The sequence below is a fragment of the Massilia suwonensis genome, from assembly GCF_042655665.1.
Taxonomy (GTDB): Bacteria; Pseudomonadota; Gammaproteobacteria; order Burkholderiales; family Burkholderiaceae_D; genus Telluria; species Telluria suwonensis.
Genome location: NZ_JBHSMR010000010.1, coordinates 1 through 57,671, shown reverse-complemented (window position 1 = coordinate 57,671; position 57,671 = coordinate 1). Strand labels below are relative to the sequence as shown.

Sequence of the window (57,671 nt, the reverse complement as noted above, 5' to 3'; positions counted from 1 at the left end):
CATAGCCGCGGATTTTCTCGGGCAGCCGCGCCAGCTCGAGAGCGGTATCCAGGCGTTCAGGGCTCAAGTTTGCGCAGAACATGTCGACGAGCGCGAAATATTCGTCGACCAACTGGCGCTCGCGGCGCCGCTCGGCGGTCTTGCCGAAGGGGTCGAGCAGGCTGCCGCGCAATCCCTTGAAACGCGCGAGCACCCTGAAGGCCTGCATCATCCACGGGCCGAAGCGCTGTTTGACCAGCTTGCCGCCGGCATCGCGCCGGGCCAGCAATGGTGGCGCGAGGTGGAAGTTCAGCGTGTAGTCCTTGCCCGGCTCGCCCTCGAACTGCTTGCGCAGTTCCTCGAGAAACTCGGGGGCGCCATGCAGCCGGGCGACCTCATATTCATCCTTGTAGGCCATCAGCTTGGCGAGATTGCGCGCGACCGCTTCGGTGAGGAGCAGCCGGCCGCCCGCGGCGATCCTGCTTTCCACCGCACGAAGACGTTCCACTGCGAGCCGGTAGCGCTCCGCATAGGCGGCGTTCTGGTAGGCGGTCAGCAAGTCGACGCGCTGCGTAACGAGCCGGTCGAGCGTGACCGGCATCGCCATCACGACGGCTTTCCCCGCGGGCCGGGCGGCATCCTTCGCCAGCATGGCCGGATCGTGCGCGGCCAGGCGGCCAGCCTCGAATGCCGCCTGGTTCTTTTCGACCGACACCGCATTCAATTCGATGGCGCGCAGCAGCGCTGCCCGACCCAGCGGAATCCAGCCCTTCTGCCACGCGTACCCCAGCAGCAGCGGGTTGGCGTAGATGCTGTCGCCGAACAGCCGCAGGGCAAGTGCGTTGGCGTCGATGAATTCGCAGCCCTCGCCGATGGCGGCGCGGACATCGCTTTCGGCGGCCGCACCGGGGAAGGTCCAGTCGGGGTTGGACAGGAAGGCGGCCGCCGGCACCGAGGCGCTGTTGACGACGGCACGGGTGCGGCCGTGGCGCACGCGCGACAGGGCGTCGCCAGATGCCGCCACCATTGCATCGCAGCCGATCAGCACCGCAGCCTCCCCCATGGGTACCCGCGTCGCGTGCAGCTGTTCCGGGTGCGCCGCGATCTGGACATGGCTGAGCACCGCCCCGCCCTTCTGCGCCAGCCCCGTGATGTCGAGCACCTTGACGCCCTTGTTCTCCAGGTGCGCGGCCATGCCCAGCAGCGCGCCGACGGTCACCACCCCGGTGCCGCCGACACCGGGCACCACGATGCCGCACACGCCGGTGAGGGGCGGCAGTACCGGCTCGGGGAGCGGCTGCTGCGGCACATCGACGGCGGTCGCCTTGGGCCGGCGCAGCTGCGCCCCTTCCGCGGTCACGAAGCTCGGGCAGAAACCGTTCACGCAGGAGAAATCCTTGTTGCACGAGCTCTGGTTGATCTTGCGCTTCGTTCCCAGCGGCGTCTCGAGCGGCTCGACCGACAGGCAGTTCGATTTGACCGAGCAGTCGCCGCAGCCTTCGCATACGGCCGGGTTGATGAAGGCGCGCCGGGCCGGATCCGGGTAGTCGCCGCGCTTGCGGCGGCGGCGCTTCTCGGTGGCGCAGGTCTGGTCGTAGATAAGGACCGACACGCCCTTCACTTCGCGCAACTCCAGCTGCAAGGCGTCGAACTGATCGCGGTGATGCACGGTCACGCTTGGCGGCAAGCCGGTCCGGTCTCCGTATTTTTCCGGCTCGTCGCTGACGACCAGGACCCTCACGGCGCCCTCGCCCACCACCTGCTGTGCGATTTGCGGCACCGTCAGCGTGCCGTCCACCGGCTGGCCGCCTGTCATCGCCACCGCATCGTTGTAGAGGATCTTGTAGGTCACCGTCGCCTTTGCCGCGATGGCAGCGCGGATGGCCAGCAGGCCCGAATGGAAATAGGTGCCGTCGCCGAGGTTGACGAAGACGTGCTTGTCGCGCGTGAAATGCATTTGACCGAGCCAGCTGACGCCCTCGCCGCCCATTTGGGTGACGGTCTCGGTGTTCCGGTCCATCCACAGCGCCATATAGTGGCAGCCGATGCCGGCCAGCGCGCGCGAGCCGTCCGGCACCCGGGTCGAGGTGTTGTGCGGACAGCCCGAGCAGAACCAGGGCTTGCGCTCGGCCGTCACCCGGGGACGCGCCGCTTCGCGCTCCTTGGCATCGATGACGGCGATGCGCGCCTCGATCGCCGTGCACAGGTCGTCCGGCAGCCCGGCCCGGCCGAGCCTGCGCGCGAGCGCGCGTGCAATCAGCGCGGGCGACAATTCGTAGCGCGCCGGAAGCAGCCATTGACCACGTGGTGCCGACCACTCGCCGCCCGCTCCGTCGCGCTCGTCGAACTTTCCATACACGCGAGGACGCTGCGCGTGCGGCCAATTGTAGAGCTGCTCCTTGATCGCGTATTCGAGAACTTGGCGCTTTTCCTCGACCACCAGGATCTCGTCCAGGCCGGCGGCGAACTCCTGCACATCCTCCGCATGCAGCGGCCAGACGCAGCCCACCTTCAGGATGCGGATGCCGATCCGGCGGCAGGCTTCGTCGTCGATACCCAGGTCGGCCAGCGCCTGGCGCAGGTCGAGGTAGGCCTTGCCGGCCGCCACGATGCCGAAGCGTGCTTCCGGGGCGTCCACCATGATTCTATTGAGCTTGTTGGCGCGGATGTAGTCGAGCGCTGCATACCACTTGTGGTCGACCAGCCGCGCTTCCTGGTCCAGGGGCGCGTCGGGCCAGCGAATCCCGAGTCCGCCTTCGAGCGGCGGCGGCTCGGGAATGACGATCTGCATGGCGCCCGTGTCGATCTCGATCGAGGCCGACGATTCGACCACGTCGGTGACGCATTTCATCGACACCCACAGCCCTGCATGGCGGCTCATCGCCCAGCCATGCAGGCCGTAGTCGTGGAATTCCTGCACACTCGACGGGTACAACACCGGTATGCCGCAGGCAATCAGCAGGTGCTCGGACTGGTGGGCGACGGTCGAGGACTTGGCGGCGTGGTCGTCGCCGACCAGCATCAGCACCCCGCCGTGTTTCGAGGTCCCGGCCGAATTGGCGTGTTTCAGGACGTCGGCCGACCGGTCGACACCCGGGCCTTTGCCGTACCACATGCCGAACACGCCGTCGCGGGTCGCGCTTTCGTACAGGTTCACCTGCTGCGTGCCCCACACGGCGGTGGCCGCCAGGTCTTCGTTCAGGCCGGGCTGGAACACGACGTCGTGACTGTCGAGATGCTTCTTCGCCTTCCACAAGGCCAGGTCCAGGCCGCCGAGCGGTGAGCCGCGGTAGCCGGACACATAGCCGCCCGTGTCCAGTCCTGCGCGCCGGTCGCGCGCCTTCTGCAGCATCGGCAGGCGCGCCAGCATCTGCACCCCGCTCAGGAAAATGCGGCCCTGGTCCACGGTGTATTTGTCGTCGAGGGCGACGGCGCGCAAGGCGGCGCCTGCTTCAGCGGTGAGCGGCGAATTCATGACGGGTTCCCTGATGGTTTATGAACGGTGCAGGCGAGCGGTCTCCCGTCCCGCTGCGGGACGTGGAGAAAGACCGGCCTGGAAACGTGGAAGCGGCCAAACTGGCTACAGCGAGCGGGCGATAATCTCTTTCATAATTTCAGAGGTGCCGCCATAGATGCGCGCCACCCGGGCGTCGACCCAGGCGCGGCTGATCTTGTATTCGCTCATGAAGCCATAGCCGCCGTGCAGCTGAAGCAGCTCGTCGAGGACCTTGCCCTGCATTTCGGACCCCAGCAGCTTGCACATGGCGCCCACTTCCGGCGACAGCTCGCCGCGCATGGCCTTGCCCAGGCAGTCATCGACGAAGACCCTGAGCATGGTCGCCTGCGCCTTGCACTCGGCCAGCTTGAACTTCGTGTTCTGGAAATCGAACACGGTCTTGCCGAAGACCTTGCGCTCGCGTACGTATTCCAGCGTGTCGTCCAGCAGCGCTTCGATGCAGGCGGCGGCGCGCAGGCCGATGATGGTGCGCTCCCAGGCCAGCTGGTGCGTCAGGTAGGAAAAGCCCTTGTTCTCTTCGCCGAGCCGGTTTTTGACGGGCACCCGCACCTCGTCGAAGAACAGCTCGGAGGTATCCTGGCCCTTCAGCCCGATTTTTTCCAGCAGCTTCCCTTTCGAAAAGCCCGGCCGCTCGGCCTCGACGCAGATCAGCGTGAGTTCCTTCGCGCCCGGATCGAGCTTGGTCGCCGTGACCATCAGGTCGGCATTGCCGCCGTTGGTGATGAAGGTCTTCTGGCCGTTGACCACGTAGTCGTCGCCCTCGCGCCGGGCGCTGGTGCGCATCGAGCGCAGGTCCGAACCGATGCCCGGCTCGCTCATCGCGATCACGCCGATCATCTCGCCGCTGACCATTTTAGGAAGCCACTTGCGCTTCTGTTCTTCGCTGCCGTAGGCCACGATATAGGGCGCGACGATTTCCGAATGCGTGGTGAAGCCGATGGCGGTAGCGTTCACCCGGGCCAGCTCCTCGATCATGACCGCCGAATGGCCGAAATCGCCGCCGGCGCCGCCGTACTCCTCGGGCACGGTCGAACACAACAGGCCGACTTCGCCAGCCTTTCGCCATACCGACTTCGGCACGATGCCGGCATGCTCCCACTCGGCCAGGTGCGGCACGATTTCATTCTCGATGAACCGTCGGGCCATCTCGCGGAACATGTGATGGTCGTCCCGGAATACGCTGCGCATGATTGTGTCTCCTGATGATTGCCGGGATCTAGCGTCCCTGATACTGCGGTTCGCGCTTGCCGAGGAAGGCGGACACCGCCTCGGCGTGGTCTTCGGTATGGTGTGCCAGCGCCTGGTAGGCGGCGGACATCTCGAGCAGCGAATCGAGCCGCATATGCTGGCCTTCGCGCAACAGGCGCTTGGTCAGGCGCAGCCCGTGCGACGGATTCGCCGCCATGCGCCGCGCGATTGCCAGCGCTGCCTCCATGACCTCGGCCGCCGGCACCACCTCGGTGACCAGGCCCCAGGCCAGCGCGGCCTGCGCATCGATCGTGTCGCCGGTCAGCGCCATCAGGCTGGCCTTCGGCATGCCGACGATGCGCGGCAGCAGCCAGGCGCCGCCGTCGCCAGGCACGATGCCCAGCTTGACGAAACTCTCGGCAAATTTGGCCGTGTCCGCGGACACCCGCACGTCGCACATGCAGGCGAGATCGAGTCCGGCGCCGATGGCCGGGCCATTGAGGGCCGCGATCACGGGCACTTCCAGGCTGTAGAGGCAAAGCGGAATGCGCTGGATGCCGTTGCGGTAGCTCTCGCTGACCTCGTAGGGCGAACCGGCGAAGATCCCGCCGCGCTCGGCCATGTCCTTGACGTTGCCGCCGGCGCAAAAGGCCGGCCCGTTCCCGGTCAGGACCACGACCTTGATGCCGCGGTCGGCGCGCACCATGGCGCACATGTCGACGAATTCCTGCATCTGCGACGGCAGGCTCAGGGCGTTGCGGGTTTCCGGGCTGTCCATCCGCACGGTGAGAATTGCGCCATCGCGCTCGATTGCCAGAAACGGTTTCATGCGCGAAGCTCCTGCAAAGTGTCGAAATGGCCGGCAGTCACGCCGGGCCAGAAGCCGTGCGGGCCGGCGGCGCACACGGCGCGGCCGAGGCGCTGCGACCAGGCCGTGGCCGAGCCGAACTCGCTGCGCCAGGACCACAGGCGGCGCGTCGCCAGGTGCAGCGCATGCTCGTGCGTGAATCCGATCGCGCCGTGTACCGCGTGGGCGACGCTGGCGCCGACGCCGGCGGCTTCTGAGGCGCAGATCTTGGCGGCGATGGCCTGCAGGCGCACGATGCGCGTCTCGGCGGCCGCGAACGCGGCTTCGGATGCCATGACAGCGGCGGCCGTCTGTTCGGCCAGGACCGCCACCTGGTGCTGGATGGCCTGGAAGCTGCCGATCGGCTTGCCGAACTGGACACGCTCGCCGGCATACTGCGTGGCCATCGCCAGCACCGCTTCCATGGCGCCCGCGATCTGCGCGGCGCGTACCATGGCCCCGCCAAGGAGCAGTACGTCGGTCGGCCAGCCCGCAGGCAGCGGCGCGTGCGCGACCGGCGCCACGTCCTGGAACAGCAAGGTCGCGCGCGGCTCGGCTGCGATGTTCGCGCTGTCCTGGCGGCGCGCCGCTTCAGTCGGCAACACCACCACCGTCGGTTCCGCTCCGCCAGTCACCGCGACCACGAAGGGCACGGCGCCGCCCCAGGGGATATCGATCGCCTCGCCGCTGGCCAGGCCGCCACGCAGGCGCAAGCTGCCGCAACCCGCGACGCTGACCGCCCCTGCGGCCGGCGCCAGGCCGGCCACGCCGAGCAACCAGTTGGCCAGCATCGCCTCCGGCAGCGGCAGCGGCAGGTTGAAGCGGCCGACAAGCCGGATCACGCCGCAGACGTCCGCCCACGAGGCACCCGCGCCACCCAGGGACTCGGACGCCAGCGCCAGCGGAAAGCCTGACTCCTCGACAGCGTCCCACATGGCCTGCGGCCAGGCGCCACCCTCGCACGCAAGCACCGCGGCGGGGCTGGCCAGGTCGGCGAACAGGCGCTCGACCGTTGAATCGAACATTTGTCTCATGATTAACGCATTCCCAAACCGCGCGCGATGATCCCGCGGAGTATCTCGCGCGTGCCACCGCGCAGTGAAAATGAAGGAGCCTCCTGGGTCAGGTAGGCAAGTACCCGCGCGTGCTCGCTGCCGCCGCGGGTGGTCGGCGATGCGTCCAGCAGCATCTGCGCCAGTTCCGGCAGTTCCTGCTCGAACGTGGTGCCCAGTTCCTTGACGACCGACGCCTCCCAGGCCGGGTTGCGCCCCGCCGCCAACTGGGCCGTGACGGCGAGCGACATCTGGCGCAGCGTGACCAGGCGTGCCGTCAGGCGTCCGAGCTCGCGTGCCTGGAAGGCGTCGGGCTCGGCGCCGACCGCCTCGATCAGCGTATGCATCAGGGCGATCGAGCTCAGGAAGCGCTCCGGCCCGCTGCGCTCGAAGGCCAGTTCGGCCGTGACCTGGGCCCAGCCCTGCCCCTCAAGCCCGATCAGGGCGTCTGCATCGAGCGTCAGGTTGTCGAAAAAGACTTCGTTGAAATGCGTCGCACCGGTCAGGTCCCTGATCGGGCGGATCGTAATGCCCGGCAGTGACAGGTCGATGATGAATTGGGACAGCCCTTCGTTGCGCTTGCTGTCGATGCCCGTGCGCACCAGCGCGATCATGTAGTGCGAGCGGTGCGCATTCGTCGTCCACACCTTCTGTCCATTGACCACCCATTTGTCGCCGACGCGGCGCGCACTGGTCTTGATGGAGGCGAGATCGGAGCCGGAATTGGGCTCGCTCATGCCGATGCAAAAGAATTGCTCGCCGCGGCAGATTGCGGGCAGGTGGAAGGCCTTCTGTGCGTCGGTGCCGTAATGCAGGATCTGCGGGCCGCTCTGGCGATCGGCGAACCAGTGCGCCGACACGGGAGCCCCCGCGGCGAGCAGCTCCTCGATCACCACATAGCGGGCAAACGGGCTGGCCTCGGCACCGCCATAGCGTTTCGGCAGCGCCATCCCGATCCAGCCGCGGGCGCCGAGGCGCTGGCTGAACTGCGCATCGAATCCCATCCAGGATTCGGCACGCCGGGTTGGCGGGTAATCTGCCAGCGCTTCGGCCAGGAAGACGCGCACTTCGGCACGGATGGCCTCGGCCTCAGGCGGGATGGGACTGAATGTGAACTGATCGATGGACATGTGCGGTCATGCGTTGGAGTCGGACTCCTGGCCGCTGTCGATGCGGCCAGGTCCCGGGAAGGTCGCCCTTCCCGTCAGCGGATGCTCAGAGCGCGGTCTGGGCGTCGGCGGCGGCAAACATCTTGTTGATGTCGCCGGAGGTGACCGGGCGGCTCGGGTCGCGCTCCGGTGCCGCGCCGCCCAGGCCCAGCGCCGGCTCGATGCTCACGTGCGTGGCCTGCGCCTTGAGCGCGCCGACGGTGCAGTTCTCGCGTCCCAGGACCGAGAACGGATCGTAGGAGAACTCGCGCATCGCATTCAGGTGCGTGATCTTGTTGATGACCTCGTCCGAGAGGTGCTGGGCCTGGCTCCAGAACACGTTTGCCGAATTCGGCCAGGTGCAGTCGGAGTGCGGATAGTCGCATTCCCAGGTGACCTTGTCGACATTGATCGAGTCGAGGTTCTTCAGGCCGAACGCGTCTTCAATGAAGCAGGTGATGATGTGTTCGTTGAAGATATCGCTCGGCTTCTTGTCGCCGAAGTTGGAATTGGTCCACTCGTGGTGGTGGCTGTGCGTGAAGTCGGCCCGCTCGAGCAGATAGGGAATCCAGCCGATGCCGCCTTCGGACAAGGCCATGCGCAGTTTCGGGAACTTCTTCCACATCGGCGCCCAGATCCAGTCCGCCGCCGAGTTGGAGATCGAAATCGGCATCGAGGTGATCCAGGCGTCGATCGGCGACTCGTCGGACGCGTGGGCCGCCTTGACGCCGGTGCCGATGTGGCAGCAGATCACGACGTCGTTATCGGCGCAGGCCTTCCACAGCGGGTCCCAGTGGGCATTATGGATCGACGGGTAGCCGTGCACGGTCGGATTGTCGGACAGGGTCAGCGCATGCACGCCCTGGTCGGCCAGGCGCTTGACTTCGGCGGCGGCGGCCTGCATGTCCCACCAGGGAACCATCATGAGCGGGATGAAGCGGCCCGGTGCCGCGTTGCACCAGTCGTGCAGGTGCCAGTCGTTGTAGGCCTGGATCGCGGCGAGGCTGACCTCGCGGTCGTTCATTACCTGGAAGCGCTGACCGGCGAAGCCCGGGAAAGTCGGGAAGCACAGCGAGCCGAGGACGCCGTTGGCGTTCATGTCGTCGACGCGTGCCTTGACCTCCCAGGTGCCGCGGCGCATCTGCTCGTAGGAGAGCGGCTCCATGCCGTATTCGTCCTTGGGACGGCCGACCACCGAATTGAGGCCCATGTAGCCGGTCGCGCGGTCTTCGAAGACCCAGACGTCGCGTCCCTTGATGGACTCGACCTTCGGCTGGCGGCCCTTGAATTTGGCGGGCATGTGGCGGTCGAATGCGCCGCGTGGCTCGATCACGTGGTCGTCCACGCTGACCAGGATCAGGTCTTCATATTTCATCGTTGTCTCCGAGAATGTGATTCGTACAAGCAGCGAATGGTTTTGTTCTGGCTTCAATTCTAGAACAGAAAACGGATTTATTAAACACTTTTTCGTTTTCTGTTCATAAAAATACCGAAGATTCAACCCCAGAGCACGTGTACGTGCTTCGGCCCGCGCAACTGGGCGCCCGTGATGATCGGCGCGGGCATGTCCGGATCGAGACGCAGGTTCGGCATCAGGTCGAGGATGGCGTTGACCGCCACCTGCAGTTCGGTCTTGGCGATGAACTGGCCGATGCACATGTGCGGGCCGAAACCGAAGCCGAACGAAGGCTTCGGCTTGCGGTCGATGTCGAACTCCTCGCTGTTCTCGAATGCTTCCTCGTCGCGGTTGGCCGAACTGACGATACACTGGACCATCGCCCCTTTTGGAATGGCCATGCCGGCCAGTTCCAGGTCCTGCGCGGCCTGGCGCACCTTGAAGGTGGCGACCGGTTCGAAGCGGATGGCCTCGTCGATCGCCTTCGGGATCAGGCTGCGGTCCTGGCGCACGCGCTCGAGCAGCGCCGGGCGCTCGAGGAGCAGCGTCATCAGGGTGCCGAAGGTACGCGTGGTGGTTTCGGCCGCCGCCGGCAGCAGTGAGCGCACGAAGGTGGTCACTTCGTGGTCGTCGAAGCTGCGGCCATCGCTCTCGGCGCGGATCAGGCGGCTGATCAGGTCATCGCTGTTGGCGCCGTTGCGGCGCACCTCGACCACCGCCTCGTGGGTCGCGTCATACAGCGACTTGGCCGCCTCCATGGCCGCCTTGCGGGCCAGCGCCGCCTTTTCCGCGTCCACCTGGGGACCGGCCAGGATCGCCAGCGCCCAGGCGGCGTACTGCTTGATCTTTTCCGGTTCGCTGCCGGGGAAGCCGATCAGCGCGTAAATCAGGCGGATCGGGAAGTACAGGCCGAATTCCATCAGGTCCGCCTTCTTCTTCGGCACCAGCTCGGCCAGGAATTCCTTGCGCAGGATCGGATCCATTTTCGAATCGCGCCAGCGGTTGACGACCTCCGGCATGAAGATCGGCTGCAGCAGCGCCCGCGCTTTCTTGTGGGCTTCGCCATCCATGCCCGTCAGGATCAGGCCGTCGAAGAAGGAACCCAGGCCTTCGGCGATGAAGCCGCTGGTGTAGTTGGCGGCGTCGCGCAGCACCGCCATGGTTTCCTTGTACTTGAACACGGTAAAGGTCGGCCGGTTCGCGTCGAGACCGGCAATATTCGGCACGCCGAGCTTGCCCATGAAGTTCTCGGCGATGATGGGCGAATTCCTGCGCATGTCGCGATAGATCGCGTGCAGGTCGACATCCCCACCGCGGTAGTTGTCGGCCACGCCCGAATAGGCGCTCTCGAGACTCACTTCTTTCACACTGCTCATGCTGTCATCCTCCGGTTGTTGGTCCTGGTGGTGCGCGGACCTTTAGTTGAACACTTTTGCAGATAGTGCTCTATTTCTGGAGGATTGCCAAGCAATTCGCGTTGGGCTGGCTGCGCTACGGGATCATCAGGCCGCCGTCCACGGCGAGGGTCTGGCCGGTGATGAAGCGGGCGCCGTCGCTCATCATGAAGACGACAAACGGCGTCATGTCGCGGTCCGGATCGCCCAGCCTGCCGCCGAGCGGGATCAGGCCGGCCATCATCGCGTCGTGCGCGGCCAGCGCCTGCGCATCCATGCGTGCGCGGTGCGCTTCGTACATCGGCGTCCACATCCCTGGCGCAGCGGCATTCACGCTGATGCCGTGGCGGCCCCACTCCTTGGCCACGGTCCGGGTCCAGCCCAGCACCGCCGCCTTGGCGGCGGAATAATGGGCGCAGCCGGGCAGTCCCATGACCCCTGCGGCCGAGCCGAAGTTCAGGATACGGCCACCGTGCTCGCGCAGGTGCGGGAACGCCGCCTGATTGGTATTCATGGTGCCGCGCGCATTAACGTCGAACATCAGGTCCCAGTCGGCGTCGAGGATGGACTCTGCCGGAGCCGCCCGTTCGATGCCGGCGATGTTCACCAGGCCGTCAAGGCCGCCCAGCCAGGCCGTGGCCGCGCCGAACGCGGCATCGACCTCGCCGCGCAGGCCCACGTCGCAGTGAAAATAGCTGGCGGCGCCCGGGCCGGCTGCGTCCGCACGGCCCGCCTCTTCCCTGCCCGCCGCGTCGTTGACGTCCATCGCAGCCACCTGCGCACCGGCCGCCACCAGGCCGCGCAAGACGCTCGCGCCGATGCCGCCGGCCGTGCCGGTAACGATCAGCCGTTTGCCGTTCAGTTCCATATCCCCTCCTTCAGTTGGTCGAATGCCCTGATCACGTGCGATGCGGGCCGATCCTGAGTGCCTGCACGCTGCCTGCGCCCAGCGCCGCGGACATCAGCCAGAACAGGACCGGCGCCCCCACCGCGGTCCCGAGCACGCCGAACAGCAAGGGCATGGCGGCCATGGAGACGTGGATTGCCATCGAACGCAGCGCCAGCGCTTCGCCGTGCCGCTCCGGCGGCGTGAGCTCGTGCAGCGTGGTCATGATCGCCGGCTGCACCATGCCCAGGGCGACCCCGAGGACGGCGGCGCAGGCCGCCATCGCCCACGCGCTGCGCAGCAGCGGATAGGTGGCGAATACCGCGCAAGTCAGCAGCAGCGCGGCCGCCAGCAGCGTGCCCCGGGAGAGACGCCCTGCCAGCAGCGGCATCAGCAGGCGCACCGACATCGACGCGACCGCATACGCGGCCAGGACGATGCCCAGCGCCGAGGCGCTCAGGCCGCGCTCGACGCCCAGCAGCGGCAGCGCGAAGCCATGGACGTCCCAGCTGAGCGACACCAGCCAGCTGACGAACAACAGACGGCGCAAGGGCGCCAGCCGCAACAGGTCGAATGCGGAGGCTTTCCGCGCCGCCTGCGCCGCGGCCGCACGCGGCGGCTCGACCGGCACCGCCTGGGCCGCCAGCAAGGTGGCCGCCGGCAGCAGTGCCAGAACGAGGAAGGCGGACGAAAAGCCGGCATGGTCGATCAGCAGCCCGGCCAGCATCGGGCCGAATAGGCCGGCAATGGCGGGCGCCAGCGCGATCCAGCTGAAGACGCGCAGGCGCTCGGTGTCGCCCGTGGCCAGGCGGCTGGCGCTGCGCTGGATCGCGATCATCCCGAAGCCCGAGCCGGCACCGCTGAGCGCAGCGGTCGCGCACAGCGTGAACAGGTTCTGGCTTGCCGCAGCCAGCAGCGTGCCGGCCAGCGCGCAGCCGGCGGCTATGCGCACCGGCAGGTGGTAGCCGCGCCGGTCTGCCAGGCGCCCCGCCGGCAGCGCCAGCAGCGCGGGAAACACGGCGAACATCGTCATGACCAGGCCCACCGACCAGGCCGAGCGGCCCAGGGCCAACACGTTCAGGGGCGCCGCCAGCCGCACGCCCTGGGCGCAGGCGTGCAGGCCGACCTGGCAGGCCAGCATGGCGGCCAGCGCCGCGTGCGGCTTGCGCAGGAGCGCTGCCGCGCTAGGCATGCGCGCTTTCGATGGCGGCCAGCGCCTGTTCGAACAGGCGCACGGCCGACGCATGGTGTACCGCGCCGGTGTCCGGGTCGCCCTGGCCGGCGCAGGAGCGCGCATAGCTTGCCTCGAGCATGATGCCGAGCTTGAAGCGTGCCAGCGCCACATACCAGCCGATCGCGGCGAGGTCGCGCCGGCTGCCCGCGCGGTAGCGCTCGACCAGTTCGCCGGTGGAGGCCAGGCCCTGCGCCGGCTCGATGCGGATCGTCCCGGCGCCGCGCCCGCCGGCATCGGGCCAGGTGGCCACCAGCCAGCCCAGATCGAGCACCGGGTCGCCGATCGTCGCCAGCTCCCAGTCGATGATCGCAGCGAGTTCGGGATGATCGCGGCGGAACATCACGTTGCCGAAATGGTAGTCGCCATGCAGGATCCCGGGCGTGAAGTCGGCCGGCATGTGCATGCCGAGCCAATCGGCGACGCGTCCAACGCCCGGCAGTGACTGCGGCCCCGGCCAGCCAGGGTGGCGGCCGCAGTCTTCGAGGTGGCGCAGCCAGCGCGGCACCTGGCGCGCAAGAAAGCCCTCGGGCTTGCCGAAGTCGGCCAGTCCGGCCTGGCACGGGTCGATCTCGCCGAGCCGCAGCAGGCCATCGACCATCGCATATCCCATCTCGCGGCGCCAGGCGGCATCGGTCGCATAGGGTGCGGGCAGCCGTTCCGGAGTCGCCGTAAAGCCGTCCACCGGCGCCATCAGGTAGAACGGCACGCCCAGCACGCCGGCGTCGTCGCAGGAAGCGGCCAGCGCCGCATGCGGCACGGTGCTGCCGGCCAGCGCCCGCAGCAGGCGCGCCTCGCGCAGGAAAGCCTTGCCGCCATCGGCCAGCGCGCCGGGGCGCGGACAGCGCAGCACCCAGGCCTCGCCGCCGTCGCGTTCGAAGCGCAGCAGCACGTTCTGCGTGCCGCCGGTGAGCGGCGTGGCGGCGCGCAGCGCTCCCTCGCCGATTCCCTGCGCATCCATCCATGTCCTCAGCGCCTCGAGGTCGAGGACGGTATCGGCGCCCGCCCCGCTCATACGAGCGCCGCGCGGAATTTTTCCGCTGCCGCCGCGGCGGCGGTCGGACGGTGGTAGGCCGGGAACAGGTCCGCGCAGGCTTCGTACTCGCGCAGCAGCTGGCGCGCCACGGTCACCTTGTGGACTTCGGTCGGCCCGTCCGCCAGGCCCATCTGATAGGCACGCACGATCAGCCCGACGAAAGGCATCTCGGTCGAAACACCGATCGAGCCATGCACCTGCAGCGCGCTCGATGCGATATCGTGCAGCACCTTCGGCATCGTCGCCTTCACCGCGGCGATGTCCTTGCGCACTTTCTGGTAATCGTGGTACTTGTCGATGCGCCAGGCGGTACGCATCACCAGCAGCCGGAACTGTTCGAGCTGGATCCAGGCATCCGCAATCTTCTCCTGCACCATCTGCTTGTCGGACAGCAGCGAACCCTGGGTGCTGCGCGAGAGCGCGCGCTCGCACAGGGCGTCGAGCGCCTTCTGCGCCTGTCCGATCACGCGCATCGCATGATGCACGCGCCCGCCCCCGAGGCGGACCTGGGCGATGGCGAAGGCTTCGCCGGGCGCACCGAGCATGTACTGGGCGCCGACGCGCACGCCATCGAACTCGAGGTAGGCGTGGGTGGCTTCCGGATCGTCCGCCACGCCGACATTACGGATGATGCGGATGCCGGGTGTATCGGCGGGAACGACGAACATGCTCATGCCGCGGTAGGTCGAGGCTTCGGGATCGGTGATTGCCATCACGATGAAGAAATCGGCATAGCGCGCGTTCGAGGCGAACCATTTCTGGCCGCTGATCACCCAGCCGTCGCCGTCGCGTACTGCCTGCGTGGTAAATACTTTCGGGTCGGCGCCGCCCTGCGGCTCGGTCATCGCAAAGCAGGAGACGACCTCGTTCGCCAGCAGCGGCGCGAGAAAGCGCTCCTTCTGGAAGGGCGTGCCGTAGGCCGCGAGGATCTCGCAGTTGCCCGAATCGGGCGCGTGGGCGCCGAAGACGATGGGCGCGAACAGCGCGCGGCCCAGGATCTCGTTCATCAGCCCGAGCTTGACCTGCCCGTAGCCGGCGCCGCCGAGTTCCGGACCCAGGTGGCAGGCCCACAGCCTGCGCTCCCTGACTTGCCGCTGCAGTGGACGCACTTGCGCCGCGAAGCGCGGATCGTGGATATTCCACGGACTGCCCAGCACGTGCTCGAGCGGTTCGACTTCCTCGCGCACGAATGCTGTCATCCAGTCGAGCTCCGCCTGGAATGCGGGTTCGGTTTCAAAATCCCATGCCATGTCAGTCTCCGGGTTACAGGTTCATGCGAGCAGCAGGCCGCCGTCGACGAGCAGCGTCTGGCCGAGTACGTAGGCGGCGAGCGGAGAAGCGAGGAACAGTGCGGCGCCCGCCATGTCGTCCGGCGTGCCGAGCCGGCCGAGCGGTATTTTTCTCAGCGAGGCGGCCAGCCGCTCGGGGTGGTCGGTGGTGACCCGGGTCAGCTTGGTGGCAACCAGGCCGGGCGCGATGCCGTTGACCCGGATGCCGTCGCCGGCCCAGGCTTCGCCGAGCGTGCGGGTCAGGCCGTAGGCGCCGGTCTTGGAGGCGTTGTAGGCCGGCGTGCCGACCGTCGAATGAAAGGCCGCCGCGGAACTGACGATGATCATCGATCCCCTGGCTTGCGCCAGCAGGTCGTGAAAGCGGTCGCCGCAGGCCATCAGGCTGACCAGGTTGACGTTGACGACCTCGCGAAAGGCCGGCACCTTGAATTCTTCTCTCCGGTAGCGCACGATGCCCTGGGCGCAGACCAGCACGTCGAGCCGTTCGAAGGGCACCTCCACCACGGCCACCGCCGCTGCGTCGCCGACATCGAGCCTGGCGTAATGCAGGCCCTCGAGATCCGAGTCCGGGGAATCGGCGTAATCGGCTGCCCGGGCCCGCGTGCCCCATACGTGCACCTGCGCGCCGCGCCGGCGAAAGGCCTGGGCGATGCCGTTGCCGATGCCGCTGGAACCGCCGACGACAAGTACCGTCTTGCCTGAAAAATCGAGTTCGTTCATACGCTAGCCCCGGATGCGTTCATAAAATGGTCAGTCCCTGCTTTTCCAGAGCGGCGATCCGCTCGGGGCCGAGCCCGAGCCGCTCCCAGACTTCGCGGCTGTGTTCACCCAGCGCCGGCGGCGGACGGTCCAGGCGCAAGGGCAGGTCGCCGAACTCCCAGTAGGCGCCGACCTGTTCGAGTTCTCCATACACGGCATGGCGGTAGCGAGCATGCAGCCCGGCCGCGGCGTGGTCCGGATCGTCGTGGAAGGCCTCGCCCTGCGCTTCCAGCACCGGTTCGGCCGGCACGCCGGCGCCGCGCAGGGCAGCCAGCGCGGATGCACGCGGCTGTCCGGCGAACCAGGCTTCGCACTGTTGCCGCGTGTCTCCCGCGAGGCCGGCGAAAGCGGCCTCCTCGCGTGCTCCCGCGGCGGCGACGGCGAGCCAGGCGTCGAGGCAGCGATAGATCCGATGGGCGGGCGAGAGCCCGGTCTGGGCCTGGTCGAGCTGCGCGACTGGCGTGGTGGAGCCGTCGGGCAGCATCACGCTTTCCGCCACGGTCAGCAAGGTGGCGCCGAGCAGCGAGGCGCAGACGGCCTGCCCTCCCCCGCTCTCCTGCCGGCGGTAGTGGGCGAGCAGCACGGCGAAGACCGAGGACAGGGCGGCCAGGTAGTCGCCCACGCCGAAGCGCAGCCACATCGGCGGATTGCCCTGCCCGCCGCATTCGGCTTCCCAGCCGCAGGCCGCCTGCATCAGCTGGTCGAAGCCCGGCCAGTCCTTCTGCTCGCCCTTCGGGCCATAGGAACTGATGTGGCAGTAGACCAGCGCCGGGTTTTGCGCCTTCAGAGTCGCGTAATCGATCCCGAGCTTGCGCGCGGCGGGCAGCCGTATATTGTGGTGGACCACGTCGGCCCAGCGCACCAGCGCGTCGAGGGCATCTCCCGCGCCGGCCTCGCCCAGCTTGAGCGCGACGCCCAGCTTGCCGCGCTGGGTGCCGGCGAAGATCCGTTCCAGCCTGCGCATGGCGTCGCCCGCCGGCGGCTCGACCTTGATCACCTCGGCCCCCAGGTCGGCGAGCAGCATCGTGGCGAAGGGACCCGCCAGGTAGGCGCCGAGATCGAGCACCTTCATGCCGACCAGCGGCGCGACCGGTGCGGGAGGGGCCACCGGCGCCGCCGCGGGCCGCGGGGGAACATGCAAGGGCCCGTGCTCCGGGTCGGCCAGCGCGCCGCGCACAACCGGCGGTGGTTCGGTCAGGTAGGCCGGGCCGGGCTGAAGCACCCTGCCCCGCGCCCTGTCGTCGACTTCGACCACATAGCCGTTCGCGCGCGCCTGCTCGCTGGCGTAGATGGCGCCGAAGGGCGCCGCCACCTGGGCCGCGACGTCATGCTGCCAGAAGTGCCCGACCCAGTCGCGTGCCTGACGGGTCGCCATGATGGCCTTGTTGGCGCCGAAGTTCGGGGCAACGTGGCTGGGCGGATATTTCGCATTTTCGACGGCAACCGCCTCCGGCCCCAGCGCGGCCAGCGCCTGCGCCATCCAGGGCGCCTTGCCCGGTGAATAGTGGACGTGCACCCATTCGCCGTCGGCGCAGCGGTGCAGCGGGATCGGCGTGCTCTTGGACAGCCCCTTCGCGAACACCGGCGTTGGCGTTTGCGCCCGCGACCAGTGCATGCTCATCGGTGCGAGTGCAGCCTGCGCGAGACTCGTGTGCGCGATGCCGCCGCGCCCGTCCCGGCGGCGCGCAATCAGGCGCGCCATCACGCCGATCGCGCAGAACCATGCGGCCAGCCAGGCGGCAAAGGGCATGCGCACGAACACGGGGCCGGGACGGTGGCCGGGCTGCTCGTCGAGCAGGCCGAGCCGCGCCAGCACCAGGGTCTCGCGTGCCGGCGCCTCGGCGAGACGATGCCTGCGCGGCCAGCCGCCGATCGCCGACACGACCAGGCCGGGATATGCCGCCGCGAGGCGCCCATCGTCGAGGCCGAGGTGAGAGGCACGCGCCGGCGTCAGGTCGTGCAGCAGCACGTCGGCGCCCGCGAGCAGCCCGGCCAGCGCCGCCCGGCCCTCCGGCGCGTTAGGATCGAGCGCCACCCGCCGCTTGCCGCGGTTGAGCACCGAGAACAGCACCGACCCGGCATCGTCGGCCATGTCCGGCGTCTCTATGCGGATGACTTCGGCCCCGGCCTCGGAGAGCTGCAGCCCCGCCGACGGCCCGGCGATCCCACTGGCAAACTCGATGACGCGGATGTTCCCGAGGATAGGCGTGTCCATCAGCGATCCCCTGCGTAGGCCTGCTGCACATAGGTCATGCGCCCGCCGGCCAGCATCAGGGCGCAGAACATGTTGAGCTCGACGATCTCGGCTGTGCTGAAATGAAGCTTGAGCGTATCGAACAAATCGTCGCCGATCGCCATGTAGTCGGCGGCGAACAGGGTGGCGTATTGGAGCGCCGCCTGCTCCGCCGGGCTGAAACGGGGATCGTCGTGCGCCAGGCAGGCGATGTCGTCCTCGCTGACCGAGTCGTCCTTGCGGGCGAGCTGGCACGCCTGGCAATTGGTGATGGAGGCGATCTTCAAGCGCACCAGTTCCCTGAGCCGCCCCGGCAGCACGCCGCGCAGGTGGATCGCTTCGAGCGCGCCGAGCCATGCTTCGGCCAGGTCCGGGCGGTGCGCCCAGACCTGGACCGGTACCGGCGAACTGAGCATCCGGCTGGCCCGTCCGCGCTCGAGCGCAGCGGCGAGCTTCGGCGGGAACTCGGCTAATGGAACCAGCGGTAGCCGCGTCACGCCAGCCTCCCGCTACGGCACGCCTGGGGTCCGGTCATCATGTCTCCTGCGCCGCTGTCGCTTCGAACGATCTGGCGCGGCCATGGTTTTAGTGAACATAAATGCGATTTGTGTTCAATATATACATGTTTTGGAAAAATGTCGACCGTCTCCGCTATTTCCTCAAGCGGGCCCGACGAAGTAGCGCACCAGCAGCCCGCCGTCCTCGTCGAAGCGGTACAGCTCGATGGTCTCGATCACCCGTTCCGTTCCCTTGACCCTGTTCCGGTTGTGGCAAGCGGCTTCGTTGCCGCTGATGACGGCCGCGACCTCCTCGACCGCGATGGCGGCATTCTGCCGCTCCCACATCGCCGCAAGCACCGGCCAGCCATCCGAGGCCGGCCGCCCCACGTATTCGATGGTCAAACCGCCGGGAGCGGCCGCGCGGTAGGCCGCGAGGAAGCCGTCCTGGTCGCCGGCGTTCCAGCATGCCACCTGGGCGTGGAGGAAACGGCGGATGCTGTCTGCGTCCATGCTCATGCGGCTCCTCCCGCATCGGTTTCGGACCCGCGCACGTCGCGCGCGCTGCCGTTGCGGCGGTCGGTTTCGCCCCAGCCCAGCGAACGGTCCGGTTCGCGCGTGTCACCGACGCGGCGCCAGCGCCCCTCCTGCTGGGCGGTGACCGGAAAGCCGCCGACGAAGTCGATCATTTCGCCTTTCGGGTCCGGCACGAATTCCCAACGCTCGGCTCCGTCGAGGACTATGTGCGCGCTCTCGACAAAATAGGAACCCGGCTTGTGCACGACCTGGCCTTCGATATCGGTGGTGCAGCGGATCTCGCCCTTCTCGTTCTGGAAGATGGCGTAGCCCAGCTTGCCATGTCCGACCATGAAAGAGCCGCTGTCCCAGCTGCCGTCGGTGTAGACGGTAGCAAAAGTCCACCAGATGACGTGCATCTTGTTGTTGACCACCAGGTCCTTCTGGAAGTGGATGGCGCCGCCTTCCGCCATCCAGGCCTGGTCGAGGGTGATGATTCCTTTCACGGCGCGGCCTTCGCAGGTGCCGGCCACGTCGTACAGTTGCGAGACGTAGAAGGTGCCCCAGTCGCGGCCCGGAAGGTACCATTGCATGCCCTTGCCGAGCAAGCTGCCGGTGAGCTCGAACAAGCCCTCCTCCTTCCAGCTGAACTGCGTGCCCGAGGCAGTGAGCCGCCACGGCCGGCCCGGCTCGTCCTCCAGGCTGGACCAGCCAGCCGTGTCATTGTCGAGCCAGCGCTGCGGGAACATGGTCAGTGCCTGCGCCCCGCTCTTTTCCTTGTCGATGCGGATGTGGCGCCCGTCGCCGACCAGCGTCGACTGGTAGATGAACTTGGTCGGATTCGGGCTGCTGTCCGGTGCATTCAGGGCGCGCACGAATGCGTAGATCTCGCCCTGTTCGTCGCGCACGCAGCCGAAGGGCATGTGCTTGGTCAGCTTCAGGCCGTAGTGGTCGCGCAGGTCGGCCAGGCCGGCACCGCTTACCTGCTGTGGAGCGACCAGGCATTGGTAATCGAAATCGCCGCGCTGCGGAACTGTCGTAAAGGTCCGCATGGCTTAGTCCCAGAGCACGTGGATATGCGGTGCGCCACGCAGCTGGGCGCCTTCGATGACTGGGACCGGGTGGTCCGGGTCGAGCCGCAAGTTCGGCAGCAAGTCGAGTATCGCGTTGATGGCGCAGTTGAGTTCCAGCTTGGCGACGAACTGGCCGATGCACATGTGCGGTCCGAAGCCGAAGCCGAACGACAGTTTCGTGCGGCGGTCGATATCGAAGACGTCGGGATGCTCGAAGACTTCCTCATCCCGGTTTGCCGACACCACCATGCACTGGATGAACGAACCCTTGGGGATCGTCACGCCATGGAACGCGACCTCTTTCGCCGTCTCGCGTATCTTGAATGTGGCAACCGGCTCGTAACGCACCGTTTCGTCGATCAGCTTAGGCACCAGCGAACGGTCGGCGCGCACGCGGTCGATCAGGCCTGGGGTCGTCAGCAGCAGCGTCATCACCGAGCTGAAGGTACGCGTCGTCGTCTCACCGGACGCCGGCAGCAGCGAGCGCACGAAAGTAGTCACCTCATGATCGTCGAGCATGCGGCCTTCGTGTTCCGCGCGCAGCAGCCTGCCGATGACATCGTCGCCCTGGCTGCCCTGTGCGCGCCGCTGCACCACCACTTCGTGGATCACTTCGTACAAACGTGCGACTGCGACCCCCGCGCTGCGGCGCGCTTCCTCGAAACGCTCCTTGTCCACCTGGTTTCCGCCGACCATCGCAAGAGCCCAGGCGGCGTATTGACGGTATTTTTCCTTGTTATCGGTCGGGAAGCCCAGCAAGGCATACATTACGCGGATCGGCACACCCAGTCCGAATTCCATCAGATCCGCCTTTTTCAAAGGAATCATCTTTTCGAGGAAGTCCTTGCGGATGACATTGTCGATCGGGTCGCGCCATTTATTCACGGTCTCCGGCATGAACGCCGGCTGAAGCAGTGCCCTTACCTTTCGGTGCTGCTCGCCGTCCATCGCCAGCACGATCAAGCCGTCGAAAAATGCACCCAGTCCCTCGGCGATGAAGCCGCTGGTGTAGTTGGTCGCGTCGCGCAGCACGGCCATGATGTCCTGGTGGCGAAACAACGCGAAGGTGGGGCGCGTCCCTTGTTGCAAGCCGGCATTCGTGGGCACGCCGAACTGCTTGACGAAATCGCCGATGTAAATCGGTGATTCGGAGCGCGCCAAGCGGCAGGCGGCGTGAATGTCGCCAGCGCCCTTGTAGGTGTCGGAAACCGCGGAATAGGCGCGTTCCAGCGATTGATCGTCGATTGTTTGATTCACGGTTGCCTCCTTCAGCCCAGCGGCGCTCGGGCGGGCTGCCAGAGAACCTGGACATATATTTATTTAGTGTTCACATATTAGCGTCGGCGGGCCGTACCGGCGCGGCTGGCTGTGGCAACTTTGTTTGACCATTAGTCAAGCGGCGGGGTAAAGTTGGCTGAACCGAGACCACCAGGGCGATACAATGAACGAGCTGCCGGACAGTTGTGCGCCGCCGAAAGCGCTGCCGAACAAGCGCGAAACGCTCAAGCGGATCCTCGAAGCGGCGCGGCGCGAATTCGTTGGCAAGGGCCTGGCCGATGCGCGTGTCGACGACATCGCGCAGGCAGCGGGCGTGACCAAGCAGCTGGTGTATCACTACTACCGCAGCAAGGAGGAGCTGTTCGCCTGCGTGCTGGACGAATCGTCGGCGCAGGCGATGAACGAACTGGTGACGCTGGAGCTGGACCACCTGGCGCCGCGCGCGGCACTGCGCGCCCTGCTCCAGGGGATGGTCCAGCCTTACGAGGAAGGCGAACTGAGTGCGCTGGCCCAGGAAGGCATCCGTTTCCACGAAAGCCGGGCAACGCCGCGCAACAGTTTTACCGAGCTGGCGCCGCGCCTCAGGCTCAAGCTGAAGAAAACGCTCGAACGCGGCATCTCCAGCGGCGACTTCCGGGCCGACGTCGATCCCGACATGCTGCTCGCCGTCGCCGCGCTGGCCACCACCAGCGCCTGGGTCAACCGCTATACGGTGTCGACGCTGTGCGGCCTGGACATGGCGAGCGCGCCTGACGCCGAGACCTGGCGCCGCTTCTCGGTCGATTTCGTGCTCTCGGCGCTCGAACGCGAACGCAGCAGCGAACATCCGCTGACACGCCCCGTCGCTGTGTTCAAGGCGCCAGGAAGCGGCTGACGCGGCGCGCTGCGATCCGACCCGGCAGGCCGTTGATCCCGCCGCCCGGGTGGGTGCCGGCGCCGCCCAGGAACAGGCCGGCCAGCGGCAGCTTGTCGGTGCCCAGTCCCGCGGCGGGACGCATCAAGGCGCTGCGCGCCGGGCTGGTATCGATATGCACCACGCAGCCGCGGTGCACATTCAGGCGCTCGGCGAGGTCGGGCGCCGCTTCGATCCTGCGCCCGATCTCGTGGCTCGCCAGTCCGTCCATGTACTGCGATGCCTGGTCGATCACTTGCTGCCCGACCTGTGCGCGAATCGCGTTCCAGCCCTCGCGCGGCTCGACCGGCATCGCCACCGGGTACAGGTAGACCACATCCTGCCCCGGCGGCGCCTGGCCCGGGTCGACGGCGCTCGGCGCCGTGATCCACATGTAGGGCAAGGGCGAGACTTCGCCGCGCGCGGCCGCGCGAAAATTGTCGAGGACCGCATCGGACGTGCCGATCAGGAGCACGCTCTTGCGCAGGCTCAGGCCGTCCGGGCGCAGCGCTTCATGGCGGCTGTACGCGACCTGCCCCGAAAGCGCGACGTCGACTTTCAGCGGCGACGCTCCATGCGCATTCGCCGGCGCCAGCGCCACGCGCGTCAGCGTACGGCGGTCGAGTGCCCCGGGCGTGACCATCTCGAGCGCCATTTTCGGATGGATGGAGGCGATCACCGCGCGCGCACCGATCACGGCGCCGCTCTTCAGGCGCACGCCCTTTGCGACACCCGCCTCGGCGATGATTTCCGCGACCGGCGCGCCGGTCATGATCTCGCCGCCCAACTCGCGCAAGCGCGCGGCCAGCGCGTTCGAGAGGGTCTGCATGCCGCCCACCGCGCGCCCCAGGCCAAAACGATGGATGAAGCCGAGCAGCGCAAAGTAAATGCCGGTCGCTTCGCCGGCGATCGGTCCGGCAGCACCGAGCAGGCAGCACAGGGCCGACTGGGTCACGGGATGCTCGAAACGCTCCATGATCGAGGTGTAGGCCGGGCTGCCGATCAGCGCCATCAGCTCCGGCTTGAGCGCGCGGTTCCTGAACATGGTCCGGAAGGCCTGCCATTTGGCGCCGAGGTTGCGCTGGGCCGGGTCGACCCGCATCATCGGGATGGCGACGTCGATGAAGGCGTTCACCAGCGTCATCAGGGAGAGAAACTCGTCGGCATCGCGCGCCGAGAAGCGCCGGATCTCGGCCGCGGTGTCCTGCGCGCTGCGGCCAAACACCAGCGAATTGCCGTCCGGGTGGAGATAGACGTAGCCAGGGTTCATCTCGACCTGGCGAAAGCCATGCCGCTCGAGCTGCAGCTCCTGCGGCATCATCGGATGGACGCGCAAGGACATCAGGTCGAGGGCGCAGGGATGGATCAGGTGCTGAGGCGCGTCAGGAATCAGGTAGCCGCTCGACGCCATGCCGCCGACTTTTTCGCGCGCTTCGATGACAACCACCTTTTTTCCCGCTTCGGCCAGGTAGCAGGCGGCGGCCAGGCCGTTGTGTCCGCCGCCGACAATCGCCACGTCGTATTGCTTGTCCCGATTCATCCTGTCTCCTCCGGTTTTGTTTTGAACTCCGCCGGATTGAAGCACGAGGCCGGGCCTACAGCCTGAAGAACAGTTTTACCCGAGGTAAAGCGTGGGCGCTCAGCGGCGCGCGACGCGGCCCGACAGCAGCATGACGACGAAGCGCTCCATGCGCCGCATCAGGTTGCGGCGGTCGGCGCCGGACGGTACGAGCACGTCGCTCAGGATGAATCGCACGATCAGCTCGCCGATCAGCTCGCGGTCGAGCACGATGCCGCGGCGTTCTTCCCAGGCGTCGAACACCGGCGCCAGCACGTCCTGGAAGCGGTGCACCGAATCGTGGAAGATGCGCTGGAACCAGCGGGTCGCGTACTCCGGCGCCACCAGCAGCAGGCGCCGCGCGCGGCTGCGCTCGAGGTAGTCGTCGATGAAGCCCAGCACCGCCTGGAAGCGTTCGTCGGGATCCTGGGATGCGGCCGTCGCCTCGATCAGGCGGGCATGGAACTGGTCGCGCTTATGCCGCGAAAACGCATCGAGCAGGTCGTCCTGGGACGAAAAATAGCGGTAGAAGGTGCCGCGCGAAATTCCGCTGTCGCTGCAGACGTCCAGGATCGAGATGCGCTCGGCGCCCGATTGCAGGATGATCTCTTCCGTCGTCGCGAGAATCCTGGCGATCGTGTCGCTGGAGCGCTTGTTCAGTTTGACCGGCGCCGAACTGGTGCGCACCGTGGCAGGCTTCTTCGCCTTCTCGACAGGTGCGGCCTTCTTCGCCTTCTCGACAGGCGCGGGCGGGGGCGCGGCGGACTTCGCGCGCGCGGGCGCGGGCCGTGCGGCCGCAACCGGTGATGCTTTCGTGGCTTTCGTGGCTTTCGCCGCTTTCGTGGTTCTCGCCGCTTTCGCGGCCGGTGCCGGCACCCTTGCCTGCGTCTGCTCCACGGGAGCAGCAACCGCTTTGGCCCGGACGCGAACCGCGGGGACGGCGCGGGCGCCTGCCGCGCGTGGACCGCCTGCCTTTGCGGCGCTCGTCGGTTTCTTTGATTTGACGGCAGCCGTCATCGATCTACTCCCTCATTGCATATTTTTCGTACCTGGATTGTAGCGCAAGGACCGCACGCGCAGAAGTTCGAATGGCGCCAGACCACGCAATACTTTGACACTTTTCGCGATTCTGTTTATATTCGTCTCACAACTAATCGCATGGGAGCCTGCCGGGCCATTCGGCGGAGCCCGACAACAGGAGGCAAAATGGCTGGAATGGGCAATCCCGAGACCTGGTCGCTGGGACAGCAGGATACCGTCATCGCCGCGCTCGATCGGGCCGTTGCGGCCCATCCCGAGCGGGTGCTCTTCGATTTTGGCGGCGAACTGACCACCTATGGCGAATTTGATCAACTGTCGACCCGACTGGCGCACTCGCTGGCTGCGCTCGGACTGAAGGCGGGCGACACGATCCTGACCATGCTCGACAATAATATCGACGCCGTCACCGCCTGGATCGCAGCGAACAAGCTGTGCGCCGTCAGCGTGCCGGTCAACACGGCGCTGCGCGGCGAGTTCCTTCGCCACCAGATCGCCGATGCGCGCGCCGGCATCGTCATATGCGAGGCCGACTATGTCGAGCGCATCGCCCAGGTCGCCGAAGGCCTGCCGGATGTCACGGTGATCCTGTACCGCGGCGCGCTGGCAAGCCACCCGGCGTGCCCGGTGCGCATTGCACCGCTCGATGAATACCGCGGCCAGTGCGTCGATCCGATCGTCGTCAAGCCGGCGCCATCGGACCTGGCCTGCATCGTCTACACCTCGGGCACCACGGGCCCGTCGAAGGGCTGCATGCTGAGTTACAACTACATGTGCAATCTGGCGCGCCTGCAGCTGCGCGCGGGGCCTGCCACCGACAAGGACATCACGATCACCCCGCTGCCGCTGTTCCACATGAACGCCATGTGCGTTGGCGTGCTGTCGAACATCATGGTGGGCGCGCGCGTCGCGATCGTGCCGCGCTTCTCGGTGTCGAATTTCTGGCCCGAGGTGGAGCGCAGCGGCGCCACCATCGCCTCGATCCTCGGCGGCATGGGCGGCCTGCTGGCGCAGGCTCCCGACAGCGAGGCCATGCGGCGCTGCGTCGGCCAGATCCATACCGTGCGCGGCAATCCCTTTACCGAGGAGACGAAGCAGGTCTGGCGCGAGCGTTTCGGTGCGCGCCAGGTCGGCGGCAATGGCTATGGACTGACCGAGGCGAGCGTCATCACCTCGCTGGCCGGCGGCGAGTACGCCGCACCCGGCTCGTCCGGCAAACGCATTCCTGACTTTGACGTGCGTATCGTGGACGACCTCGACCGCGAGCTGCCGGCCAACACCCCTGGCGAAATCGTCGTGCGCCCACTGCGGCCCGACATCATGTTCATGGGCTACTGGGGACGTCCGGCGGACACCATGAAGGTGATGCGCAACATGTGGTTCCACAGCGGCGACATCGGCAAGTTCGACGACGACGGCTTCTTCTACTTCGTCGACCGCAAGAAGGATTACCTGCGCCGGCGCGGCGAGAACATCTCCAGTTTCGAAATGGAGTCGGCATTCGCCGTCCATCCCGACATCGAGGAGGTCGCGGTGCATGCGGTTCCGTCCGAGCGCGGCGAGGACGACGTCAAGGTCACGGCGATCCTGAAACCCGGCTGCGTCCTGCAGCCGGAAGCCCTGTTCCACTGGGCGGTCGATGCGGTGCCCTACTACGCCTTGCCCCGCTATATCGAGTTCCGCGATGCGATGCCGAAGAATCCCCAGGGCCGGGTCCTCAAATACCAGCTGCGCGAGGAAGGCTGCACTGCCACCACCTGGGACCTCGAGCGCACCGACATCAAGGTCAGCAAGCGCTGATCGCGCCGCTTCTTTACTCAACCTGGAGACACCGGCATGACGATACTGACCCACATTACACTGGGCACGACGGACCTGGAACGCGCCAAGACCTTCTACGACCACGTGCTCGAGCCGCTGGGCTACGCGCGCCTGCTCGGTGTCAGCGGACGCATCTGCGGCTGGGGCATCGGCGCGGCGCAGTTCATGGTCGGCTACCCGCGCAACGGCGAGCCGGCCACGGCCAGCAACGGCTTCACCATCGGCCTGGCCGCGCCCAGCCGCGCAGCCGTCGCGGAATTCCACCGCCGCGCCATCGAACTGGGCGCGACCGACGAGGGCGCGCCCGGGCCGCGCCCGTTCGCTCCCGACGCCTACGCCGCCTATATCCGCGATCCCGACGGCAACAAGATCGCCGTTTCCTGCCGCAGTCCGCAGTAGAACAGGCGAGCGCGCGATCGTCGATCGCCCCGCTCCGCCGCCATCGCATCGCTTGTCATACCGACCCGGCCTGCGCACCCTGCGCCTGGCCCGGGCGGGTTCGTCACACCCATAAAAACACGGAGACCATGCATGACCCATTTTGCGAAGGCAGGACTGCTTGCGGGCAGCTGCGCCATGTCGATGATCGGCGGCGCGGCCTGCGCCGCGTCGCCCACCGCGGCGCCGGAGCAGCAACTCGACGCCACGCCCGCGGAGGCGGCGGCGCCGGTCGCCAAGGTCGTGGTCACCGCGCAGCGGCGCGAACAGGCCTTGCAGGACGTGCCGGCGGCGGTGACCGCCATCGGCACGGCCGAACTGGCCAACAAGCAGATCGTCGACGTCAAGGCGCTCAGTGCGAATGCGCCATCGCTCCTGATCGTCGACACGCCGGTCGGCAAGAACAACATGATCATCGGCATGCGCGGCATCGCCCCGACCTCGATTTCGTCGAACAACGACCCGACCGTCGGGATCTATGTCAACGGCGTCTATTATGCGCGTACGGCCGGCGCCAACGCGGCGCTGGTCGACATGGAATCGGTCGAGGTCATCCGCGGCCCGCAAGGTACGCTGTTCGGCCGCAACACGATCGGCGGCGCACTGAACATGACGACGAAGGCGCCAAAGCAGGCGTTCGAGGGTAGCTTGCGGGTCGGCGCGGGCAACTTCGACCAGCGCGCGCTGGGCGGCGTCCTGAACATCCCGCTCGGCGACAAGGTGGCGGCGCGGATCGTGGTGGACGCCCTCCAGCACGACGGCTACGGACGCAGCGCCACGCTGGGCCAGCAACTGGGCGACGAGGATCGCCGGTACGTGCGTGCCTCGCTGCGGGCCCGGCCGACGCGCGACCTCCTGCTCGACCTGACCTGGGACCGCTTCCGCAGCGACGCCGCTTCCCAGGTCTGGATCGTCAATTACTTCGATCCCGCGGTCGCCGCAGCGTCATTGGCCCCGGTCGCGCAGTACCTGCAAAGCGGGGGATATACCAGTTACGCAGGCTTCAACCCTGCCAACACGACGGATGTCGACAACTCCACCGCCACGCTGCGCTGGAATACCGGCCCCGCCACGTTCAAGTCGATCAGCGCCTACCGCCACCTGGACACGGTGAGCGGCTACGACCTGGACGCGACACCGGCCTTCGTCAACCAGCTGCAGCGTTACGGCGTGAGCGGCCACCAGTTCACGCAGGAGCTGCAAGTGTATGGCAGCGCCCTCTCCGACCGCCTCGACTGGATCGCCGGCGCCTACTACTTTACCGAGTCGCTGCGCGACAGCAGCCTGGTGACGACCCCGTCCGGCGCCGCGGCGCTGGGGCGCCTCAACGAATTCGATTCGGAGCAGACCTCGAGCAGTATCTTCGGCCAGCTGACCTATGCCATTCTGCCGAACCTGCGGGCGACGGCCGGTGCGCGCCTGGTGAAGGACAGGCGCGACGTCGACTACCATGCACCGCGCTATCTGACCACCACCGGCGCCCAGCTGGCCGGCAGCGGCGGCTGCGCGCTGGCTGCGGCGGGACTCGACCAGGGCGGCTGCCATTACGTGCCGCCGACGCTGCGCTCGGACTACACCCCCTGGACGCTCGGCCTCGATTACAAGTTCGGGGATGGCACCCTGGTGTACGGCAAGGTGTCGCGAGGCTTCCGCTCCGGCGGCTTCCAGCCCGCCGGCGGGACCAGCCGCTTCGCCTATGATCCCTTCGACAAGGAGCAAGTCGTGTCCTATGAGGCCGGTTCCAAGACGGAGCTGTTCGAGCGCAGGCTGCGCCTGAACCTCGCTGCCTACATTGCCAAATACGGCGACATCCAGCAAATCGCCCCTCACCTTCCACCGGGCAGCAGCACGACCGTCAGTTCGGTGATCAACGCCGGCGACGCGACCGTCAAGGGCCTGGAACTGGACGCACAACTGCGCCTGGGTCAGCTGAACCTGACGGCCGGCATCGGGCTCACCGATCCCGAGTTCGACAACGGTCCCTTCCAGGGACTGTCCTTCGTCACCACGGCAAAGGAGACGTATTCCCTGGCCGCCGACTATCCGCTGGCGACGCCGCTCGGGCGCCTCGACCTGCATCTCGACTATAACTGGCGTTCCGCTGTCATGTTCTTCCAGCCTGTCAATACGAATGCCCTGCCCTTCCGTCCTTTGAATCCGGGCCAGGTCGCATCGAACACCCAGGCGGGCTATGGCTTGCTCAACGCGCTGTTCACCTTGAACCTGCCCGGCACCAACACCCGCGTCTCTCTGTGGGGCAAGAACCTGGGAGGCAAGTATTACTGGGCGCGTTCGAATTCGTTCTTCTTGCAGGGATATAACAACCAGACACCGGGCGACCCGCGCACCTTCGGCATCAATGTCGACTACCGCTTCTGAGCCTGCCTTCACTGGAAAACGCCATGGACAATCTCCCACCGCAACGGCTCGATGCGCCATATCCGAGCCTGCAATATGCCGCTTACGTGATCGCCGTACTGTTCCTGATCACCCTGTTCTCCCAACTGGACCGACAACTGCCGGCCTTGCTGGTGCGTCCGATCCGTGCCCAGTTCGCCATCTCGGACACGGCTTTCAGCCTGCTGCAGGGCTACGCGTTCTCGATCTGCTATACGCTGATGGGCCTGCCGCTCGGGCGCATGGTCGACCGCGCGACACGGCGCAACCTGATCTTCTGGGGCATGCTGTTCTGGACCGCGATGACGGCGGCATCCGCCTTCGCCGGTTCATACACGATGTTGTTCATTGCCCGCATGGGCGTCGGCGTTGGCGAGGCCGTACTGGCGCCGGCGGCCTATTCGATGATTGCAGACTATGTCGCGCCCGAGCGCCGCGGGCGCGCCCTCGCCTTTTATTACACCTCGCTGGCGGTGGGTTCGGGTGCGTCGATGCTGCTCGGCGGCTGGCTGCTGGGCGCCATTCCGAACGAAGGGATGGAATTGCCCATGCTCGGCCTGCTGCCGGCCTGGCGGATATGTTTTCTTGCTGCTGCGGCGCCGGGTATCGGGCTCGCGCTGCTGTTGCTGACCGTACGCGAGCCGGTGCGCCGCGAACTGAGTGCCAAGGCGGAGGCTTGCTCGGTCGGCGAATTCCTCGCCTTCCTGAAGCAGCATCGCCGGACCTTTGCGCGCCTGCTGACCTATCCGGCGCTGCTCGCCATGATCGGCTACGGCATGCTGTCCTGGGCGCCGGCGCTGTTCGAGCGGCGCTTCGACATGCCGGTCAGCCGGGCTGGCATCGTCCTCGGCCTGATCATTGCCGCGGCCGGCCTGAGCGGAACCCTGTTCAGCGGCTTCCTGAGCGACCGCTGGCTGCGCATGAAGGTCGAAGCCGCGCGTTTTCGCGTCGCGCTGGTCGGCACCGTGATCTGCGCGCCGATGGCCGTGCTGTGGCCGCTGGCTGGCAGCGCGACGGCGGCATTCGTCATGCTCGGTGTTTCCGTATTTGGCCTGAGCATCTCGCAGGCCGCGGCGCCGGCGTGTATCCAGGAAGTGTGTCCAAACAATATGCGGGGCCAGGCCATTTCGGTGTACCTGCTGATCGCCGGATTGCTTGGCATCGGCCTGGGCCCCACGCTGGTTGCCCTGGTGTCGGACCATGCCTTTCACGGCGGCTCCAGGCTGCATTACGCGCTCAGCGCGACCGTGCTGCCGACTGCGCTGGTGGCTATTTGGCTCTGCTGGTCGGGCCTGAGGCCATTTGCGGTGACGCGCAATGCGGTCAGGACCGGCAGCGAGGGAAGATCTTGACCTGAGCATGTACATACACCTGCTGCTCAGTGCAAAACGCTAACGCTTGCATCTCCTGAGAACGATGGCAAATATAAGCTGCAGATCGCGCTGGGTGCGTCGCAAAAAAGAGCGCCCGCAAGAGCTGATAGCGTCAGCGCTCGCGCTGTTTGTCGAGCGAGGCTATGCATCGACTCGTCTTGAGGACGTTGCCCGCCGTGCTGGCGTATCCAAACCCACTTTGTATCTGTACTTCAAGAGTAAAGAAGAACTCTTCAAGGCCGTAGTGCACGCCGGTGTCGTTCCCGCCATTGCCGAGATCGAGACCCTGCTTGCCGAGTTCGAAGGGCATAGCACCGAGCTCATGCGGCACGCGGTCTTGCAGTGGTGGGTGCATGTCGGCGTAAAAAAGGGGGCCGGCCTGATCCGGGTCGTTACGGCGGAAGCTAATCAGTTCCCGGAGCTGGCTATGTTCTACCGTGCTGAAGTGATCGATCGCGATAGGAGACTGATTGCCAAAGTGATCGAACGCGGAATAGCCCGAAATGAGTTCCGGCAGGTCGACGTTGCCCTGGCCACCCATGTGCTTACTTCGGCCATGCTCATGCTGACCATGTGGAATAACGTGGTTCAGCCATCGAATCACCTCGTCCCCGACCCTGTGATATTCCTTGAGACCCTTGTCGATCTGATGCTAGCTGGGCTGTTGCCAAAATAAAGAACTATATGACGGTACTTGTGATCTGAGAGCGGCACTCACTGCGCGGTCGCATTGGGTTGTTGACGAGGCTAAGTCAGACATTATTCCCATAATGTCAGATGCTGGCTGATACCGTCCACCGGGTGCTCCCGATGACTCGCATGTTTCACTCACTGAAAGTAGGGCTGTGCTTTGACGTATAAGCTTGCGCGCATACCTCGCAGAGTCCATCAATCAGCACGGTCAGCTCATTGACCGATCCGTTAAGTATCGTTTACGTCCCAGCGCCTGTCCCTAGCGTATAGCAACGATACCTGTATAGAGTTGCCCATACAAAACAATCACACATTTACTTCATCGCCTTCGGACAATCACACATTTGCTTCATAACTAGTCACACATTTCCTTCATCGGACGGTAGTTCAGCTACCCAACCTGAACCCGCGATAGCGCTTCGCAAGCCTGGCGCACGCCACCTCCCTTGCATAGATGCTGAATCTGATGCAAAATTGATCCATATTTGATGCGGGAGGTGGTATGAGGACGACGGTCACAATCGACGATGAGCTGTATGCGAAAGCCCTGGACATGGCTGACCCGGAGATGGACCGGGCAGACCTGTTCCGGGAAGCCATCAAAACGTTTGTTCGGGTGCAGGCGGCAAAACGTCTCGCAGCACTTGGCGGCGCGTCACCGGAGATGCCTGAGGTGCCGCGTCGCGGCACTGAATTGGTATGACCAGCGGTGTCTTGGTCGACACCTCGGTATGGGTCGATCATTTTCGGCACCGCAACGAGGCTCTCGTCAATTTACTGACGCTGGATCTGGCGTTAACGCATCCGATGATCGTGACAGAGCTGGCATGTGGTACGCCGCCAGCGCCGCGGGCGCGCACGCTGAGTGACATCGGAATGCTTCCGCAAACGCGGCAAGCGAGTCTCAACGAAGTGAGAGAACTGATCGAGCGTGAACAGCTGTTTGGGCTGGGATGTGGCCTGGTCGACCTGGCTCTGCTGGCGTCGGCCCTGCTGACGCCAGGCGCCCAGTTATGGACACAAGACAAGCGTCTCGTGCAGTTGGCACAGCGGTTCCAGATCGCCTACGAGCCAGCTCGACACTAGGAAAGATTTGTGTTCGTTCGAAACCTGACGTGCGTGACTGCCGTGGCCATGCCGATAATGCAATGATGAGGGTACTGGATACTGTACGGACGCGGGTCGGTCAGGATTTGACACCGACCCACGATTCAGCCTCGTCAAGCGCTTCGTTGTACGCCTCTGCCAAGAGGTAAGCATGGCGTGCGGCGGCGGGTATCGCTGAAGCAGCCATCATCAGCCAGTGTCGGCGCTTCTCCTCGGTCAACCCGTTCCACCACGCGATCCCTGCGGAGGCGTTTTCCTCTTCGACCGGAAAGACGCCTCCGCCTGCCTCCTGTCCGTTCTCGAGCAGCTTTAGATTCCAACCAGCTCCCAAATCCGCCGGTCGTGGATGGATTTCGTAACTGCGGCCCATTTATTCCTTCTCAACAGTAAGCAAGTTACCGAAGTCTATACTTGCTTGATTTGCGCAGCTAGCCCAACCACGCAGCTTCAGCTGCCGATGGGTGCGAACACATATTTGTACCGCCGCAATGACTGCAGTTACCTTAGCCATTATTAAGTAAACTACTGAAGAGATACCCCAACCGAGCACGTGGAACAGCTTTTGGGCGGCAAAACGAGGCCTCGGAAGTCTAGGTATCGCGTGGTTTCCGGATCAGTTCGAAATCGATAGGTGAGGTTGTACAGGGACGGTACGGGTTCGTCATAAAGTCGGCCGAGCGTGGTGTCGCCGGCTGTAACGGAGCGTCGCAAGGCGACCGGGGATTGAAGGTTTCGTCTAAGAATGATTACAATGCGCGCTATCCCACCTGTCGAGCCACAAGAAGTGCGTTCGAATGCGCCATTGTGACGCGCGCTGCCGCGCCCAGCCGGCACAGCAATCGATGTATCGACATCGTATGCGTCACGCTCATCCAATATGAAACGAGAAGACCCAGTGACCAATACCCGGCAAATTAACCTGAACACCTACTCACTGGCCGAGTTGCGCCTGCTCAACAATAAAGTCGCAGACCAGATCAGCGCCGCCGAAACGAAGCTGCTGGAAGAAGCCCGGCGCAGGATCCACGAAATCGCCCGTGAGGCAGGTATCCCCATCGAACAACTCATGGCAAATCCGCGCAAGGAACGCAGGTCGACAGCCATTTACGTCAATCCCGACGATGAAACGCAGACCTGGAATGGCATTGGCCGCAAGCCTGCCTGGATCAAGGTCTGGCTTGATGGCGGGATCCCTCTCGCCGATCTCCGCGCTTCATAGTACGGCACCAGGGTAGGCCCAACACCCAGTTCGGAACGGTCGGCTCATGGCAGTAGTACTATCTTGCGATGCTGCCAGTTCTGCCAATCTAACTATCCATACTGGCCGGTATTTCCAGTCGATGCGAAGCATCTTCTTAACTCGACATTACCAATTATAATGTCGAGTCAAGTCAACCGTTCCCGCCTGCAGCAGATGAAAATGCGGATGTTCTGTCTCGACATGACTGAAGACTTTCAAAAGCGGAACACCTTGCGTACGGTTGCATACCGTAATTGGTCTTCCGCATTGACGGATAGAACACCTAGTTATGATGTTTAAGACGTGTCCGGATCTGCTCCATAGAGCTATCTGCTTCACGGTTCCAGATAGAGTCCCCGTTCTGCACCAAAGTTCCTGGGGACATAAATCTTCCAATGTTCATCAAGAACAGGGGCTGTCATCTGATGTGCCAAGTAAAAGTTCCGGTCACGCGGCCGTACCCGAAATGACGCAAGCTGCCCGTCACTAAAGCCTGCTTGGCTAAGATACCATCCTACTGCCTGATGGTACGGGTACACGTAGTCCAGCGCTGTCAGATATCCCGCCATCTTTTCAATGTCAATACGGTCCCGAGCCAATATAAAGCCGCGAAGCACATTCTCTACCCCTCCGGCGTAGTGTGGCCTGACCACAATATCTATCAGTGTTCTTTCAAGATCCGTGACCCTGACAGTTGCGGGCTCAGAATGAACCGTCCTAACACCGAGCGTTTCAACTCCAAGCAAACCGGTAGACATTCCATTCAGCATAACAATCTTATAATTATCAAACTGTATGAAGTTCGTTGTACACCTCGGTTTTGACCTGAATGCTAAATCGATGCTCTTCTGCTCAGGTAGTCCGCCACGTTCGTGTGCAGGCTGCTCGAAATTAAGGTAAATATCGCAGAGTCCTGGTTGCGATATATGGTGTGCCTGCATTGCGAACGCGTGAGTGAAATATGCATTGTTCCTGACCGACTGCAGGACCTCAAGCATCGGTATCTTTACCTTTGCAAACCGTTTCTCCTTCCGCTGAGGGAATGGAAAAACGTGCTCACGCAGAATCTTTGCATCCACAAGTCTTCTCGCAAATACTGGACCGGTCAGACTTTTAGAAAGATTCCAGCTCTCACGATGCTCGTCCAGCAGACCGGATATATCGATCTGCTTCAAATACCGGTTGCAAACCCATTCACAACGGCAGCGATACGGGGTTTGGCTTCACTGAATTTGTTGGCAGCCATTTTTCCAAGGCTTTGAACGTTACGTTACCGGAAAATTAACTTCAGGATAAAGACTTGGAAAAAGCATCCCCAGAGAATCCAGCGGTAGACCGAAACGAACTGGGCCGTAGGGCGAATCGCTGACCAGCAGGCGATTCGTTAGCAGTTTCGAAATCAGGGAGCGTGCACTACGCTCGGCGAGTCCGGTCATCTGGGAAAATTCACCGCGCGTGACGGGCCCCAGAGCGAATACATGGATGAGTGGAAGAATCGCTTCACGTCGAATCGACTTGTCCATCGTCGAACGGAAAATAACCAGCGCTTCGATGCGCTGCTTGATTCCGTCGAGCGCAAGCATTTTCGACATGAATGAAGACTGGTCATCACAGACTGCGAGAAAGTATTTAACCCACTCGAGTAATCCCAATGCACTCAGGTTACCGCGACCATCCAAATCCCCACGACGGGGCGAGTCCGCATTTGTCAGCGCGGAATAATATGCATCAGTTGACCGTGCAAGGCCGCGACTGGTAGACCACAGCCCTTCGGACAGCCTCCAGATCGCGCAATGGCTTTGCAAGCGCGTTGCCCTGCCGTTTCCGTCCAAAAAAGGATGCACCCACGCTAGACGATGATGGGCGCACGCAGCAGCGATCAGAAGGCGTTCCCAGCCCCGCACGGTCCCGTACACCTGATCGATCCTATAGAGAAACGCAGGAATGGCGCTCGCTTTCGGAGGAATATGATTCCCGACCGATACTTCCCGGCTTCTTAACTCACCAGGAACTATTACCTCTCCATCATCAGAGATCCGGTCAGACAGGTCTAGTCTTTCATAAAGTGTACGATGTGCCGCGATCAGAAATGATGAGCTCAACGGCGATGTAACGTGCGTATGTTTTTCAAGTTCTTTCTCCGCTTCTATATGGGCCTTCGCAATCCGCTGCAGTCGTGCTTCATCCGGACGATGCGAAAAATCATTTTTCAGGGCGCTTTCGATGTTGTACGGGTGAGTACTCTGACCTTCGATGCGGTTGCTGTAGTACGAGTTCATCTGCCGAACAAGCTCGCGCAGAGTTGCCCTTGTGCTCTCATGGACTGCTGACCTAAGCGCAATGGACGAGGCTACCACCCTCTCAGCAACAGGCAGAACCTCCTCGAGCTGGCGGTCAGTCAACATAAGAGGTTCAAATTGATGAGGGGAATTGTACATAATTTTGCCGCTTTTCCTGCCGGTGCGAAAGTTAGCGTAAGCGCCTGATTATACACGTACTTTCTGACTACATAGGGTCTACTTTGAGCCTATTCTTGCCGCTTTGTTTTCCGCTCTGACTGCCGCTTTGGTTGCCTTCGCCGCGACACCTGAATCGCCACGGGTTTCCTAGACACTCGCGAGCCGCTGGAAATACTGCTTTTCATATTCGACCGGCGACAAGTCATTGCTGAAGCTGTGCCGGCGCTTCGGATTGTAAAACATCTCGATGTAATCGAAGACATCCTGCTTTGCTTCGTCCCGGGTGCCGTAAGTCTTGCGTCGGATTCGTTCCCTTTTTAAGAGCTGGAAGAAGCTCTCGGCCACGGCGTTATCGTGGCAGTTTCCTCGTCGGCTCATGCTTTGCTGTAGATTGTGCTGGTCCAGGAAGTCGCGCCAGTCATAGCTGCTGAACTGACTGCCCTGATCAGAATGCACCATCACCGTATTCTTGGGCTGCCGCCGCCAGACCGCCATCAAAAGCGCATTCATTGCCAGCTCGCGATCGATGCGTGAACTCATCGACCAGCCAATTACCTGGCGCGAGAACAGATCAAGCACCACGGCCAGATAGAGCCAGCCCTCATAAGTGCGGATGTACGTAATATCTGTTACCCAGACGCGATTGGGTTCTTGCACGTCAAATTGGCGTTGAAGATGGTTGGGCGCCACTAGCGAAGGCGCGCCGCCGCGCTTGTATTTGCGCTTGGCGTAGCCGGTTTGCGAACAAATCCCGGCCGACCTCATAAGACGGTGGACGCGATTGATGCCGCATTGTTCACCGAGCTCACGCAGATCGTCGCTGACTTTGCGATAGCCGTACACGCTGCCGCTTTCCAGCCATGACTCCTTGACCGGCACGAGTAGACGCTTGTCTTCTCTGGCCCGCTTGCTTTCAGGATTCAGGCGCCAAGCATAGAAGCCGCTCGGATGCACCTCGAGCACTTTGCACAGCAGGCGCACCGGGAATTGGTCCTGTAACTGAGCAATTAAGGTGTACCTTACCCGGACGTCTTGGCAAAGTACACCGCGGCCTTTTTCAATATGTCACGCTCCTCCGTGACGCGCTTGAGCTCGGCCTTCAGGCGCCGCATCTCATCGGACTGGGCATCGACGGCTTTGCGCTCCGCCTCGGGTACGCCATAGCGTTTCGTCCAGGCGTACAGACTGTGGATGCTTATCCCGAGCCGTGCCGCTACTTCGCTCGCTGGGTGACCGCCCTGCGCCACCTGCTTGACCGCTGCAATCTTGAATTCCTCTGTGTACCGCTTACCGCTCATATCTTCTCCTTGTGCCCGACATTATGGCTCAGGAGTGTCTACGATAGTCGTGGCGATTCAGTCTAGTCTATCTAATCGAAATCATTGCTTATATTTTGCTGCACTTAGAGCGCCTAACAAAACCGTTCGACGTACCGCCAACAGATAAGTGAGCAAGCGAGCGTAAGGAATGCCTGATGGATGTCTGCTCGCCGCTCATGCCGGATGCGCAATCTGCGAAAGCGGTGTAGCCATCCCAAGGTGCGCTCAACAACCCAACACCATCGGCCGAGCCTTTCGCGGAACTCCACACCATATCGAGCGATACGTGCTGCGATACCTCGTCGGCGCAGCCAAGCCCGATGTGCTCGCGAAGCGTACGCCCGATCGGCGTGCAGCTTACCTGGACGTTTCCGTGCACGGCCGCAAAGTCCTTTAACCGCTGGGATAGCTTCGACGAGTGGAATAAGAAAACGTGAGTCGTGTACCTGGGCGCCCGAGATCTTGGCTACTAATGGCAGCCCGCGCTGATCTCCGAGCAGGTGGTGTTTGCAGCCGAGCTTGCCACGATCAGTAGGATTTCTGCCCGTGTGTTCGCCACCCGCAGGTGCGGGTACGCTGGCAGCGTCAACGCAAGCTCGATCCCACATGATTTGGTCGTGCTCGCGCAGCCGCCGAAGAACTGCCTCGTGGACGTGCTGCCAAACGCCGGCTTGCATCCACTCGTGAAGCCGACGCCAACAAGTCATGCCACTGCCGCAGCCGAGTTCGCACGGCAAATATTCCCATGGTATCCCGGTCTTTAGCACAAACAGGAAGCCAGTTAGGGTCGCGCGATCGTTGAGACGTGGCCGTCCGCCTTTTGGCGACCTACTGTGGGTCGGAAGATGAGCTGCTACAAGCGACCAAAGGTCTTCGGGAAGAAGTGCTCGGGCCATGGCATCAATCCGTTTGGGAACACGGCCGCCATCTTAGCTGCCAAAGCACGGCTGTGTACGTCCGCTGTCGACCCAAAGCAGACCTTAGTGGAAAGCGAGTCGTCCAACCCGCGTTCAGCCAAGGTAAGACGCAGTACCGAACGCACAACCTAGGTATGAGAACCCAACAGCAGCATTTCGCAATCGCGCGCCGAGTTGGCTGGTTTTCGGCCGCGCCAATCAGGACCATCTACTTCGGGAAGAATTGGATGACCGCGTGACTAGAAAGCAGCCGCGAGGCGATGGCAACTCACCTTGCGAGGCGAGTCAGGACGTCCTTGGTCGTCTGGTTCCTGCACTGGACGGATGCCGTTGCAGCGTATCGCTATCGATCATGAAAACTGCCTTTATCTATGTGTTTTCACTTGCTGGTCCGTGCAGCGCCTCCACGCGCTGGTAGGTGCTCTCGAAAATCGACGCGGCCACCACCGCCAGATCGTCACCACCATAATCAACAATGACATCGCCCGCATTCGCCTGCAGGATACCGCGCTGGCCCGACAGCACAATCTCGATCGCTGTGCTGCTACGCCAGGCCAACACCGTCTTGTGGCGCTTGACATAGGAACCGTTTTCGCCCACGTGCAGGGACGCGGCGGGGTCGTAGGATGCGAGGAAGCGTTCCCGCTGAACCGGCCAGCGCTCGCCTTCGACCCCTGTCAGAATGGCGTCTCCGGCCTGATAGCGCACTGCCCCCTCCCGGGTGTCGAGTATGCCGTCCTGCTCGGCGAACTCGACGGTGACAGGCAGCGAGCGCTTAACGGCGAGAAAGGCCCCGGGCTGAGCGGCGATGTCCAGTGGTTTCATACCAGCTCGAGCGGTTGGTCAGCCATCAGCTCGGCCCAGGCATCATGCTCGGCATACATGGTCTCGGCAGCTTGAATGGCAAGGGCGCGCAGCGCCATCGGATCGCGGCGGTGGCGCACGCTTTCGAGCGGACGTCGCAGCATCGCCAACTGCCGGTGCATGCGGTCGGAATTCTTGGTCAGGCGCTGCAGTTCCGCCTTCGATGCGATCCCGTGCATCGCGGCCGCAAGCGCCGGCAGGAATGCGGTCAGGAAGAGTGCCAAGTGCAGCTCATGAGCCATATGCTTCACGGCGCAGACAGGGCGCAACACCTCGGGTGGTACATCGCAATCGCCAGCCGCAAGGTTAAAGCCGACCCACAGGAACACTGCCCAGAACATGCCCGCGATTATGGTGCGGAGCCGGTGATGCGTGTGCTCGTAACGGCGTCGGTTGCGCTCGTGGTAAGTTTCCTGGTCTCGGATCAGCGCATCGAGGCTGTCCGCCAGGTCGTGAAACCGGGTTTCGATGCAATGCGGGCGACTCTCGCCCGGTATGCCCGCATCGCGCAGCAACTGGATTACGAGCCAGTGAAACGGCTTGTCGAGCACTGGCTGCGTCCCGAAGCCATCGTATTTCCACACACTGCGATGCAGCAGCGGCAGGTTGGCCAGCAAGGGGTGCAGGACCGCGCTCAGTCGCAAGGCTTCAGCCGACTGGCGGAAATGCAGCCAGCGGTCGTGATGGGTTACTGGTCGATGGCGATTCCCGTAGACCAGATATCCGATCAGCGCCAGCAGCAGCAACTCGACCTTGGACCAGAATGTCCCGAATCCTGGTACTTCCCCAGCCACTGCTGCAAATACCGCAAAGCTCGCTGCCAGATTGACCACCACGACCTGGTCGCGATGGCAGTAGGCCGCGTAGGTGGCTGTACGGTCAATCCGGTCGTACCATGCCCAGGTATCGGTCGGAAACTGGCTCACCTCCACGAATTCCGGCGGTCCGCGCTGGGCCTCCACCGGGCTGAAAAGTTTGATCTTCCAGTTCCCGAAGGCGCTGAGGAAGGCGGTGTAGTACATGCCGTGCCAGGTCCCGTGCTGGCCTGGATCGCCATCGGGGCGTCGCAGCAGCGCGTCAATCGCCACGGTGGCATCGGCATTCCAATAGATGGCGAGCAGCTCCGCCAGCTCCGCCGCAAGGTCGGCCGTTTTGACTCGGGAAAAGTAGCCGGCGATACGCCGCACCTGCTCCGGATCTTTGCCAAGGGTCGAGACAGCCAGCTCGTCCAGGGACTGGGGGGGGAGGATCCAGGTCGCGCCGGCAGCTTCTGCGCGCGTATCGATCCACACGATCGGCAGATGCCGGCACACGGCCTCGAGCAGGATGTGGTCGCGCTGCGCAGCGTAATCGCTCAGCGGGGCGCCATCGCAAACCACCACCGCCGCATCCGCGTACCCAAGTTTGGCTTCGTCGGCTGCTGCGGCCGCCGCGACCGCCGAATCCGGCGACGCAGCAGGTTCTTCCAAGATCAGAGCGGTGCGCTCTGGCTGCATGTCCCCGCCTCGCCAGCATGGGGCTACGACGTCCCAGGGGCAGTCGTATTTTTTCGCAATCTCTGCCGACCTGGTGTCGATGTCATCGCCAATACCGGTGAGGAGCCGCAACTGCGCACCCTGCAGCAGGCTCACATGCTGGATGCGCGGATGACCTGGTCGAGCGCTTTGACGACGCGCTCCGCCCGCACCGCATCGCCGGGGAGCCTGACACCCCGCTGGGCCATAACCCACAGGTTGCGTGCCTGCCGCCTGAACGGCGGCGCTACTGGCTGCCCATCCATCTGTGCCCCTGTGCTGGTAGTTGCTTTCATGGCTGGACCATCCCCGCCTCGCAAAAATCCGCGACCGCCAGGGCGATCCGATGGGCAAACGCGCGCTGCTGGGCCGGCTCGCGCAAACTCGGTTCGTCGTGCCTGTTGACAATGATGCCGGCCTCTACTAGCAGCGCCGGCATCCGAGCCGACTTCAGCACCACTAGTGCGTCGAACCGGTAGATACCGCGCCATGCATCGACCAGTTCCCGTTTCTCGCCCTGGATCTGCTGCGCATGATGGAGCGTCGGGACGAACCCGGCTGTGCGCAAGCGGGTCCCCAGCAGCCGCGCAAACGCGAGACTGGAAGCCGGGTCGGCGTTGTCCCGCGAAAAAAACAGCGAATAACCGCTGAAGACATCGCTGTAAAAACGCCGCCGCCCGTCCACCTCCCAGGCAGAGAGATAGCGAGGCTGGACCGAATCGTGGTGGATTGAAACAAACAGGCGCGCACCGCGCCGGTTGGCTGCAGCGCTACGATTTAATAAGGAAATGTCTTCCCCAGGTTCGCGGGTCAGCGCAACATTCGGGAAGCCGGCCTTGGCCAGCTCGGCCACGAGGGCGGCGGCAAGCTCGTCGTTGAAGCGGACTTCGGGAATCCCGCGCGCGCTGGCTGCGCCGGGCTGGCGCGGCGTGTGCCCGGGATCGATGGCGACAGGGAACGAAGCCGGATCGCAGGCGCCCGCCGTGCCACCGGCCAGAAGGATGCAGAGTGCGCCGCGGCGGATTGGCGTGCTCATTCCCGTTTCCCCGTGCTGCGCACTTTTTGTCGTTCGGCGACGATTTTCGGTTCGTCCCCTACCAGCTGCACCTCGATCTCATCGAGCGCCGTCCCGACGGCCTCCCTGGCCTGACCGCGCGCCAGCCAGGAAATGGGAAACGACAGCTTGGCCAGGTCGTCCGCCAGACGCTCGATGTCCACGGGCCCGGCCAGGCGGGTCTCCCTGTGCGGCCAGCGGCGTTGGAAGCGCTGCTTATCGTCACGGATGAATTCCCTGCCTACCTCTTTAGCGCCGAAGTAGCGCACGCGCACATCATACAGCGCCAGGATGTCGTCCATGTCGCCACTGTCCTGGACAGCGAGGTAGCGGTTGACAAAGCCGACCAGCTGTTCGTCCGTCATGGCCGCAGGGACCGGCGACGGCCTGGGCTGCTGTTGCATCTGCTCCTGCTTCTGCTCCGCTCCGAGGCGGGACTGAGCGGAGCCCGGCGGCGCTTCCGGCGGCGTCTGTGGCTGCCCCGGCGGCACGGCCTCCGGCAGCTGGACCTGCTGCTGTTTATTTGCCGCCTTACTGGCCACCTCGGCAGGCCTCGGCCATAACGCGACGACCAGTCCCGCAACCAATGCGCCACCAAGCGCCGGTGCGAGCTTCTTCCATGATGCCCACGGCGGGGCGACAGGCGGCCGCGAGGCGCCATCAGGTGCCGCCGCGCCGCCTCCCGTAGCGGCATGCGGCCCATGTGCTGCCGCTCCAGCCGGAGGCGGCGCGTGCGAGGTGCAGGCCGGCCCGAGGGCGGCGAGCAATTCCTGGTAGGCCTGCGCATACGCTGCGCTGAAATCGACGTACTGGATGCGCTGCAGGCGAAACGGCACAACGCATGGACTCATCAGTAGCGGGATGACTCGCTTGCCCGCTTCGAGCGCAAAGCTGACCTCATCCTGTACATTCGCCGAAGCGACCGAGGCCGGCGAGAGGACGACCAGCAGGCAGCCGCATTCCTTCAGCGCGCTTTCTACCGCCTCGTCCCAGCGCGACCCTTTGGGAATGTCGAGCTGATCGAGCCATAGCGCCACGCCATTGGCCCGTAGCGCACTGGCCAGCTCCAGCACAAACCCGCCGTCCTTTCTGGCGTAACTGAAAAACACCTTCGTCGCGCGGGCGTCCGGGACATCGTTCGCAGGCATGATCGTCGCCTCGCAGGTGCATGGTTCAATTAATCGGTTGGCTGCCGCTCGCCGGTGATTTTGAGGGTGCCGTTAATCATCTGCAACTTCATCACTTCATGCACCTGTCCCTGCTGTGCTGTGTCGCCATTGCTGGCGGTGAAGTCGACAATGAAGGAAATGTAGGCCTGCTGACCATCGTCGGAGGCCTGGTATTCGATGTTGCTGCTCCGCTTGAACTGAATATCCGTCCATGCCGCGTAGATGTTCTGCTTGTCCTTGATCAGGTGCTGTACACCCTGCCCGGCGCCAAGGTAATCGACCCCATCGTCGTAGAGCGAGAGGATATCGGCGACGTCGCGGCGGTTATGCGCGCTAATAAACCTGGCAACAAAGAACGGGATATCCGCAGCATTGACTGGCTGTGGTGCAGGTGCCGGTAGCGGCACCGGGACAGGAGGGGAGGCCGGCTCAGGCTCGGCGTGCGTGGGTGCAGGCTCGCTCGCACCTGTCGAAGTGGTCTCTGCGCCTGCGCTACCAGACTGCTTGTTATCGGCCGATGTGCGGCCCGTAGCCGGAAGGGAGTCGGCGTCAACGGGCGCGGGTTTGCCTGGCGCCGCCGGCTCGGCTGGCGTCGGTTTCGTCTCCACAACGGGCTCGACCTCGCTTGGTCCAAACACCAGACCCACGATCAGCAGCACGAAAAACATGAGCGTAGCCCCCAACGCGATGTGGCGGAACATCTTGCCGGGCAGGGTACGGGGAGGTAGAGGTGAGCCGCCTTCCGATACCATCCCGTCGTCACGCTCATTCTCGGGCAACCGACCGGCCTGCACTGGGTGCGGTCCCGGCGACTTGGTGAGCGTAACAAGGAGTTGCTCATACCCCTGTTGGTATCCAGCGCTAAAGTCGACGTACTGGATCCGCTTCAGGCGGAATGGGATTTCGCATGCGTGCAGCAGGATCGGCACGACCTGTTTTTCCTCGCCGAGGGTGTAATACACCTCATCGAGTACATTGAACGACGCAACCGATGCCGGCGACAACACGACAACCAGGCAGGCGCAACCCTTGAGCGCGCCCTCGACCGATTCGTCCCAGCGCGCGCCTTTTGGAATATCCAGCTGGTCGACCCACAGCTCGACGCCATCGGCCCGAAGCGCACTGGCGATTTTCAGGACGAAGTCGGCGTCGCTGCGTGCGTAACTGAAAAAGACCCGGCGCGACCCCACAGGCGGCGCGCCGTTTTCGTTAGCCGAACCGGGATCTGTATTGCCCGCAGCATGAGAGGTCATGGCTGTGCCCGGCAATCAAGCGCTGCCCCGTACCACGCCGTCCGACACATCTGCTGGCATGTCGTCCCCCCAACTGTATGAGTGCCGGCCTGCCTGGGCGCGCGGCCCCATGATGAAACGCCTGAATACGACGTCACACCAGGAGCACAGCAAGCGGACACTCTGTCGCTCCGCGAACGTATCGTACCGGGTTCGGGAAAAATACGGCGCACTCGGGCGTGGCGGCGTCCTGAAAAGCAAGGATCTCAGCCACTATTGCGGTCCGAAGCGAGGACATCTCCAATCGCCTTGACGCAGAAGCCCGCGAAACGTCGAGCGTTTGATCCTGGCTGCCATCAGCCTTCGTTTGCGAATCTTTTAACCGATCTTATTCTGGGTTCGCACGCGGCGATTACCTGAACTCGCATGAAGCAGCGCCGTTCCCTACAAAGGCTCTGTATTCTAGCCCGCGCGCCCGTCTCCCAACCAGGTTGCGGACTTGTCTAGGCCGTCCGCTTCCGACCCAAAGCGGACCGCCCGCTCACTCCTCAAGCCAGTGCAAGGCTTGCGTAAGGTCGTTATAGAAAACGCGGTATTCCCCCTCACCAAATTGTCCGAAGGCGATCCGCGCTAAGTAAGCCAGTCGTGTATTCGGAACCAAAATCGCTTTACGGAGAGGTCGATCTTGGAATAGTTGCCTTGTTGTGTTGTCGAGTTTTTCTTGCATCAGTGCAAGCTCGACGTTATGCGTCTCCATTTCCAATCCGTCATAGAGTACGCGTGTGTAACCGGTATCCTGAAGCAGTTGGACTACCCGCTCGTGTGTTTCTTCAAGCATGCCTTCGGTTAATTCGCCTCTCAGTCGGGCCACAATGACGTTGCCGAGAGGCTCAATCCAAAGTTGAGTATTTGGCATTTTATCCACTTAAATTAGTTTAAAGCTCGCAATTCCACCCCCGCAATACTAAAGGCAACCGCTCCTTAGATGTGACCGCTTTTGGCCGATTGCGGACGGTCGAGACACCGCACCATTCGGTGTTGGCGAGGTGGGCAAAGCGTGGATTGCCAAGGGTGCTTCGTGACATCGATTACATTTTCTGTGCTACACCCACGATATTCTCGGCTGCCTTGCATTCTTTCTTAGTCGGCTTTGGCGCAAAGCTGACCTGCATCGCGCCCGCTGCCAAACCGAGACGGACATTGTCTGGAGTTGATCCAGTCTGCTTGCTGATCGTGTTTATTACGCGCGCCTGAAGAGCCTTTTCAGCCTCTTGCGAACGCAATGGACGGCCTGCGCATTGTTCCTGGATAGTAAGGGCAGCGCCGATAAGTTGACCGGCTTGTTGACCAGGGTCTTTGTTTTGTTGTGCGGAGGCGATCGGTGTAAGCATTGTCGTGCTGATGGCGGCAATGATAAGGCTAATTTTGAACATAGGAGTCCTGATTGGTTGAGTTGCTGATCCATTATGATTGAGCAACTCTCACCGATCAAGATTGGTAGCATCATTGCAACGTTCGTCCGTAGTTGTTGCGCTCGAACAAAAAGTCTGTTTAAGACGCCGCTGTTTATAGCTAGATAACACTGCACCGGACCTTGCCAGCTTTTGGCCCACAGCATACCTGTTGTCGCGTCCGCTACCGGCCTATTGTGTTGAAAAAGTCCGCTTGAGTTCGCGATCTCGGTGACCTGTCGCTGTCTAACTGGTCACGAATACGGAGGTTGCGATGATGGGGCGTCAGGCAACGAAGCGGGAGTTGTTCGTGTCGGTCAGTCTAGACGAATACGTTCCCGAAGACCACTTGTTGAGGGCGGTAGACCGCTACCTCGACCTCAGCGAATTTCGCGCGAATCTGGCCGAGTCATACAGTCATACCGGGCGGCCGTCGATCGATCCCGAACTGATGGCTCGAATGCTGATCATCGGCTACTGCTACGGGATCCGGTCGGAACGCCGGCTGTGCGAAGAAGTCAGCATGAACCTGGCGTACCGCTGGTTCTGTCGTCTCGGCCTGAAAGACAAGGTGCCGGATCACTCGAGCTTTTCCAAGAATCGACACGGCCGCTTCCGCGATCACGACGCCTTTCGAAAGCTATTCGATTCGGTGCTTCGACGCTGTATGGCCGAGGGTTTGGTGCAAGGCGAGGGTTTTGCGACTGACGCCAGCATGATCAAGGCCGACGCCCAGCGACAACGTTCTTGCCCGGGTAATGCCGATATCGACTGGGGTGATCCGGAGCAGGCAAGCCGGCCGGTGCGTGAATACCTCGCCGCGTTGGAACAGGCCAATCCGGTACCACTCCCGCCAAAAAGAATCTCCCTGACCGACCCGGCATCGACCTGGACTGCCGCCGCCGGGCCGGCTATTTTTGCTTACTCGACAAATTACCTGATCGATCTGAAAGCGGGATTGATCGTCGATGTCGAGGCATCGGCCGTGAACAAAACGGCCGAAGTCGAAGCGACCAAAATCATGATCGATCGCGTCGAAGAAAAGTTTGCAATCAAGCCGCGGCGACTGGTGGGCGATACAAATTACGGTGTCGCTGCCATGCTGGGGTGGCTGGTCGAGGAAAAAAGGATCGCGCCGCACGTTCCGGTATGGGATAAATCCGAGCATCACGACGGCACTTTCAGCCGTACCGATTTCTTCTTCGACGACGAAAACAATCGCTATGTTTGCCCGGCCGGTAAGTGCCTCAGGCCCCCTCAACGAGGCCAAGTGAAAACACTGCTTCGCTATCGTGCCAGCGTGCACGACTGCCGGGTTTGCGACTTGAAACCGAGGTGCTGTCCCAACATGGTCGCGCGAAAAATCGACCGCAGCCCGCAGGAGCCTGCACGCGATATCGCCCGTGCTATCGGCAAGACCGAGGCTTATCGCCAGTCACGCCGCGAACGAAAGAAGGTCGAAATGCTATTTGCCCACCTCAAACGCATCCTTAAATTGGGTCAATTACGCTTGCGTGGCCCCAGCGGTGCCCATGATGAATTTCTGCTGGCAGCAACGGCCCAAAATCTTCGGCGAATGGCCAAAAAGCTGCTTCTGCCAAAACAAGACATCAAACTAGCGATGAGTTAAGCGAACACAGCCTTGACTACGCCTCTGAATCTTTCCTGTACAGTTACTTCATCAGGCCTGCTCTTGCCTGGGAGTTTTTCAACGCAATAGGCCCGAAGCGGACCATTGGATTTCTTAGCTGCGGATGATCAACGCTGGAAGTCAGCGGCCATCAGACCCACTCCGCTACATTGATAGTTCATTGAGGCAATGTTTCCACCTCAGTTCGAAGTTTCACGAGCCGTTCTTCATCAATGTGATTCGCCAAGTTCGGTGAAACCCGGGTTAAGTGCTGCTTTCGCGCGTGTAGAAAGGCAAGCAGCCAATTTCTTTCGGAAAACCCCGTTCGGGGTGATCCGCCGATAGCCCTAGTTGCCTCTTCGGCAAAGCGCTTTGTGTTTGTTGGACCGGTGTGCACGAACGTGTCAAACACAACTGGAATTGCAAGCGACGACCGAAGTCCATACTCATGGATTAACGTCGCCACTCCCCTGCGTTGCTCGTCGGTCGCAACAACATCCTGTCCCTCGAATCCCGAAGTCAGCTTTTCAGCAGCTTTGAAAGCCTGTAGGGTTGCCGGGTCAACGTACCCCGTAGCTGGGAGGCCTCGCTCTTTTTGGAAGTTTTTGATAGCGTTACGCGTTGCCGCACCTGGAATTCCGTCTATGGCTCCTCCATATGCGCCAGATTGAAAAAGCGCCTCTTGAGCCTGTTTCACCTCTTCACGCGGCGGCACAATCTGAGGTGCTGCATCAGCAGCGACCGTTTGAATTGTTAGCGGATCAAAGACGAACTGAATCAAGATAAATAGGGCAAATCCACCCCCCGCACCTACCTTGGATCCAGCTAGATTTCCCTGCAAAACCACGCCACCAAGAAAGAAGGTTGCGAGCATTGCTGCACCAACGGCTATAAAAAATCGTAGTACACCGCGCTGAAAGGTAGTTGGTTCTGGCATTACGAAAATAATGACAGCCAGAAATAACATGATTGCGCCGCCAGCAATCGCACTTGCGACCAAATTGCCCTTGCGATCTTTGAACAAGATGTTGTTTTCTGGCATGTGGACTGTACTCCCAGGTGTCGCAGTAAACCTACCGCTATTAAATGCCCCTCGTGGCCTGCACATAAATTATCCGTCCAGGCGCTAATTATGCTTTCGGACTCAACTACCTGACAAGGAAAGCTCGCTGGTCGGGTTCGTATAAACAACTCCATAGTACGGACCGGCGAAGACTGTCGAGAAGGTCGGTTTTGATTCACATCGGATGGTACCGGCGAAGGTCCGGCGTTGGCCGATAGCGGAAGTTGGAATGGCTCAGTGTACGGTGTTGCCGCCAGGACAAGCAAGAGGTTTTATTAGGCGTTCTAAGTTTATGGAGGGCTGCTCAGGTGCCAGTGGAGCTAGCGTTTGTCCCTGGCGCAACAGGCATGCTGCGACTTTAGCGAAAGCTTGCAGTGGCGAAAAATTTGGTGCCGAGACTGCTACACAAACATTCCAAAGCCAAGCACATTACTTAAGACTGAACTGCACCTCCTTAGAAAGGAGATTCATGAGCAACCGTTCGTACGAGAGCTGTAACCGATGGTGGGGGATGGGGGCAAGCTAGACGCGGAAAAGACTTTGCGGAGTGCATCAAAGCAACAAAAAACAACAGAATGTTGCGAAAAAATCACGGTTGCGAATTATTTTGATAGGCACATAGATTTTTTGAAAAACTGGAGCACAATATTCTATAAATATGCCATCAAGCCTAACGGTAGTGCTCGCCAGAAAGTCGGGTCGTATCTAACAACCTAAATGGCTACAGATGAAAAATTTTTTTGGAAAAATACTTTTCGCTGTATTCGCGCTTTGCATGTGTAAAGCATGGGACGCGCATGCCGAGGAAAAGTTTGAGCTTAAAACAATAATCGTTAGCGTGCAAACCAGATCGTTTGCAGAACTGGAAAGGTTAAAGCAGTCAATTGCGCTAGCTCCTAGCGCAAGTGCGGTGGTCCCAAAAGGAAGCACTCCGTCAAAAGTCATTTCGCAGCTATATGGTATAGGGCCGACTAATTCCCCGGCCGCCTATGATGCAATTCAAAGAAAAATATTTGAATTAAATGGTGTGGTAGACGAGAAGTCGCTGAAGGCAGGAAAAATCATTGTTCCCGATATGCCTAAGCTAACAAGCCGTACAGATACGGATCTGGTGGAAGAAAAGCTGACTATTGCAAAGAATACCTCAAAAATCATCGCGCAGGAAAGCCTAGGCGGTATCGAGAGCGGGGTTGATAAGACGTATGAATCGCTAATTAAAATAAAAGAACCGCTTCGTCGCTCAATTAACTATCTTAGGGCTGAGATTTTGGCATCCGAGCAAGCTAAAGAATTGTTAAAACAAGCGGACGAAGTTGGCGCAATTTACGCAACGGGTAGCGAAGCACAAATCAATTTGTCCGCCAACGAAGTCGATTGCGCAGACATAAACTCAAAATTCTTAAGCGATGACGAGGTGGCGTCGATTCAGACTGCTCTAAAGGATTCTCCAAGAAATAAGGAACGTTATCTCCTCGTTTTCGATACTGGTTGGCCGACATATGAAGATAGACAACGATCATTAGAATTCCTTAGGAAGGCTTTTGACGACGTAAGAAAGGCGATACAGCTGAAGTCCACGGATATGCCTGTTTTCAGCACAACTAGCCCGGGTGCCTTCAGTCCTCCTGATCATCCGCACTCGTGTATGATTAGGCAATCGATGTTACAAACGCGATCAATAGACGCGCAAGGACTCATCAAGATAATATATATTCCTTTACGGCCTGGGCAAATCGGCGCACAAGATTATTTTCGCGAGTTGTTAGCGTTATCGCAATTAGTAAAAGCAAAAGGTGCGGAAGTTTTCTCTAGGGCGCCAACTGCGAATGAAATCCAACTCGCTAATACGTTCGCTAGTGCCTCACTTTCATCTACGTCTACTCTTTCCACGCCTTGGAAAAGAGATCAGAATATGATAGCTATATATGAGCCGCTAATCAGTGGCTTATTGCAAATCCTCAACGCCTACGCAAAAATTGATTTGAATATGAAGGGGGGGCGCCCCTCTGTTGACGTTAAATTCTTTCTAAGTACTTCTTGGAATTTCACAAATTATACCATTGCTCCCGAGCTTCCTCATGCGTTCACCTATATGGTTTTTGCCGCGGCTGGAAACGACGGAGCCGACTTTATTGTGTCTCAAAGACTTTTTGCGAGCCATGCGCTGACTAATCGTCAAATCGTTGCTGTGATGAACAGTGATTTAGAGACCGGGTATAGTACCTGCTCGACGGCTGTATTTAATGACATTTGGAATTCACATTATTCAGCGAGTGCCGTCGTTTCGTTTCCAGGTCGTCTCAGTTCTGATCGAGAAAGTAGTTGTCCAGGCTTAGGGGGTGGTACAAGCTTCTCGACACCTAGATTAGCTTGGATTGCTGCTGTCTCAGAACTGTCGAATCCAACGACGCAGCTCTCTTGGCAAAACGAAATTAGTGAACGTTTGGTCAGTAGTCGTAGCAAAGTGCAAGGAGATTTCAAAGCCGCTCCGGTTAGCATAAAGAAACTACTCTCGTTAAAATAGGATTCTGACATGAAAACTATTAGCAAAATATCAGTTTTGGTAACTGCATTTTTTGTATTAAGCGGGTTTCAATGTAGTCCAAAAGAAAAGACTGGGAAGGCTTCGTGGGAAGATGTTTTAGCTAAATGCGGGTTGGGCGACATGCAGAAGTCGAAGACCTTGTATTTCGGCGCTTCTAACGGTAATGGTGTCGGATCGATTTGGTCTTTAGACAGCACAACAGGAGATATGTGGCCAACGTCGCAGTTGTCTGATGTTACCAGCCGTCGTGATATTGTATTTTCTAACAAGGAATTTGGTTGTAGTGGCGAGGCGACGTCTGGCATGGACTTCGACGTCAAAGCTGGAGCAAAGCCAGTGGTTTATCCAATTTCTGGTGAGGTACAGGCAGCATTTGCTAACGCAAGTTCTGTTAAAGTGCGGGTTACCTCCATTTTGCAGGAAGATGCGTATTGGGATAGTTTCAATCAGGAATTTGCCAAGCTTCCTATGGATGGCCAAATTCGCAAGGGGGTAGAACTCGGAAACAGAATGGTAATGGCCAGAGCGTGGAAAGTACGAGGATTTCAGGCGACTATTCAATATAGCCAGGACATATCTTCGGGCGTAAAAGCGAATATCGATGCGAAGGTTGCGTCTGGAAATCTTGGTGTGTCTGCAAAATGGAAAAATGCAAATTCGCTTGAGATATCAAGTACGCAAGATCTCTATATTGCTGGGGTTTTCAGGAAACTTTCTCCAACTGGTGTCTCGGCAGCTATCGTATCAAGTGAATTTGCTGAGTTGCCGATTAACGCTCATGTTCAACCCGCGAATTAGAATAAACTCTTCGAGTACGCTTCTTTTGCAAGAAAAAAAGATTGCACTATGGGGGATAGTTATGGACTCCGCTTCTGTGATTCAGATCCAAAAAGCACTTTTTTCGCAAGGTTATGATCCTGGAGAAATAGATGGAGTTTGGGGTAGGCGAACGATCGCGGCTGTACGCGCATTCCAGAAAAATTTCGGCTTGACGGTAGACGGAGTTGTGGGGCCGGCTACTCAAAAAAAGCTTTTCAGGGCATCAGACGGGACATACAATATTTCGCCCGTGTTACCATGGTTTGAAGAAGCTCGAAGGTTGAGTGGAACAAAAGAAATTTTGGGGCCGAGAAATAACCCAGAAATTCTAGACTGGGCATCTGACTTGGATATCTATTATCCTGGCGACGATGTCCCATGGTGTGGACTCTTTACGGCACACTGCATTGGCGCTACCCTACCTGATGAAGTGCTTCCCAAAGATCCGCTTACTGCTCGTGCTTGGGAACGTTTCGGTGATCCTACGGAGCCTCGGTTCGGAGCTATCATGGTTTTTTGGCGTGGCTCAATTACATCGGGGAAGGGACACGTGGGATTCTATGCCGGCGAAGACACTAAGGCCTTTCGAATTTTGGGTGGAAATCAAAGCGATCGGGTTTCTGTAGCTTGGATCAGCCGAGAGCGCTTCATTCGGGCTCGTTGGCCTCGCTCAGCGGTTAATCTAGTTGGTGGGATAACGACAGTTCACGTAGAACGAAGGGAAGACTTATCGCATAATGAAGCTTAGAGGGTGTAGACAAAATAGAAGGCATAGCCATGGCATGCTTTCCTGATATGCGAGGACATGCCATGGTTACGAAAGATCGGTCCAATTCGCAGCCGCCGACGAATCTCGGCGGCAGGCCTTTGGCATTGAACTCAGAGCATATCGCGGTTTTGCACGAAATCGTGTCAGATCATGCGCAGGCGAGCCTGGTGGAGATTGCCGGCGAGCTGGAGCGTCGCTGCGGCCTCCACGTGTGTGACGCGACGATCCGGCGTGCGTTGCGCGCAGAAAGGATCGTGCGGCTCAAGGCGAAGCGGCGGGTGTCCCCGACGGCCGATAAAGGCCCCAAGCGATGAGAACGTCCAAATCTGCCTAGCTATCGTCCGCACAATCACGTCGATTGTGTCCGGTCAGCGGCTAGTGTGTTACTGGCTGACTGACACCGCCTTCGGCGTCGTCGGGCTAGAAAAGCGGCGCAGAATATGCTCCAGTGCACGCGCCTGGCTGTCCGTAAAGCGCACCTCTACTCCGTCTGACGCTGCACCGACCATTTTGCACATCTCATAGAGCTGATCTGTCGCGTACCCCATGACATTTCGGCTGGCTGCCCGCGTACTGGCAGCTGCGAGTGAGACCCTTCTTGATCAGCTCAGACAGCAGGTGAACATGTTTTCGTTTGCCAGAATTTGTTTGGAGGAGCATGGGCGCGCGCAACTTTCATTAGCCGATCAGGTATTGATTCGTGTCGCGCTGAGCGCGGACCATCGTCACCGCGCAGTGTAGGTAACAGTTGCGGCTAGGGCAAGTCTAACGGTCTGGCAAGCGGCGGTCGTCGTTCCTGAAAATGGTAGGACAAAAGCTCTCGCATAAACAGAGGTGAATTCGCCAAGCCGCATGCGAAGCCAACTCTAGCCTTACGTCCGCTTCTGGCCGATAGCGCTCCTTCGGTAAGCTCTACTTGCTACCTTTAGCGGAATTCGCGAACGGCAAACGTAGACCGTTACGCAAAAGTAAGCATTAGTTCGTGTTCAAATATATTACTTTCCCCGCAGTGATCGACAGATGGCCGAGGGCGTGTAGCGCATTGATGACGGCGGAAACTTCCGAGTCCGTGATCTGCTTTTGAAAGTGAGCAGCGACAGAGCTTCGCAGCGTCTTTTCGGTTCGAGGTTTTGTTGCATTCGGCTGCTGCAACCTGCCAAGAAACGCACGGGCCCGCTCGTCAGGAGTCTTTAAGTGCATTGCTTTGATCGCTGGAATTTCCTCGAGCGTTGGCCATCGACCGCAGAAGATCTTCTGGTCTTTAAGATGTTGGATAAGTGGATCGAAGCCTGTATCTTTTGAAATTATGTGAAAAAAAGCATCCGATTCGTCGCAGGAAATACGCCCGATGTAGTACGCGATATGGAAGTCCAAAGCATTTGGTCCGTTGCCAGCAATCTTAATATATTCCGCACGCTCGCCCATCCGCTGTATGGCCGTGACCAAATCAAAAGGCACCTTATTTTGCATGGCCCCCACAAACACCTTGAGACGAAAGTGGTCAGCCGCAAGCACACTCAAAGATGCAGGTTGAACGCTCTCGAAATCGATAAGGACTATGTTTTTACGCAACTGATCTCTTTCTGTCGCCCCATCGTGGGCGACGAAACTCGCCGATCGAAAGCTTCCGACCGGTAGCGGATGTTAATCTGACGATCAGTCTACCGTGACTATTGCCACTTGGAAAGCATATCGACCTGGTCAGTCTTGTGATCTACTCTTGCCCCGGAGGGGAATCCCGGATACGTACATCCTTTGAAGGCGCGGCCGTAGGCTCACCAGCGTCTACTGAACTTGTGGCGATTCACGTCAACGATCGCTTACCAAGCAAGTTTTTTGTTTACTGCGACCGGTCTCGCTCGTCGAAATGCGAAGTGCGTGATCGGAATATGAGTAGGAAACTGGACATTGCCTACCTTCCCGTGCCCGGCCCGTATTGCCTCCCTCACCTCGACCTTCGATAAACGATAATGCCGAATGGCTGCATGCAAGGTAAGAAACGAGTGCGACGCATAGCCTCCTGACCTGTTGGCCAGCACGATCTCCACGGTAACGGGTTCTTCATCCACAATGACGTTAGGTCGCAGGTTGTAGCAAGCATCGCGGTTGAAGTACATTGCGATCAGCAACTGCTCTCGTCGCAGCATTTCCTTGCGCGTTGCGAAACGCCACAGCACCATAAATTTGAAACTCGCGGTGCCATGTTCGACTGCATCTGCCAGCAATTCGTAATTCTTATGTCGGAGTTGTTCCATGTCGCGCTGATGGCTGGCCCAACGCTGTTTGACGTTGTTGCTGGAGCCAAAATACATGCGACCGGTCACCCGGTTCTTGATGGCGTAGACGACGTAGTTATGAGAAAGCGCGCCAGTCGATCGGATGGCGTTCGACTTTTTCGGTACCCGCGCTCTGATCCGTACCTTGTCGCCCAATTGAGTTGACCAAAAATTGGGTAACTCCCTTAACTTCGATTTCAGCCCCGTGATCTTGACAGGCTGCGCAGTCGGACCGCGCTCGAGCACTTGTTTTAGCAGCGCGCCCTTCAAAGACGCAAGGTCTTGTTCACGGCCGTTTGTGACAATGACGGTACCCTTACTAAGCAGGTTGGAGCGGGACTCGCTTGTCAGTTCATAGGCTCGAGCAATCACTGATTGATCTTTCGATCCATGCAATAGTGCCCAGCGGAGTAGATTCTGGCTGTGTAAGTTATCCGGCTCAGCTTCAGTAACGGCCGATGTGGCCAAGCCCCCCAATCCCAGCCCACCAAGATGCTGGATAGTCGTTGGAGTAGACGACTCATCCTGGCCGTCGGTCACGGACATTTCTGTTGGAACTGTATTCATCGTCGCTATGTAAGTTGGAAATCCTACTAGGTGGCGAAGCTTTCGACAAACCGGAAGCGTACTCTCTTGCATTACAGGATTTGGCAGTCGCCTTACTGACCGCTTCTGGCCGATTGAAGACGGCCGGGCCCGGAGAGCGTCGGCTACTGGCTCACTAGACGTTAGTAGCCGCAGTATCGGCGAACGTCCGCATCAAGCTGCTCGACATGTCGTCGATGGGCGTATGTATCCTCTCGCGGCGCATTCATGAAAGCTTTTCGAGCTGCGTCGCATGCTTCCTCTGCATAGACTGCACGTATGAGGTCGGGATTTCTTTCCGGTCGATACACGAAAATGCCGATGACAAATAGTATCAGCAGAACAATTACGGCTAACAGAGATTTTAGGAGCATCGATTTCAGTAGATCTTTAAGAGTAGTGACTGCTTGGATGCGAAGATATTTGGTACGTTGTCCTCATATCCGGGAAAGTCGACGCTCGAACTCATCTTCAATCTCTCTCCTCCACGCTGTCTGTCGGTACGAGTCCACCGGATTCATCGGAAAGCGGTTGTTTCGGAATTGCGCACTAAGGTCCGCTCCTGGCCGATTGCGGACGGCCGGTACGGCTCAGTGTACTCGGATGTTGCTTTTTGAGCAACTAGAGGGTTTTGTTAGGCGCTCTTAGGGTCATCGGCGCTAAAAGGCGACTTTTGGCCAATTACGTGCCTGTTGGGTGTCCAATAACGGCCATTGCCAACCTTAAGGATCGACTGAATGGCACGCTTACGCTACTAAATTTGCCAAGGCCCTACTGAACCAACACTTTAATGCAGGAAATTTCTATTGTGTAATTCATACGCTCGGGAAATTTTTCCTTCAAAAGACTGAACCTTTGGGATGTTCTTCCCTCTAACCATACATTGATTCCACAACGCAAGGACTTCAGATGCAAAAATGCTTTACCTTCGCTCCAAGAAGCCATATTCGTGTCCTTTTGTGCTATACCGCAACCGTATTTTTGACCGCTTGCGGCGGCGGCACTGCTGAAGGCTTTGAACAACCAAGCCAGACCGCTGCCCAAACTTACGTAGACACAGCTAGACAATCGCAGGCGCCTATTGCCGCCGATGCGTCTAGCGCTGCTGCGGCTTCTGAGCCCACTGACACTGAAACAGCGAACGGCATACCCACGACTACTACAACTCCACCCGCTCAGAAGTGTGATTATTACATCGCTTCGAACGGTTCCGATAATGGGGCTGGTACGTATGCTTCCCCTTGGAAAACAATCCAATATGCTAGCGCCAATCTCCCTGCCGGCAAGACACTGTGCGCACTCGGTGGTACTTACTAAGGCTAGGCAAGCTCATCTGGAACTCGTATGTTGCATCGACCGCTTGGACGGGTACCTGGAAGTAGGACGTTCTGATTATAATTGTTGGGAGATAGATAACCCGTAGCTGGTAGTTAGTCTAAACAAATGGTTGTCAGTTCGGCGAGTCGGGAACTTGGACCAAGCGAACAGCTATATCCAGATCGAATCTTTTTGAGCCAGATCCTGTTGAAACTGCGCGCGAATTATCTTGACTTCCTTCATGAATCCTCTAAATTCAGCAGCCGTGTCAATGCGGCGCATGGCTTGGTCATTACTTTCCGCGACGGTAAAAGTACCAGGTGGATCAGGACTTAACCAAAGCCAGATCGTCAGAGTGTACTGCCCCTGAGCCCTCGATTACGTAAGGCAATGAACGGAGTCTGAATTTTGACAGGTAGACGGTTATCGTAACCAAGCGCTTTGCACAATATCAACGAGACAAATTTTGCAAGTTTGCTACAGATTCAGAGACATAGCAAAGAATCGTCCGAAGTTAGTTTAACTCCTTATTCACCTCCGCTAGCACCTTCCAGACATCAAGGAGGAACTATGGTGGAGCTGAGCCAACATAACGGACGAACTGACTTCAGTACGGCTGACAAGGTCAGTGAAGGGCTGAAAGTATGTATTCAACATGGCGTTCATCCAGCGATAGTCTATATGGAGAATGCCGGCGTACCTCGTCATATCGCTTTAAGAGTGCTGTGCTCGCCAGAGCACTTTTGAACCGCCCCGGCTTTCGTGGAGGCCGGTTAGTGTGAGTCAGGCCGGGACGGCTTGACTGCTCAGTT

The 57,671-nt window shown here is 61.2% G+C and carries 48 protein-coding genes (1 of these 48 running past the window's edge); 14 read left to right on the top strand and 34 right to left on the bottom strand.

Annotated elements, in window-relative coordinates; translation table 11 throughout:
* The 17 genes from ACFPQ5_RS06440 to ACFPQ5_RS06360 all read right to left on the bottom strand — a co-directional run.
* Positions 1-3,454: the 5' portion of an indolepyruvate ferredoxin oxidoreductase family protein gene (locus ACFPQ5_RS06440; protein WP_379752499.1), read on the bottom strand. 98 nt of this gene lie to the left of the window's left edge; the window shows 3,454 of its 3,552 coding nt (coding positions 1-3,454); the start codon lies at positions 3,452-3,454; its stop codon lies off the left edge, out of view.
* Positions 3,455-3,559: 105 nt separating this feature from the next.
* Positions 3,560-4,684, bottom strand: a complete 1,125-nt coding sequence (locus ACFPQ5_RS06435) for an acyl-CoA dehydrogenase family protein (protein ID WP_379752497.1) — start codon at positions 4,682-4,684, stop codon at positions 3,560-3,562.
* Between the two features lie 28 nt (positions 4,685-4,712).
* Positions 4,713-5,513 (bottom strand): crotonase/enoyl-CoA hydratase family protein, encoded by an 801-nt coding sequence (locus tag ACFPQ5_RS06430; RefSeq protein ID WP_379752495.1) that lies wholly within the window; start codon positions 5,511-5,513, stop codon positions 4,713-4,715.
* Complete coding sequence (locus ACFPQ5_RS06425) at positions 5,510-6,556, bottom strand: acyl-CoA dehydrogenase family protein (RefSeq protein WP_379752493.1); 1,047 nt, start codon at positions 6,554-6,556, stop codon at positions 5,510-5,512. Before ACFPQ5_RS06425 ends, ACFPQ5_RS06430 begins: the two co-directional genes overlap by 4 nt.
* Positions 6,557-6,567: 11 nt before the next feature.
* Positions 6,568-7,713 (bottom strand): acyl-CoA dehydrogenase family protein, encoded by a 1,146-nt coding sequence (locus ACFPQ5_RS06420; protein WP_379752491.1) that lies wholly within the window; start codon positions 7,711-7,713, stop codon positions 6,568-6,570.
* 85 nt (positions 7,714-7,798) lie between these two features.
* The gene (locus ACFPQ5_RS06415) at positions 7,799-9,106 is read right to left on the bottom strand and encodes an amidohydrolase family protein (RefSeq protein WP_379752489.1); all 1,308 of its coding nucleotides are present in this window, start codon (positions 9,104-9,106) and stop codon (positions 7,799-7,801) included.
* 122 nt (positions 9,107-9,228) lie between these two features.
* Positions 9,229-10,503 (bottom strand): cytochrome P450, encoded by a 1,275-nt coding sequence (locus tag ACFPQ5_RS06410; protein ID WP_379752487.1) that lies wholly within the window; start codon positions 10,501-10,503, stop codon positions 9,229-9,231.
* Positions 10,504-10,618: 115 nt separating this feature from the next.
* Positions 10,619-11,389 (bottom strand): SDR family NAD(P)-dependent oxidoreductase, encoded by a 771-nt coding sequence (locus ACFPQ5_RS06405; RefSeq protein ID WP_379752485.1) that lies wholly within the window; start codon positions 11,387-11,389, stop codon positions 10,619-10,621.
* Between the two features lie 31 nt (positions 11,390-11,420).
* Entirely contained in the window at positions 11,421-12,599 is a 1,179-nt protein-coding gene (locus tag ACFPQ5_RS06400; protein WP_379752484.1) for an MFS transporter, read from the bottom strand.
* On the bottom strand, positions 12,592-13,653 hold the full coding sequence (locus ACFPQ5_RS06395; protein WP_379752482.1) for a phosphotransferase family protein: 1,062 nt from the start codon (positions 13,651-13,653) through the stop codon (positions 12,592-12,594). The genes ACFPQ5_RS06400 and ACFPQ5_RS06395 overlap by 8 nt, the downstream gene beginning before the upstream one ends.
* Positions 13,650-14,924, bottom strand: a complete 1,275-nt coding sequence (locus tag ACFPQ5_RS06390) for an acyl-CoA dehydrogenase family protein (RefSeq protein WP_379752480.1) — start codon at positions 14,922-14,924, stop codon at positions 13,650-13,652. The genes ACFPQ5_RS06395 and ACFPQ5_RS06390 overlap by 4 nt, the downstream gene beginning before the upstream one ends.
* Before the next feature lie 21 nt (positions 14,925-14,945).
* Entirely contained in the window at positions 14,946-15,683 is a 738-nt protein-coding gene (locus tag ACFPQ5_RS06385) for an SDR family NAD(P)-dependent oxidoreductase (protein ID WP_379752478.1), read from the bottom strand.
* Between the two features lie 19 nt (positions 15,684-15,702).
* A complete protein-coding gene (locus tag ACFPQ5_RS06380; protein WP_379752476.1) occupies positions 15,703-17,937 on the bottom strand; it encodes a CoA transferase in 2,235 nt (744 codons plus the stop codon).
* Positions 17,937-18,452: a carboxymuconolactone decarboxylase family protein gene (locus ACFPQ5_RS06375; protein ID WP_379752474.1), complete on the bottom strand. Its 516-nt coding sequence runs from the start codon at positions 18,450-18,452 to the stop codon at positions 17,937-17,939. The genes ACFPQ5_RS06380 and ACFPQ5_RS06375 overlap by 1 nt, the downstream gene beginning before the upstream one ends.
* Before the next feature lie 162 nt (positions 18,453-18,614).
* Positions 18,615-18,971, bottom strand: a complete 357-nt coding sequence (locus ACFPQ5_RS06370; protein WP_379752472.1) for a nuclear transport factor 2 family protein — start codon at positions 18,969-18,971, stop codon at positions 18,615-18,617.
* Positions 18,968-20,020: a hypothetical protein gene (locus ACFPQ5_RS06365; protein ID WP_379752470.1), complete on the bottom strand. Its 1,053-nt coding sequence runs from the start codon at positions 20,018-20,020 to the stop codon at positions 18,968-18,970. Before ACFPQ5_RS06365 ends, ACFPQ5_RS06370 begins: the two co-directional genes overlap by 4 nt.
* Before the next feature lie 3 nt (positions 20,021-20,023).
* Positions 20,024-21,298 carry a cytochrome P450 gene (locus tag ACFPQ5_RS06360; protein ID WP_379752468.1) on the bottom strand — a complete coding sequence of 425 codons (1,275 nt, stop codon included), beginning with the start codon at positions 21,296-21,298 and terminating at the stop codon, positions 20,024-20,026.
* 184 nt (positions 21,299-21,482) lie between these two features.
* Here ACFPQ5_RS06360 and ACFPQ5_RS06355 point away from each other — a divergent pair, with 184 nt between their 5' ends.
* Positions 21,483-22,193 (top strand): TetR/AcrR family transcriptional regulator, encoded by a 711-nt coding sequence (locus ACFPQ5_RS06355; protein ID WP_379752466.1) that lies wholly within the window; start codon positions 21,483-21,485, stop codon positions 22,191-22,193.
* On the opposite strand, the gene ACFPQ5_RS06350 is transcribed toward ACFPQ5_RS06355, so the two are convergent.
* Both ACFPQ5_RS06350 and ACFPQ5_RS06345 read right to left on the bottom strand, forming a co-directional pair.
* On the bottom strand, positions 22,171-23,751 hold the full coding sequence (locus ACFPQ5_RS06350; protein ID WP_379752464.1) for a phytoene desaturase family protein: 1,581 nt from the start codon (positions 23,749-23,751) through the stop codon (positions 22,171-22,173). The genes ACFPQ5_RS06355 and ACFPQ5_RS06350 overlap by 23 nt on opposite strands.
* A gap of 99 nt (positions 23,752-23,850) precedes the next feature.
* Complete coding sequence (locus tag ACFPQ5_RS06345; RefSeq protein ID WP_379752462.1) at positions 23,851-24,645, bottom strand: TetR/AcrR family transcriptional regulator; 795 nt, start codon at positions 24,643-24,645, stop codon at positions 23,851-23,853.
* A gap of 330 nt (positions 24,646-24,975) precedes the next feature.
* On the opposite strand from ACFPQ5_RS06345, the gene ACFPQ5_RS06340 reads away from it, so the two are divergent.
* The 7 genes from ACFPQ5_RS06340 (at position 24,976) to ACFPQ5_RS06310 (ending at position 32,615) form a co-directional block, all read left to right on the top strand.
* The gene (locus ACFPQ5_RS06340) at positions 24,976-26,607 is read left to right on the top strand and encodes an ATP-dependent acyl-CoA ligase (protein WP_379752460.1); all 1,632 of its coding nucleotides are present in this window, start codon (positions 24,976-24,978) and stop codon (positions 26,605-26,607) included.
* Between the two features lie 36 nt (positions 26,608-26,643).
* Positions 26,644-27,027, top strand: coding sequence for a VOC family protein (locus ACFPQ5_RS06335; RefSeq protein ID WP_379752458.1), 384 nt, complete (start codon positions 26,644-26,646; stop codon positions 27,025-27,027).
* A gap of 132 nt (positions 27,028-27,159) precedes the next feature.
* A complete protein-coding gene (locus tag ACFPQ5_RS06330) occupies positions 27,160-29,445 on the top strand; it encodes a TonB-dependent receptor (RefSeq protein WP_379752456.1) in 2,286 nt (761 codons plus the stop codon).
* Positions 29,446-29,468: 23 nt separating this feature from the next.
* Positions 29,469-30,815, top strand: coding sequence for a spinster family MFS transporter (locus ACFPQ5_RS06325; RefSeq protein WP_379752454.1), 1,347 nt, complete (start codon positions 29,469-29,471; stop codon positions 30,813-30,815).
* Positions 30,816-30,909: 94 nt separating this feature from the next.
* Positions 30,910-31,512: a TetR/AcrR family transcriptional regulator gene (locus tag ACFPQ5_RS06320; protein ID WP_379752452.1), complete on the top strand. Its 603-nt coding sequence runs from the start codon at positions 30,910-30,912 to the stop codon at positions 31,510-31,512.
* Between the two features lie 519 nt (positions 31,513-32,031).
* Positions 32,032-32,232 carry a type II toxin-antitoxin system VapB family antitoxin gene (locus ACFPQ5_RS06315; RefSeq protein WP_379752450.1) on the top strand — a complete coding sequence of 67 codons (201 nt, stop codon included), beginning with the start codon at positions 32,032-32,034 and terminating at the stop codon, positions 32,230-32,232.
* On the top strand, positions 32,229-32,615 hold the full coding sequence (locus ACFPQ5_RS06310; RefSeq protein ID WP_379752448.1) for a type II toxin-antitoxin system VapC family toxin: 387 nt from the start codon (positions 32,229-32,231) through the stop codon (positions 32,613-32,615). The genes ACFPQ5_RS06315 and ACFPQ5_RS06310 overlap by 4 nt, the downstream gene beginning before the upstream one ends.
* Before the next feature lie 100 nt (positions 32,616-32,715).
* On the opposite strand, the gene ACFPQ5_RS06305 is transcribed toward ACFPQ5_RS06310, so the two are convergent.
* Positions 32,716-33,006: a hypothetical protein gene (locus ACFPQ5_RS06305; protein ID WP_379752446.1), complete on the bottom strand. Its 291-nt coding sequence runs from the start codon at positions 33,004-33,006 to the stop codon at positions 32,716-32,718.
* 525 nt (positions 33,007-33,531) lie between these two features.
* Between ACFPQ5_RS06305 and ACFPQ5_RS06300 the strand changes: the two genes are divergently transcribed.
* Positions 33,532-33,855, top strand: a complete 324-nt coding sequence (locus tag ACFPQ5_RS06300) for an H-NS histone family protein (RefSeq protein WP_379752444.1) — start codon at positions 33,532-33,534, stop codon at positions 33,853-33,855.
* A gap of 356 nt (positions 33,856-34,211) precedes the next feature.
* Here ACFPQ5_RS06300 and ACFPQ5_RS06295 read toward each other — a convergent pair whose 3' ends face one another.
* The 11 genes from ACFPQ5_RS06295 to ACFPQ5_RS06245 form a co-directional block, all read right to left on the bottom strand.
* Entirely contained in the window at positions 34,212-35,051 is an 840-nt protein-coding gene (locus ACFPQ5_RS06295; RefSeq protein WP_379752442.1) for a hypothetical protein, read from the bottom strand.
* Between the two features lie 90 nt (positions 35,052-35,141).
* A complete protein-coding gene (locus ACFPQ5_RS06290) occupies positions 35,142-36,281 on the bottom strand; it encodes a Fic family protein (protein WP_379752440.1) in 1,140 nt (379 codons plus the stop codon).
* Positions 36,282-36,482: 201 nt separating this feature from the next.
* Positions 36,483-37,633 (bottom strand): IS3 family transposase gene (locus ACFPQ5_RS06285; RefSeq protein ID WP_379752438.1). Its coding sequence is split into 2 segments (ribosomal slippage): positions 36,483-37,393 and positions 37,393-37,633, totalling 1,152 coding nucleotides; the frame shifts between segments, so codons are not numbered across the junction.
* Between the two features lie 113 nt (positions 37,634-37,746).
* Entirely contained in the window at positions 37,747-38,550 is an 804-nt protein-coding gene (locus ACFPQ5_RS06280; RefSeq protein WP_379752436.1) for an IS5 family transposase, read from the bottom strand.
* Between the two features lie 390 nt (positions 38,551-38,940).
* On the bottom strand, positions 38,941-39,396 hold the full coding sequence (locus tag ACFPQ5_RS06275) for a PGDYG domain-containing protein (RefSeq protein WP_379752434.1): 456 nt from the start codon (positions 39,394-39,396) through the stop codon (positions 38,941-38,943).
* Entirely contained in the window at positions 39,393-41,066 is a 1,674-nt protein-coding gene (locus ACFPQ5_RS06270; RefSeq protein ID WP_379752432.1) for a hypothetical protein, read from the bottom strand. The genes ACFPQ5_RS06275 and ACFPQ5_RS06270 overlap by 4 nt, the downstream gene beginning before the upstream one ends.
* Positions 41,067-41,241: 175 nt before the next feature.
* The gene (locus ACFPQ5_RS06265) at positions 41,242-41,985 is read right to left on the bottom strand and encodes an N-acetylmuramoyl-L-alanine amidase family protein (protein WP_379752430.1); all 744 of its coding nucleotides are present in this window, start codon (positions 41,983-41,985) and stop codon (positions 41,242-41,244) included.
* Positions 41,982-43,151 (bottom strand): toll/interleukin-1 receptor domain-containing protein, encoded by a 1,170-nt coding sequence (locus tag ACFPQ5_RS06260; protein WP_379752428.1) that lies wholly within the window; start codon positions 43,149-43,151, stop codon positions 41,982-41,984. Before ACFPQ5_RS06260 ends, ACFPQ5_RS06265 begins: the two co-directional genes overlap by 4 nt.
* Before the next feature lie 29 nt (positions 43,152-43,180).
* Positions 43,181-44,425 (bottom strand): TIR domain-containing protein, encoded by a 1,245-nt coding sequence (locus tag ACFPQ5_RS06255; protein ID WP_379752426.1) that lies wholly within the window; start codon positions 44,423-44,425, stop codon positions 43,181-43,183.
* Positions 44,426-44,945: 520 nt separating this feature from the next.
* Complete coding sequence (locus ACFPQ5_RS06250) at positions 44,946-45,320, bottom strand: SpoIIAA family protein (RefSeq protein ID WP_156648926.1); 375 nt, start codon at positions 45,318-45,320, stop codon at positions 44,946-44,948.
* Between the two features lie 172 nt (positions 45,321-45,492).
* Positions 45,493-45,837, bottom strand: coding sequence for a hypothetical protein (locus ACFPQ5_RS06245; protein WP_379752424.1), 345 nt, complete (start codon positions 45,835-45,837; stop codon positions 45,493-45,495).
* A 292-nt stretch (positions 45,838-46,129) separates the two neighbouring features.
* On the opposite strand from ACFPQ5_RS06245, the gene ACFPQ5_RS06240 reads away from it, so the two are divergent.
* Positions 46,130-47,485: a transposase gene (locus tag ACFPQ5_RS06240; protein ID WP_379752422.1), complete on the top strand. Its 1,356-nt coding sequence runs from the start codon at positions 46,130-46,132 to the stop codon at positions 47,483-47,485.
* A 178-nt stretch (positions 47,486-47,663) separates the two neighbouring features.
* On the opposite strand, the gene ACFPQ5_RS06235 is transcribed toward ACFPQ5_RS06240, so the two are convergent.
* Positions 47,664-48,527 (bottom strand): peptidoglycan-binding protein, encoded by an 864-nt coding sequence (locus ACFPQ5_RS06235; protein ID WP_379752420.1) that lies wholly within the window; start codon positions 48,525-48,527, stop codon positions 47,664-47,666.
* Positions 48,528-49,275: 748 nt separating this feature from the next.
* Here ACFPQ5_RS06235 and ACFPQ5_RS06230 point away from each other — a divergent pair.
* The 4 genes from ACFPQ5_RS06230 to ACFPQ5_RS06215 all read left to right on the top strand — a co-directional run bounded on the left by ACFPQ5_RS06230 (position 49,276) and on the right by ACFPQ5_RS06215 (position 52,995).
* Entirely contained in the window at positions 49,276-51,072 is a 1,797-nt protein-coding gene (locus ACFPQ5_RS06230) for a hypothetical protein (protein WP_379752418.1), read from the top strand.
* A 9-nt stretch (positions 51,073-51,081) separates the two neighbouring features.
* Entirely contained in the window at positions 51,082-51,891 is an 810-nt protein-coding gene (locus ACFPQ5_RS06225; protein ID WP_379752416.1) for a hypothetical protein, read from the top strand.
* A complete protein-coding gene (locus tag ACFPQ5_RS06220; protein WP_379752414.1) occupies positions 51,872-52,660 on the top strand; it encodes an NlpC/P60 family protein in 789 nt (262 codons plus the stop codon). Before ACFPQ5_RS06225 ends, ACFPQ5_RS06220 begins: the two co-directional genes overlap by 20 nt.
* A gap of 62 nt (positions 52,661-52,722) precedes the next feature.
* Positions 52,723-52,995 carry a hypothetical protein gene (locus ACFPQ5_RS06215; RefSeq protein ID WP_379752412.1) on the top strand — a complete coding sequence of 91 codons (273 nt, stop codon included), beginning with the start codon at positions 52,723-52,725 and terminating at the stop codon, positions 52,993-52,995.
* A 661-nt stretch (positions 52,996-53,656) separates the two neighbouring features.
* Here the strand turns inward: ACFPQ5_RS06215 and ACFPQ5_RS06210 are convergent.
* Both ACFPQ5_RS06210 and ACFPQ5_RS06205 read right to left on the bottom strand, forming a co-directional pair.
* Entirely contained in the window at positions 53,657-54,253 is a 597-nt protein-coding gene (locus ACFPQ5_RS06210) for a PIN domain-containing protein (protein ID WP_379752410.1), read from the bottom strand.
* A 248-nt stretch (positions 54,254-54,501) separates the two neighbouring features.
* Entirely contained in the window at positions 54,502-55,497 is a 996-nt protein-coding gene (locus tag ACFPQ5_RS06205) for a GIY-YIG nuclease family protein (RefSeq protein ID WP_379752408.1), read from the bottom strand.
* Between the last annotated feature and the right edge of the window lie 2,174 nt (positions 55,498-57,671).

Excerpts from the sequence above, each read along its gene's own strand:
- ACFPQ5_RS06435 (WP_379752497.1), bottom strand. The coding sequence starts at position 4,684 with ATGCGCAGCGTATTCCGGGACGACCATCACATGTTCCGCGAGATGGCC.
- ACFPQ5_RS06430 (WP_379752495.1), bottom strand. The coding sequence starts at position 5,513 with ATGAAACCGTTTCTGGCAATCGAGCGCGATGGCGCAATTCTCACCGTG.
- ACFPQ5_RS06425 (WP_379752493.1), bottom strand. The coding sequence starts at position 6,556 with ATGTTCGATTCAACGGTCGAGCGCCTGTTCGCCGACCTGGCCAGCCCC.
- ACFPQ5_RS06420 (WP_379752491.1), bottom strand. The coding sequence starts at position 7,713 with ATGTCCATCGATCAGTTCACATTCAGTCCCATCCCGCCTGAGGCCGAG.
- ACFPQ5_RS06415 (WP_379752489.1), bottom strand. The coding sequence starts at position 9,106 with ATGAAATATGAAGACCTGATCCTGGTCAGCGTGGACGACCACGTGATC.
- ACFPQ5_RS06410 (WP_379752487.1), bottom strand. The coding sequence starts at position 10,503 with ATGAGCAGTGTGAAAGAAGTGAGTCTCGAGAGCGCCTATTCGGGCGTG.
- ACFPQ5_RS06405 (WP_379752485.1), bottom strand. The coding sequence starts at position 11,389 with ATGGAACTGAACGGCAAACGGCTGATCGTTACCGGCACGGCCGGCGGC.
- ACFPQ5_RS06400 (WP_379752484.1), bottom strand. The coding sequence starts at position 12,599 with ATGCCTAGCGCGGCAGCGCTCCTGCGCAAGCCGCACGCGGCGCTGGCC.
- ACFPQ5_RS06395 (WP_379752482.1), bottom strand. The coding sequence starts at position 13,653 with ATGAGCGGGGCGGGCGCCGATACCGTCCTCGACCTCGAGGCGCTGAGG.
- ACFPQ5_RS06390 (WP_379752480.1), bottom strand. The coding sequence starts at position 14,924 with ATGGCATGGGATTTTGAAACCGAACCCGCATTCCAGGCGGAGCTCGAC.
- ACFPQ5_RS06385 (WP_379752478.1), bottom strand. The coding sequence starts at position 15,683 with ATGAACGAACTCGATTTTTCAGGCAAGACGGTACTTGTCGTCGGCGGT.
- ACFPQ5_RS06380 (WP_379752476.1), bottom strand. The coding sequence starts at position 17,937 with ATGGACACGCCTATCCTCGGGAACATCCGCGTCATCGAGTTTGCCAGT.
- ACFPQ5_RS06370 (WP_379752472.1), bottom strand. The coding sequence starts at position 18,971 with ATGAGCATGGACGCAGACAGCATCCGCCGTTTCCTCCACGCCCAGGTG.
- ACFPQ5_RS06365 (WP_379752470.1), bottom strand. The coding sequence starts at position 20,020 with ATGCGGACCTTTACGACAGTTCCGCAGCGCGGCGATTTCGATTACCAA.
- ACFPQ5_RS06355 (WP_379752466.1), top strand. The coding sequence starts at position 21,483 with ATGAACGAGCTGCCGGACAGTTGTGCGCCGCCGAAAGCGCTGCCGAAC.
- ACFPQ5_RS06350 (WP_379752464.1), bottom strand. The coding sequence starts at position 23,751 with ATGAATCGGGACAAGCAATACGACGTGGCGATTGTCGGCGGCGGACAC.
- ACFPQ5_RS06340 (WP_379752460.1), top strand. The coding sequence starts at position 24,976 with ATGGCTGGAATGGGCAATCCCGAGACCTGGTCGCTGGGACAGCAGGAT.
- ACFPQ5_RS06335 (WP_379752458.1), top strand. The coding sequence starts at position 26,644 with ATGACGATACTGACCCACATTACACTGGGCACGACGGACCTGGAACGC.
- ACFPQ5_RS06330 (WP_379752456.1), top strand. The coding sequence starts at position 27,160 with ATGACCCATTTTGCGAAGGCAGGACTGCTTGCGGGCAGCTGCGCCATG.
- ACFPQ5_RS06325 (WP_379752454.1), top strand. The coding sequence starts at position 29,469 with ATGGACAATCTCCCACCGCAACGGCTCGATGCGCCATATCCGAGCCTG.
- ACFPQ5_RS06315 (WP_379752450.1), top strand. The coding sequence starts at position 32,032 with ATGAGGACGACGGTCACAATCGACGATGAGCTGTATGCGAAAGCCCTG.
- ACFPQ5_RS06310 (WP_379752448.1), top strand. The coding sequence starts at position 32,229 with ATGACCAGCGGTGTCTTGGTCGACACCTCGGTATGGGTCGATCATTTT.
- ACFPQ5_RS06305 (WP_379752446.1), bottom strand. The coding sequence starts at position 33,006 with ATGGGCCGCAGTTACGAAATCCATCCACGACCGGCGGATTTGGGAGCT.
- ACFPQ5_RS06290 (WP_379752440.1), bottom strand. The coding sequence starts at position 36,281 with ATGTTGACTGACCGCCAGCTCGAGGAGGTTCTGCCTGTTGCTGAGAGG.
- ACFPQ5_RS06280 (WP_379752436.1), bottom strand. The coding sequence starts at position 38,550 with ATGGCCCGAGCACTTCTTCCCGAAGACCTTTGGTCGCTTGTAGCAGCT.
- ACFPQ5_RS06275 (WP_379752434.1), bottom strand. The coding sequence starts at position 39,396 with ATGAAACCACTGGACATCGCCGCTCAGCCCGGGGCCTTTCTCGCCGTT.
- ACFPQ5_RS06265 (WP_379752430.1), bottom strand. The coding sequence starts at position 41,985 with ATGAGCACGCCAATCCGCCGCGGCGCACTCTGCATCCTTCTGGCCGGT.
- ACFPQ5_RS06260 (WP_379752428.1), bottom strand. The coding sequence starts at position 43,151 with ATGCCTGCGAACGATGTCCCGGACGCCCGCGCGACGAAGGTGTTTTTC.
- ACFPQ5_RS06255 (WP_379752426.1), bottom strand. The coding sequence starts at position 44,425 with ATGACCTCTCATGCTGCGGGCAATACAGATCCCGGTTCGGCTAACGAA.
- ACFPQ5_RS06250 (WP_156648926.1), bottom strand. The coding sequence starts at position 45,320 with ATGCCAAATACTCAACTTTGGATTGAGCCTCTCGGCAACGTCATTGTG.
- ACFPQ5_RS06245 (WP_379752424.1), bottom strand. The coding sequence starts at position 45,837 with ATGTTCAAAATTAGCCTTATCATTGCCGCCATCAGCACGACAATGCTT.
- ACFPQ5_RS06240 (WP_379752422.1), top strand. The coding sequence starts at position 46,130 with ATGATGGGGCGTCAGGCAACGAAGCGGGAGTTGTTCGTGTCGGTCAGT.
- ACFPQ5_RS06235 (WP_379752420.1), bottom strand. The coding sequence starts at position 48,527 with ATGCCAGAAAACAACATCTTGTTCAAAGATCGCAAGGGCAATTTGGTC.
- ACFPQ5_RS06230 (WP_379752418.1), top strand. The coding sequence starts at position 49,276 with ATGAAAAATTTTTTTGGAAAAATACTTTTCGCTGTATTCGCGCTTTGC.
- ACFPQ5_RS06225 (WP_379752416.1), top strand. The coding sequence starts at position 51,082 with ATGAAAACTATTAGCAAAATATCAGTTTTGGTAACTGCATTTTTTGTA.
- ACFPQ5_RS06220 (WP_379752414.1), top strand. The coding sequence starts at position 51,872 with ATGTTCAACCCGCGAATTAGAATAAACTCTTCGAGTACGCTTCTTTTG.
- ACFPQ5_RS06215 (WP_379752412.1), top strand. The coding sequence starts at position 52,723 with ATGGTTACGAAAGATCGGTCCAATTCGCAGCCGCCGACGAATCTCGGC.